Genomic DNA, 56,048 nt, shown 5'->3' on the forward strand with positions numbered 1-56,048 from the left:
GCCGCTCGTTCAGCGGTCCGCGCCCGGGTGCAGGCCGTCCGTCGGAAGGTGGACCGCGCGGCGAGCGTCCGGCGCGTGACGCCTCGGATCGACCCCGTTTCGGCAGCGACCGTGGCGCCCCGCAGGAGCGCCGTACCGGCGAGCGCGGGCCGCGCAGCGACAGCGCAGCACCGCGCCGTTTTGAAGGCGAGCGTGGTGCCTCCGAGCGTGGCGAGCGCACATTCGCGAAGCCCGTTAAAAGCGGCTACGGTGACCGCACGGACCGTCCGGCGCGCGCACCGCGCGACGACCGCGGCGAACGAGCACCCGCCAAACGTGAATTCGGCGATCGTCCGGCGCGTGCCGGCGAACGTAATGACCGTAGCGACCGTAGCGACCGGGGCGAACGCCCTGCTCGCAGCTTCGACAAGGCGCTGCCGGCTGCCGGCCGCCGCTTTGGCGACGACAACCGCCCGGCTCGCGCCGACAAGCCGCGTGGCCCGGCGCCCGCAGCCAGAGCCGAACGCCACGATGACGCCGCTGCCGCCCCGCGCACGCCGCGTCGCGATTACGAAGACGCACCAGGCACACTGCGCCTGTCCAAGCTGATGTCCGAACTCGGCCTGTGCTCACGCCGCGAAGCCGACGAATGGATCGAAAAAGGCTGGGTGATGGTCGACGGCGAGCGGATCGACACGCTCGGCACCAAGGTCCGTCCGGATCAGCGCATCGAGATCGACCCCGCCGCCGAAGCCGCGCAAGCGAGCCAGGTGACGGTCCTGATCCACAAGCCCGTGGGCCTCGTATCGGGTCAGGCGGAAGACGGCTATCAACCGGCGATCACACTGGTCACGCCGGAAAATCGCTGGGAAGGCGACAGTTCGGAGATCCGCTTCTCGGTCGCGCATCTGCGCCAACTCGCGCCGGCCGGGCGCCTGGACATCGATTCGACAGGCTTGCTGGTGCTGACGCAGGACGGCCGCATTGCCAAGCAGCTGATCGGCGGCCATTCGGAGATCGACAAGGAGTATCTGGTGCGCGTGTCGTACGGCGAGTACACCACCGACGTCGAAAACCACTTCCCGCCGGAAAGTCTCGCGCTCTTGTGCCACGGCCTCTCGCTCGACGATGTGCCGTTGAAGCCCGCACAGGTCAACTGGCAAAACGGCGAACAACTGCGTTTCGTGCTGCGCGAAGGCAAGAAGCGTCAGATCCGCCGGATGTGCGAGCTGGTCGGCCTCGAAGTGATTGGCCTGAAGCGCGTGCGGATGGGCCAGGTGATGCTGGGCGCACTGCCGCCAGGTCAATGGCGCTATCTGTCGGCGGACGAGTCGTTCTGATGCCGCGAGCCTAAGAGGCTCAAACAGCGAAAAACTCACGGCGTGCGCGCCGTGACGTCTGCCCAACAAAAAAACCCACGCCGCGAGGCGTGGGTTTTTTGTTTCCAGCTGCACTCGCGACGGTACGATCCTCGCGGGCCAGAACGCAGAGCGTCAGTCGTCGTTATTCGGATCCATATCCGGAAACAGCACTTCAGTAAAACCGAACTTCGCGAAATCGTTGATCCGCATTGGGTACAGCTTGCCGATCAGGTGGTCGCACTCATGTTGTACGACGCGCGCGTGAAAGCCCTCGGCGACGCGGTCGATCGGTTTGCCATATTGATCGAAGCCGTGATACTTGATCATCGAAAACCGGCTCACCGCGCCTCGCAGACCGGGTACGGACAGGCAACCTTCCCAGCCCTCTTCCATATCCAGCGACACCGGCGTAATAGTCGGGTTGATCAGCACCGTCTCAGGCACCGGCGGTGCATCCGGATAGCGTTCGTTGTGCCCGAAGCCGAAAATCACCACTTGCAGATTCACGCCGATCTGCGGCGCGGCGAGTCCGGCGCCGTTCGCGTCATGCATGGTCTCGAACATGTCCTTGACGAGTTCATGCAGTTCGGGGGTGTCGAAGTGATCAACCGGATCGGCAATAAGCAAAAGGCGCGGATCGCCCATCTTGAGAATTTCGCGGATCATAACTGCCCCTCCAGGAGCTTGCGCATACCATCTTCGTCGAGTACCGGGACGCCGAGTTCCTCGGCTTTCGCCAACTTGCTGCCGGCTTCGGCCCCCGCCACCACGTAGTCCGTTTTCTTCGACACCGAGCCCGCCACTTTCGCGCCGGCCGCTTCGAGCATTTCTTTCGCCTCTTCGCGGGCGAGCGTTGGCAAGGTGCCGGTCAATACGACCGTCTTGCCGGCCAGCACGCCTTGCGGCGCCTTCGGTGCGGGCGGTCCTTCCGGCCATGTGACCTTGCCCGGCGCGCGTAGTTGCTCGATCACCGTGCGGTTGTGCTCTTCGGCGAAAAATCGCTGAATCGACTCAGCCACCACAGGCCCCACGTCGTTCACCTCCAGCAATGCTTCGACCGAGGCGTCCATGATCGGATTCAGCGAGCCGAAATGTTTGGCGAGATCTTTCGCCGTGGATTCGCCCACATGCCGGATACCGAGCGCGTAAATAAAGCGTGCCAGCGTGGTATGCCTGGCTTTGTCGAGCGAGTCGAGCAGATTCTGCGCGGACTTTTCGGCGAAGCGGTCGAGTTCAGCAAGTGTCGCGAAGCCAACGTTGAACAGGTCGGCCGGCGTGCGCACCAGATTCTGCTCAACGAGCTGATCGATGATCTTTTCTCCGAGCCCGTCGATATCCAGCGCCCGCCGCTGCGCGAAGTGCCACAGTGCCTGCTTGCGCTGCGCCGGACAGAACAGGCCACCCGTGCAGCGCGCAATCGTCTCGTCCGGCAGCCGCTCGATGCTCGAGCCGCACACCGGGCAGTGCGTGGGCATGACGAACTCGCGGGCGTCGTCCGGACGGCGGTCGAGCAGCGCGCTCACCACTTCGGGAATCACGTCACCGGCGCGTCGCACGATGACCGTGTCGCCGATGCGGATATCCTTGCGGCGCACTTCGTCTTCGTTATGCAAGGTAGCGTTGGTCACCGTCGCGCCGCCGACGAACACCGGTTCAAGTCGCGCCACCGGCGTGATCGCACCTGTGCGGCCAACCTGCACGTCGATCGCAAGGAGTTTGGTCAGCGCTTCCTGCGCGGGGAATTTGTGCGCCAGAGCGAAACGCGGCGCGCGTGACACAAAACCGAGCGCATCCTGCTCGTCGCGGCGGTTGACCTTATAGACCACGCCGTCGATATCGTAGGGCAGCGTGTCGCGCTTCTCGCCGACCGCGTGGAAAAATCCCAGCAAACCCGCGGCGCCCTGCACCACCGCCCGCTCGCCATTCACCGGCAAGCCGAGCTCCTTGTACCAGTCGAGCAGTTCGCTGTGGGTGGCCGGCATCTCGCCGCCTTCCAGCACGCCGATTCCATAAGCGAAAAACGACAGCGGCCGCTGCGCGGTGATCTTCGAATCGAGCTGCCGCAAGCTGCCCGCGGCAGCGTTACGCGGATTGGCAAATTCCTTTTGCTCCGCGGCCCGCTGGCGCTCGTTCAGGCGTTCAAAATCGCGCTTGAACATGAGCACTTCACCGCGCACGTCGAGCACGTGCGGAATGCGTTTGCCCTTGAGCCTGAGCGGAATGGAACGGATCGTGCGGATGTTCTGGGTGACATTCTCACCGGTGGTGCCGTCGCCGCGCGTGGACGCCTGGACGAACTCGCCGTCGACGTAACGCAACGAGATGGCGAGGCCGTCGAACTTCAGCTCGGCCGCGTATTCCACCGGCACCGGCGGTTCGCTTGCGTTCTTGCCGAGCGCGTCGCCGACGCGCTTGTCGAACGCGGCGATATCTTCGTCTGCGAAGCCGTTGTTCAGCGAGAGCATGGGTTGATCGTGCACGACCTGCTCGAAACCGCTCGACGCCTCGCCGCCCACGCGCTGGGTGGGCGAATCCGGCACGATCAGCTCCGGATGCTCCGCTTCGATTCGCTCCAGTTCCTTGAACAGCTTGTCGTACTCCGCGTCCGGCAGGTCCGGCTGGTCGAGCACGTAGTACGCGTAATTGGCGCGTTCGAGTTCCGCGCGCAGCCACGCGGCCCGCTCGGCCGGAGCGCTGGTTGCAGGGTTGGAGGCGGGGGTTCGGGCCATGCTGTCGGAAGTTTCTTCAAAGGAATTCAGACATTGGATTATCGCAGGAAGCGTGCCCCTTTACATCGGCCGAATGGCCAGTTTTGGACTAGCCCAAAACGCCAACGGCCGCACATCGTGCGGCCGTCGTGTTCTGCCTGGAAAAACAGGGGCTCTACTGACCTTACTGGCTGAACAAACGCCGGGTGGCCGGCGAACCCGCCGGGATACCCGCCTGCTCAAGCTTCGCGTAAAGCGTCATCAACTGCTTTTCGATCGCCAGCAGCGCGGTTTCCGGCAGCGGCCGGCGCCCATCGTCGACCACCCGCCCGCCGATCCGCTCAGCCAACGATTTCGCGTAGTCGCACATCAGGCGGAACGGCAGGATGTCTTCGTCCGCGACCGGCACGTCGAGCACCAGCGTGATCATCTGACCGCCCTTGTAGGTCAGGTCGTCGCGCAGGAAATTGGTGTCGCCGAATTGCAGCATGAACACCGGGCTCTGCTTTGCGTCGAGCTTGACGAAGCGCGTGCCGTCGCGCGAGAGCAGCAAACCGTCCTGCGACGCCACGGCCTGGACGTAATTCGCTGACCACGGCGCGCCGTCGGAGAGTACGTTGATCGACAGTTGCGCATCGCACTGCGCGGCAAAGCCGTCGAGTTCGCGCGCCATCGCAACCGTTTCGAGCATGTCGGGAAACTCGGGCGACGCGTCTAGCGCATCGGCAAACTGCTGCACGCCGGTCACGAACTCCGAGAACTCCAGCTCGTTGAGCGCTCCACTCCGGTTGGCCAGTTGCGCGGCCGCGCGCAACTCCTCATAGCGCGCACCGTTTTGCAGCAATTCCCACGCGCCGCCTTCGAGCTTGCCCTCGATATGCACCGGCTTGCTGCCGGCGCGGCGCAAACGCTGCGCGAGCGGAATCACCTTGTCGCCAGCCACCGGGCCGTTCAGACGAATCGGCACGATGCAGTCGATACGGCGATCGACGATCGCCGGCGGCGCCGACGAAATCGTCGTGGCAGCGGGCAGGATCGGTTCGACCGGCTCGTCGGCATTCGCAGCGTGGCCGCCTTCGGCTCGAGCAATGCCTTCCGCTTCCGGATAGCCGTTCGGTGTCGTCATCTCGGCCTGGATATCGGCCGGCGTATCGAGCGGCGCGGCGGTGGCGCCAAACGTCGGCTCGACGCGCGCCGCCGCTGTGTCCGCTGCCGCCTCAGAACCCACGACCGGCTCGCGCCGCGTGGTCGGCCGGGCCGGTTCGATAAACGGGCTCTGTTCCTCCTGATCGTCCCGCGCGAAACTTTCCGCGGCATCGGCCGGCATCGGGCGCGGCATCTTGCGGCGCACCTTCGCGCCTTGCCATGCGTTGTACACGACCACGCCCCCGACCACCACGGCACCCGCGCCGATCAAACCGAGTGTCAACTCGTCCATGCATGCTCCATCAGCAATTCTTCTGTCTGCGCGGCTATGCGCCCGCTCCACGTGTCGCGCGGCCAATGGCCGCTGCGCTGATCGCGGGCGCCCGCGATGATCAACCTAACCGAAAACTTAAACGATATTCTGGGCGAAACCACTCGCCGTTTCCATGTCGACCGCAACGATCCGCGACACGCCTTGCTCCTGCATGGTCACGCCGATCAGTTGCTGCGCCATTTCCATCGCGATCTTGTTGTGCGAAATGAACAGGAACTGCGTTTTGTCCGACATTGCGCGCACAAGGTTCGCGAAGCGCTCCGTGTTGGCGTCGTCGAGCGGCGCGTCCACTTCGTCGAGTAGACAGAACGGCGCGGGATTCAGCTGGAACATCGCGAACACCAGCGCCGTGGCAGTCAAGGCCTTCTCCCCGCCCGACAACAGGTGAATCGTCGAATTTTTCTTGCCCGGCGGCTGCGCCATCACCTGCACGCCGGCGTCGAGAATTTCGTCGCCGGTCATGATCAGCCTGGCCTGGCCACCGCCAAAGAGACGTGGGAACAGTTCGCCGAAATGGCGGTTCACTTCGTCGAACGTGCCTTGCAGCAACGTACGCGTTTCGCCGTCGATCTTGCGGATCGCGTCTTCCAGCGTCTCGATCGCGTTGTTCAGGTCGGCCGATTGCGCGTCGAGGAAAGTCTTGCGTTCAGTCGCCGCCTTCAGTTCGTCGAGCGCGGCCATGTTGACCGGGCCGAGCGCCGTAATCGCGTTGTTGATCCGCGTGACCTCGCCTTGCAGATACGACGGCTTCATGTCCGGCGTGAGCTTGGCCTGCAACTGCGCTTCATCGACACCGGCCTCAGCCAGTTGCTCGATGAACTGCTCGCCGCTCAGGCGCGCGGCCTGTTCTTTCAACTGCAATTCGTTGATACGGTCGCGCAGCGGTTGCAGCGCACGCTCGGCGCTCAGACGGGTTTCGTCGGCGGCACGCAGCTTGGCCGTCAGATCGTCCAGTTCGAGGCGTGCGGCATGCAACGCCTCTTCCTTGACCGCGCGGATATCGAGCGCGTCCTGCAAGCCGGTATGCGCGGTTTGCTCGTTGATCGTTTCCAGTTCGGCGCGCGCGTCTTCCAGCGACGCGGCGACGCGCTCGCTCTGCTCGTGCGACACCTGGATGCTGCGCTTCAATTCGTCGATACGGTTCGCCATGTTGCGCGCGGCGAACCGCGCGTCGGTGGCGGCCCGGTCGAGATCGCGCGCCTGAGCGCGCGCGGCCGTAAGCGTTTCGTCGAGTCCTTCGAAAGCCAACTGATGGTCTTCGAAACGCGCCTGCAATTCGGCGAGCTCCGAGTCGTGACGCTCGAAATTCGCTTCCGATTCGCCACGCAATGCGCGCTGCTCTTCGATCTGCGCGGTGATTTCTGCGAGCTCTTCGCGAATTTGCGTGCTGCGCTGCGTGTAACGCTCGTGCGCTTGCGCGAGCTTGAGCACGCCCATCTGCAAGGCGTGCACGCGTTGGGTCGCGCGCTCCGACTGTTGACGCACATCGGTCAACGCTTGTGCGGCTTGCGTGTGCGCAGCCTCGGCGCGGATCGCGGCGGCCTTTGCCTCATCGGCGAGCAAGGCCTGCGCACGCACCTGACGCGCCAGGTTTTCGATTTCCTGCTGACGGGCCAGCATGCCGGCCTGTTCGGAATCAGCGGCGTACAACTGGACGCCGACCCGCGTCACCACATGACCCGCCTTCACGACGAACGAGCCGCCTTCCGGCAATTGCGCGCGCATGGCGAGCGCCTGTTGCAGATCCTCAGCGATGAAGGCGAGACCGAGCCAGTCGTTCAGCACGGCGCGGATGCCTGCATCGTCGATACGGACCAGCGACAGCAGCGGACGCAAAGCCGGCGGCGTAGCGACCGGCTGACCGGCTGCCGGCGGTGCGTAGAACGCGAGCTTGGCGGGCGGCGCGTCGGTGGCGAACGCCTTGACCCAGTCGAGGTTCGACACTTCCAGAGCGGCGAGCCGCTCGCGCAGCACCGCTTCCAGCGCGGCTTCCCAACCGGCCTCGACGTGCAGCTTCTTCCACAGACGCGGCAGGCCGCCCAACTCGTGCTTTTCGAGCCACGGCTGGATCTTGCCTTCGGTCTGGACGTTTTCCTGCAATTGCTTGAGCGCGGCAAGGCGTGCGTCGAGCTGATGAATCTGCGCGCTCTCCGATTGCACCCGTTCCTGGGCCGCGCGCCGTTCGCCGTCGAGACGCGGCAGCGTTTCCTGCGCGTCGGCGAGACGGGTCTGCGCGTCATGCAGGATTTCTTCGTGCTCGGCGAGCTGCATGCGCAGGTCTTCGAGCTGCGCTTCGTCTGGGGCGTCGAGACCGCCCGCTTCCGACTTGAGCCGCTCGTGACGCTGCTGCAACTGCTGCAATTGCTGATCGGCATTGCGCTGATGCGCGGCTTCGAGCTTGAGTGCCTGTTCGGTCTGCGCGATTCCGCCGCGCTCGGCGTTCAGCTCGGTCTGCGCATCGCGCCAGCGGGTTTCGAGCGCCGGCATTGCGTCATGCTTGGCCGCAGCTTCGTCTTCGGCCAGCGCGGCTTTTTCGTCGGCAACCGCCAGTTGCTCTTCAGCGTCTTCGAGATCGTCTTGCGCCTTCTGCGCTTGCGACTGCCATTGCTCGCGCTGCGCGGCTAACGCGGCGATCTGCGCCTGCACGCGGTTGCGCGATTCGACGATGAACTTGATCTCCGCCTCGAGGCGGCTGACTTCAGCATTCGCCTCGTACAACGCACCTTGCGCACCCTGCATCGCGTCGCTGGCGGAATAGTGCGCGACGCGCAGCGTTTCGAGTTGCGCTTCGACTTCGCGCAGCTTCGCGGTTTGCGCTTCGAGGTCGATCTGAGCCTGTTCGATCGCGCGTTGCTGACGTTCCTGCTCGCCGCCGGCTTCGTTCTTGCGCAACAGCCACAACAGACGCTGCTTCTCTTCGCCGTCGGCCTGCAAATCCTTATACCTGGTCGCGACGATCGCCTGCGCCTCGAGCTTCTCGAGGTTGGCACTGAGTTCGCGAACAATGTCTTCGACGCGGACCAGATTTTCGCGGGTGTCGTGCAGGCGGTTCTCGGTTTCGCGGCGGCGTTCCTTGTACTTCGACACGCCCGCGGCTTCTTCGAGGAACACGCGCAACTCTTCCGGCTTCGCCTCGATCAGGCGGGCAATCATGCCCTGCCCGATGATCGCGTACGCACGCGGCCCGAGGCCCGTGCCGAGGAAGATGTCCTGAATGTCGCGGCGGCGCGCCGGCAGGTTGTTGATGTAGTAACTCGAAGTGCCGTCGCGCGTCAGCACGCGCTTGACGGCGATTTCGGCATACTGCCCCCACTGCCCGGCGGCGCGGCCGTCGGCGTTGTCGAACACGAGTTCGACGCTGGCGCGGCTACCCGGCTTGCGCGCGGTCGAGCCATTGAAGATCACGTCCTGCATCGACTCGCCGCGCAGCTCGGAAGCGCGCGATTCGCCGAGCACCCAGCGCACGGCGTCGATAATGTTGGACTTGCCGCACCCATTCGGCCCGACCACGCCAACCAGCTGGCCCGGGACCTGGAAATGCGTGGGATCGACGAATGACTTGAAGCCAGCGAGTTTGATCGAGGTCAGACGCACGGCGATTTCGCTGTTTGAAAAGGGAAAATAAAAGGTGGCTCGTGAAGGCTGCACCGGCCATCCGCCAATGCAGCGCAACGGCCCGCGAAACTTCCCGATACGGGCGCTAAGCGCACGCAGTGAAGCGCGCGCCAGCTATTGAGGGGCAATCATACCATCGCGCGTGAGCGGTTCTTACCGTCCTTACGGTCTGTATCATCGTCGGCGTCGAGACCCGCATCCTGATTGGCGGGATCAGGCGGCAATGCCCTGGTCCGGTGCACCCAACTGGATAGGGCAGACGCCAGCACGATGCACAAGCCGCCGGCCCATTCGCGCGGGCCCGGCGTCTCGCCGGCGAAGAGCCACGCGGACAAGGCCGTCACCACGATCTCGAACAGCATGATGATCGAGGCCCGGTTGGCCGGCACCCGCGCGAGTCCGTACTGGACGAGCATATTGTTCGACGCCAGCAAAAAACCGAGGCCGAGCACTAGCAGCGCGGCCGTGCCGAGATGCGCGCCGGTGGGCGGCGCGGGCATCGCCTCGAACAGCGATGCGCAAGCGCTGAAAATCGCCGCGCCGCCGAAGATCGTCGCAGTGCGCATTTCGGGTTTCATTTCCGGCAGCACACGGCTCGTCTTGAGGATCAGCACGTTGCTCATCGCGAAGCCCATGCCGCCCGCGAGCCCCGCCCATTCGGCGAGGTTGCCGGGCACCGGCATGCCCAGTTGCGGCGACCACAGCATGGTCATCGCACCGGCCAGCGACAGCGCGGCAAGGCCCGCGCCCGCCCAGGTCAGCCGTTCATGCAGGATGAAGTGCGCGAAGAGCGCGGTCCAGGCCGGGGTGAGATAGAACAGCAGCAGGACGCGCATGACCTCGCCGTGGATCGAGCCCCACACGAAGCCGAGATTCGTGATGCCCGCAGCCAGCGCGAGAGCCGGCAGCAGCCAGTGCCAGCGCACGGTCCTGAGCGCGCGATAGCGCACCAGCAGGACGAACAGGCAACCCGCGCCGCTCGTGAGCGCGCTCGCTGCCGTACCGGTCACGCCGAGTGCATTCAGCATGCGCAGGGGGTACCAGATCATCCCCCAGACCGAGGCGCCCAGCATGATCGCGAGCGTTGGCCAGCCATTGCGAAGCCAGTGGGTCATGATGCGAGACTCCCGCGGCGATTGCTGCTCCTGCGGGCCGTGTCGCTGACATTGCCGACGGCGGCGTTCTTGCGCCCTGTTCGTCCGGATCGCCCAAATCGTCCGGATGTCTCCGTTGCTGCTACGACCATTGCTGCTCCTGCTGACTTTTTGCGCGAACCGTCCGCGGTTCGCGTCGTTCCCGCTGCGGCGCATTGCCTGCGCTGCCTGGCAGGTTGCGCCGCGGCCGACACGCCGGGCGCCACGCTATAATCATTCGCTTGCCGCCGCTGCCGCCCTTTTCGCGTGTTTCATGCGTTTTACGGTCGGCATGCGCGTCCAGCATTGTTCTGCGCCCATCCTCGATCAGGCTCGATCCGCCCAGTGAACCCGCTACTCGACTCCCTTCAGCCCTACCCGTTCGAAAAGCTGCGCGCGCTTTTCAAGGACGTCACGCCGACGGCCGGTCTCGCGCACATCAGCTTCGGCATCGGCGAACCGAAACACCCCACGCCCGCGCTGATTCGCGACGCGGTGATTGCCTCGCTCGGCGGTTTGTCGGCGTATCCGGCCACGCTCGGTTCGCCGGCCTTGCGCGAGTCGATCGCGGCATGGGTGACGCAGCGCTACAACCTGCCGCCGGTCGATCCGGCCACCCAGGTGCTGCCGGTCGCCGGTTCGCGCGAGGCGCTGTTTGCGCTCGCACAAACGGTCATCGACCCCAAGCGTAATGCTGACGGCGAGCCTGCGATCGTACTCTGTCCGAACCCGTTCTACCAAATCTATGAAGGCGCGGCGATTCTGGCCGGCGCGCAGCCGTACTTCGTGAATAGCGACCCGGCGCGCAACTTCGCCTGCGACTATTCGGCGGTGCCGGCCGACATCTGGGCGCGCACGCAGCTGCTGTACGTATGCTCGCCGGGCAATCCCACCGGCGCGGTGCTCACGCTCGACGACTGGCGCGAGCTATTCGCGCTGTCGGACCGCTACGGCTTCGTGATCGCCTCAGACGAGTGCTACTCGGAAATCTATTTCGACGAAGCCAATCCGCCGCTCGGCGGCCTGGAAGCGGCCCACCGGCTCGGCCGCGGCTTCGAGCGCCTCGTGATGCTCTCCAGCCTGTCCAAGCGCTCGAACGTGCCGGGCATGCGCTCGGGCTTCGTGGCGGGCGACGCGGCGATCCTCAAAGACTTCCTGCTATACCGGACATACCACGGCACGGCCTTGTCGACGGTGTTCCAGAGTGCCAGCATCGCGGCCTGGAATGACGAAACGCACGTGCGCGAGAACCGCGCGAAATACGTGCAGAAGTTTTCCACCGTGACGCCGATGCTCGCCGAGGTGCTCGACGTACGCCTGCCCGACGCCGCGTTCTACCTGTGGGCGGACGTCTCGCGCACGGGCCTGTCGGACACCGAGTTCGCCCAGCGCCTCTACGCCGACTATAATGTGACGGTTCTGCCGGGCTCATTCCTCGCGCGCACCGCGCATGGCGTAAACCCCGGCCGCAATTTCGTGCGCATGGCGCTCGTCGCCGATGTCGACGAATGCACACAGGGCGCACAACGGATCGTCGATTTTTGCCGCGCGCTCGCGGGCTGAGTTTTTCGCGAATTTTTCGCCATTCAGCAACCCCGCGCACCGCATTCCCGTCTTCAGACTTCAACTCCTCAGAAAAGCACGCATATGTCGCAACAACTTCAGCAGATCATTGATACCGCCTGGGAAAACCGCGCCGACCTGTCGCCGAAGGCCGCGCCGGCCGCCGTGCGCGAAGCCGTCGCCCACGCCATCGAGCAACTGGACAAGGGCGCGCTGCGCGTGGCCGAAAAGAAGGACGGCGACTGGGTCGTCAATCAATGGCTGAAGAAAGCCGTGCTGCTGTCGTTCCGTCTGGAAGACAACGTGGTGCAACCGGCTGGCGGCTACTCGCAGTTCTACGACAAGGTGCCGTCGAAGTTCGCCAACTACACCGCTGAAGACTTCGCCGCCGGCGGCTTCCGCGTGGTGCCGCCCGCCATCGCGCGCCGCGGCTCGTTCATCGCGAAGAACGTCGTGCTGATGCCGTCGTACACCAACATCGGCGCCTATGTGGACGAAGGCACGATGGTCGACACGTGGGCCACCGTCGGCTCGTGCGCGCAGATCGGCAAGAACGTCCACCTGTCCGGTGGAGTGGGCATCGGCGGCGTGCTGGAGCCGCTGCAGGCCAACCCGGTCATCATCGAAGACAACTGCTTCATCGGCGCGCGTTCGGAAGTGGTGGAAGGCGTAATCGTCGAAGAAAACTCGGTGATCTCGATGGGCGTGTACCTCGGCCAAAGCACCAAGATTTACGACCGCGAAACCGGCGAAGTCACGTATGGCCGCATTCCGGCGGGTTCGGTGGTGGTAGCGGGTAACCTGCCGTCGAAGGACGGCTCGCACAGCCTGTACTGCGCCGTGATCGTCAAGAAGGTCGATGCCAAGACGCGCGCGAAGGTCGGCCTGAACGAGCTCCTGCGAGGCGACTGATGGCACGCGGCACCAAGACCGTCGTCTACGGCATCCCGAACTGCGACACCGTGAAGAAGGCCCGCGTGTGGCTGGAAGAGCACGGCGTCGAGTTCGAGTTCCACGACTTCAAGAAACACGGCGTGACCGAGCCGCTGGTTCAGGACTGGCTGAAGGACGTGAAGCTCGACGCATTGCTGAACCGTCGCGGCACGACCTGGCGCGGCCTGTCCGACGACATGAAGGCGGCGGCGGAAACACAGCCGGGTGCGATCGCGTTGATGATCCACAAGCCGTCCGTGATCAAACGGCCGGTGCTGGTGGTCAACGGAAAGGTCAAGTCGCTCGGTTTTGCGGCAGACGAATACGCAGCGCTGTTTGCCTGATCGCCTGATCTGAAGCGCGGGGTTGAAGGCGAAAGCCGGACGCAGTGTGAAGCGTAGTATCAGACGCCAGACCCGGCCGCGAAGATCATGCGCAAAGGCGCAAAAAGATGTAAAACGCGGCCTCGCCGCGTTGCTCAAAAGCTGTTGCCGGCTGCGGTGTCCAACCGCCAGCCGGCATTTTTTCATTTCAAAGTGGCTTGTACTGAATCCATGTCCGGCACCCTCGCCCTTACCGAACAACTGATCGCGCGCGCTTCCGTCACGCCCGACGACCAGCATTGCCAGCGTCTCCTGATCGAACGCCTGTCCGCGCTCGGCTTCGAGCACGAGACGATCGAATCGAACGGCGTGACCAACCTGTGGGCCGTCAAACGCGGCGTCGACGGCACGCGCGGCAAGCTGCTCGCCTTCGCCGGCCACACGGACGTCGTGCCGACCGGCCCGCTCGAACAATGGCACTCGGCGCCCTTCGAGCCCACCCATCGCGACGGCAAGCTCTACGGCCGCGGCGCGGCGGACATGAAGACGTCGATTGCCGGCTTCGTGGTGGCAAGCGAGGAGTTCGTCGCGGCGCACCCCGCGCATCGCGGCTCGATTGCATTCCTGATTACCAGCGACGAAGAAGGTCCCGCGACCGACGGCACCGTCAAGGTCGTCGAAGCGTTGCAGGCGCGCGGCGAGCGCATGGACTACTGCATCGTCGGCGAACCGACCTCGAGCGCGCAGTTCGGCGACATGGTGAAAAATGGCCGGCGCGGTTCGATGTCGGGCAAGCTGATCGTCAAGGGCGTGCAAGGCCATATCGCCTACCCGCATCTGGCGAAAAATCCGGTGCACCTGCTCGCGCCCGCGTTGGCCGAGCTGGTCGCCGAACGCTGGGACGACGGTAACGAGTACTTCCCGCCCACCACGTGGCAAGTGTCGAACATCCATAGCGGTACTGGCGCGACGAACGTGATTCCCGGCCATGCGGACGTGATGTTCAACTTCCGCTTCTCGACGGCCAGCACGGTGGAAGGTCTGCAGGCCCGCGTCCATGCGATCCTCGACAAGCACAATCTCGAATACGACCTGCAATGGACCGTGAGCGGCCTGCCGTTCCTCACGCCGCGCGGTGATCTGTCGAACGCGCTGGCTAAAGCGATCAAGGACGAAACCGGCGTCACAACTGAACTGTCGACCACCGGCGGCACCTCGGATGGCCGTTTCATCGCCCGCATCTGCGAGCAGGTGATCGAATTCGGCCCGCTGAACGCCAGCATCCACAAGATCGACGAACATATCGACGTCGCACACATCGAGCCGCTGAAAAACGTGTATCGCCGCGTGCTCGAACAACTGATCGCCTGACCAAGGAATTTCCGCGATGACGCTCCCGTTTTCCACCGTCCGCGACCTGCTGCGTTTCGCGGTGTCGCGTTTCAACCAGGCCGAGTTGTCGTTCGGCCACGGCTCGGCCAACGCGTACGACGAAGCCGCTTATCTGATCCTGCACACGCTGCATCTGCCGCTCGACCTGCTGGAGCCGTTTCTCGACGCGCGTCTCTCCGCGGCCGAGATCGATGCCGTGTTGAACGTGATCGAGCGCCGCGCCAGCCAGCGCGTGCCGGCAGCGTACATCACGCAGGAAGCGTGGATGCACGGCTTCCACTTCTACGTGGATGAACGCGTAATCGTGCCGCGCTCGTTCATCGGCGAGTTGCTGCAGGACGGCCTGCAGCCGTACGTGGAAGATCCCGAACAGGTCGGCGCCGTGCTCGAACTGTGCACCGGCTCCGGCTGTCTCGCGATCCTCGCGGCGCACGCCTTCCCGAACGCCGATATCGACGCGGTCGATCTCTCCGCGCCCGCTCTGGAAGTCGCCACGCGCAACGTCACGGACTACAAGCTCGACGACCGCATCGCCCTGTTCGAAGGCGACCTGTACGCGCCGCTCGCTGAGCGCCGCTACGACGTGATCATCAGCAACCCGCCGTATGTGAACGCCACCTCGATGCAGGGATTGCCCGCCGAATACAAGCATGAACCGGACATGGCTTTGGCAGGCGGCACGGACGGCATGGATATCGTGCGCCGCATCATCGCCGAAGCACGTAACTGGCTGACCGAAGACGGCGTGCTGGTGGTCGAGATCGGCAACGAGCGCGCGAACGTCGAGGCGGCATTCGGCGGCCTCGACCTGGTCTGGCTGTCGACCAGTGCCGGCGACGACAACGTGTTCCTGATTCAGGCCGCCGATCTGCCGGTATAACGCCGGATCGCCGGTCCGCCGGATCGCTTTATCTCGCCACACGCGCGGCAGACGTTCTTTGCCTGCCGTGCGTGTCGCAGCGTATAGCCGTACACGCCAGCACCGCCCATCTCGCCCCGGGCCGCACGCCCCGCATTCGCGCAATCCCCGAAGAAGCTGGACCGTACCGCCCCCCAACGCACCCACCTTCGGTAAGATGGGCGCGGTCAGCTGTCCGTGGCGCCATCGAGCAGCCGCGGCGGCGCTTTGCCAACCCTTCGCCCGCCTATGCAATTCGACCTGCTTCATGTCGGCCCGCTGGTCGCCCTCGCCCATATTCTCGGGATGATTGCGGCGTGCCACGCGATTCTGTACACGCGGACGTCGCAAGGCGCGATTGCATGGGCCGTGTCGCTGGTCGCCATGCCGTATCTGACACTGGTGCCCTACCTGTTTCTCGGACGCAGCAAGTTCGAGGGCTACGCGGACGCTCGCCGCATTGAAAACGAATTGCTGCGCACGCGCGCCCATCCTCAGGAATGGGACACGCGGGCCTCCTCCGCGGGCGTGCCTACCCAGGAGCTTGGCGCCAGACTCGTGCATTCGCTGACGCGCCTGAGCGGTATGCCGTTCCTGCCGGGCAATTCCGTGCGCACGCTCGTGAACGGCGCAGCGACTTTCGAGGCGATCTTCGAAGCGATCGAAGGCGCTCGCAATTACGTGATCGTGCAGTTTTTCATCGTACGCGACGACGCGCTCGGCGAGATGCTCAAGGACGCGCTGATCGCGAAAGCGCAGCAAGGTGTGCGCGTCTATTTCCTGTACGACAGCATCGGCAGTTTCGATCTGCCGCACCGCTACGTGGCGGCGCTACGCGCGGCCGGCGTGGAGACGCACCCGTTCGCCACCAATCGCCGCTTCGTCAACCGCCTGCAGTTGAATTTCCGCAATCACCGCAAGATCGTCTCGGTGGACGGCGAGCGCGCGTTTGTCGGCGGACATAACGTGGGTGTCGAATACCTCGGCAGCAAGCCGCCCCTGTCGCCATGGCGCGATACGCATATCGAAGTGCGCGGCCCGGCTGTCGCCAGCATCCAGTTCGTGTTCACCGAGGACTGGCACTGGGCAACCCAGCAGTTGCCCGAGTTCGCCATGCCGCCTTTCCCGCCAGCCAGCGAGGGGATGCACTGCCTCGTCGTGCCAAGCGGTCCGGCCGACAAGCAGGAGACCTGCTCGCTGTTTTTCGTCGAGGCGATCAACGCGGCGCGCGAGCGGATCTGGATCACCACCCCTTATCTCGTGCCCGACGAAGCCGTGTTCGCCGCGCTGCGCCTCGCCGTGCTGCGGGGTGTGGATGTGCGCATTCTGATTCCGTGCCGGCGCGATCACCGCGTGGTGTTCGCCGCATCGAAACTGTATGCGTACGACTCGCTGCGCGCGGGCATCCGGATCTTCCGCTACCAGCCGGGTTTCCTGCATCAGAAGGTCGTATTGATCGACAGCGTGGCAGCGGCGATCGGCAGCGCCAATCTCGACAACCGCTCATTCCGGCTGAACTTCGAGATCATGGTGCTGACCGTGGACCGCGACTTCGCCAAAGAAGTCGAAGCGATGCTGCTCAGGGACTTCGCGGAATCGCTCGAAATCGACCGCAACGAGTACCGCCAGGCGAGCGCGCTGCGACGCGTGCTGATGCACGTGGCGCGGCTGTTCTCACCGATCCTGTAGCGCCGCTGCCGCTGCGCCAGTGCCACTGGCACTGGCTCCGGTTTGAGCGCTGGCTCGTGCCCGGCCTCCGGCTTCGCCGCGCGTCACAACTGCTTTTCGATGTCCTCGACAATTGCCTCGGGTTTGGTCAGCGGCGCATAACGCTTCACCACACTGCCGTCGCGGCCGATCATGAACTTGGTGAAATTCCACTTGATCGCTTCGAGCCCCAGCAAGCCCGGCGCCTCGCCCGTCAGATAGCGGAACAGCGGATGCGCATTGGCGCCGTTCACATCGATCTTGTCGAACATCGGGAACGTCACGCCGTAGTTCTTTTCGCAGAAACTGCCGATCTGCGTCGCATCGCCCGGTTCCTGCTTGCCGAACTGGTTGCACGGAAAACCGAGCACCGCAAGGCCGCGCGCCGCATAGGTGTCGTAGAGTTTTTGCAGACCCGCGTACTGCGGTGTGAAACCGCATTCGCTCGCCGTATTGACGATCAGCAGAACCTTGCCTTGATAGCGCTCGAGGCTCACTTCCTCGCCGCCGAGCGTACGTGCAGAAAACGAATAAATCGATGTCATGTGTTCTCCCCGTGAAAGCCTTCAGTCTATGCCAAAAGCCGCGCCGGTACAGTCGGCCGAATGGCCGATCCTGGCTCTCCGCCCGGTGTCGGCCCCGGCAGTCTAAAATAGCGTTTTTCTTCCGCCGGCCTCTTCGTGATCCGCTTTAACCAGTTCAGCCTCGCGCGCGGCACCAAGCCGCTCTTCGAAAACACCACGTTCACCCTCAACCCTGGCGAGAAAGCAGGCCTGGTGGGGGCGAACGGCGCGGGCAAGTCGACGCTGTTTGCCGTGCTGCTGGGCGAACTGCACGCCGACGGCGGCGATTTCTCTATCCCGCCAAACTGGCAGATTGCCCACGTCGCGCAGGAAACGCCCGCGGCGGACAAAACCGCCCTCGCCTACACGCTCGACGGTGACGCCGCGTTGCGCGCGATCGAAAAGTGCATCGCCGAAGCATCGGCCGCGCATGACGGCGCAGCAGAAGGCGAAGCGCACGCCGCATTCGCCGACGCCGACGGCTACACCGCCCCCGCCCGCGCCGAAGCTTTGCTGCTCGGCCTCGGCTTCACGCTCGATCAGACACGCGAGCCGGTCACCAGCTTCTCGGGCGGCTGGCGCATGCGGCTGAATCTGGCGCAGGCGCTGATGTGTCGCTCCGACCTGCTGCTGCTCGACGAACCGACCAACCATCTGGATCTCGACGCGATCGTCTGGCTCGAAGACTGGTTGAACCGATATCCGGGCACGCTGATCGTGATTTCGCACGACCGCGAATTTCTCGATTCGGTCTGCAATGTGACGCTGCATCTGGAGCATCAGCAGATCAAGCGTTACGGCGGCAACTACTCGCAGTTCGAAATACTGCGTGCGCAGCAGATCGCTTTGCAGCAAAGCGCGTATGAGAAACAACAGCGCACAGTCGAGCATCTGCAGAGCTACATCAACCGGTTCAAGGCGCAGGCCACCAAGGCGCGTCAGGCGCAAAGCCGTGTGAAAGCGCTCGAAAAAATGGAGATGATCGCGCCGGCGCATGCGTCCTCGCCCTTCACGTTCGAATTTCGCACGCCCGATTCCGCACCCAATCCGATGATGGTGATGGAAAACGTGCGCTGCGGCTATCACGGCGAAGACGGCGAAATCCCGATCGTCGACCATGTGATGCTGTCGATCCAGAACGGTCAGCGCATCGGCCTGCTCGGCGCGAACGGCCAGGGCAAGTCGACGTTGATCAAAACGCTCGCCGGCACGCTCGAAGCACTCGGCGGCCACGTGCGCGAAGGCAAGGGTCTGCGTATCGGCTACTTCGCGCAGCATCAGCTCGAAACATTGCGCGCGGACGACACGCCGCTGCAGCATCTGGCACGTCTCGCACCGGATACGCGCGAACAGGAATTGCGCGACTTCCTCGGCAGTTTCAACTTTTCCGGCGAGATGGCGACCGCGAAAATCGCGCCCTTCTCGGGCGGCGAAAAAGCCCGTTTGGCACTCGCGCTGATCATCTGGCAAAAGCCGAATCTGCTGCTGCTCGACGAGCCGACCAATCACCTGGATCTGGAAACACGTCACGCGTTGACCATGGCGCTCGCACAATTCGAGGGCACGCTGATTCTGGTATCGCACGACCGGCATCTGCTGCGCGCCACGACCGACGTGTTCATGCTGGTGGCCAGGCACCGTCTGCAGGAATTCGACGGCGACCTCGACGACTACCGCGACTGGCTGCTCCAACACGCCGCGGAACAACGCGCGGCGCTGAAGGCGGGCACGGCATCGAACGCCGCGGATAGCGCGGACAACGGCGTCAATCGCAAGGAGCAACGCCGCCTCGAAGCGGAAACGCGCCAGAAGCTCGCCCACCTGAAAAAGCCGCTGCAAAGCCGCATCACGAAGATCGAAAAGGAAATGGACGCGCTCAACGCGGAAAAGGCGACGCTCGACGCGTTCGTCGTCGATCCGGCCAGTTACGAGCCCGAGCAGAAAAGCAAACTGACGGAGTCCATCCGCCGTCAGGCAGATGTGAACGCGCGCCTCGAAGCGCTCGAAGCCGAATGGCTCGAGACTCACGAGGAACTCGAACAAATCGGCTAGCGGCAGGCTGTTGCTGAACCGCGCCGGCATCGATCGGAGGTAGCCCTTGTCACCTGTGAGTCCGTCTGCGCCTTCACCTGAGCCTTTGTCGGGGTCTTCAGCCGAACCCTCTGCTACGTCGACACCGGCAGCGGCACCTGCGCCGCTGCAAGGCCTGCGCGTGCTGGACCTGACGCGCCTGCTGCCCGGTCCGGTGGCCGCCTTGCGGCTTGCGGAACTCGGTGCCGACGTGCTGAAGATCGAAGCGCCGGGCGCGGGCGACCCCACCCGCACGATGATGCAGTCGTCGGGCGACCGCGTGGCAGGCCGCCCGGGCGCGTTTTACCGGCTGGTGAATCGCGGCAAGCGCGAAACGCGCCTCGACCTCAAATCGGCAGCGGGATGCAATGTGTTGCGCGCGCTCGCGGCTGAAGCCGACGTCCTGATCGAGAGTTTCCGGCCCGGCGTGATGGAGCGCCTCGGTCTTGGCTATGAAACCCTGCACGCACTCAATCCGAGGCTGGTCTACTGCGCGATCAGCGGTTACGGTGCGAGCGGTCCGTTTGTCGACCATGCCGGTCATGATCTGAACTACATCGGCTACGCCGGCGTGCTCGATCAGCTGGCGAGCCGGGACGGCGTGCCGATTCTGCCGAATTTCCAGATTGCCGATCTGCTCGGCGGGGCGTTGAGTGCGGTGACGCAGATTCTCGCCGCGTTATGGCATGTGTCGCGCGGCGGCCCCGGCCGCTTCGTCGACGTGTCGATGACACACGTCACGCACGCGCACAACATCGTCGCGCAAGTGGCGCTCGTCAACGAGGGTGCCGCACCGGCTGCCGGCGCCAGTCTGCTGAACGGCGGGGTGCCCTGCTACAACCTGTACCGGACGCTCGACAATCGCTGGCTCGCGGTCGGCGCGCTCGAGCTGAAGTTCTGGGAAACACTGTGCATGGCGCTGGACCGGCCCGAATGGGCGACGCGCCACTGGAGTCTCGGTCAGGCGATCGGCGGCCCGGATGCCACCGCGTTGACGCAGGAGTTGGCCGACCTGATCGGCAAGCGCCCGCTGGAGGAATGGGTACTGCTGCTGGAATCGCTGGACTGCTGCGTCTCGCCGGTACTGACGGCCGCGGAAGCCGCGCAGCACCCGCTGTTTAACCGCGAGGCGTACGCGGCGATGAACCACGACAAAGACGCAAACGACACCGGGGCAGCAAGCGTCTGATCGGCTGGATCATCGGGTTCCTGGTGCGGACGGTTGCCGGCGGCCGGATCTCTGCCCCTACCGCTCCCCAACTTCAGCGTCGCACAGCGGTTTGCCGCGGCAAAACCTGGCGCGGCGATTTTTCGTCGTCGTACAGGAAATGCTTGCGGCCTTCCACGTGACGGTTGATCGTCGCGCGTACTTCGGCGGCGGTGACATCTTCGGCCACGACCCGGCGCGAAATCTGCCCGGTCGTATCGATCCACTCGACAATCCGGCAAGCGCCGCCCCAAGGCTGGCGAATGGGCTCGGAGACGCGGCAGCCGCGCACCTGCATCGGCCGCTCGACCACGGATTCATATGACTGTTTCAAGGCGTGATCCTTTTTTCGGCATCAGAACGGATGCAACACCTTCGCAGCTTAGAAAAAAGGAATGTCGGGCAGGTTACAGACAATATGGAGATATTTACCGCCCATTACGGTTGCGCCAGCGCCCGCAGGCGCCGGAGCCCCGTCTAGTCAAGCGTGCGGACCCGGTCAATAGCCTGCTCGATCCTTTCGACCGCAACAACCTGTAAGCCTTCAATCGGCTGCTTGGGTGCATTGGCCTTCGGAATGACCGCAACTGAAAAGCCCAGCTTGGCGGCTTCTTTCAGACGATCCTGGCCGCGCGGCGACGGCCGGATTTCGCCGGCAAGCCCCACTTCGCCAAATACGACGAGCCCCTTGGGCAACGGCTTGTTGCGCATGGAAGAGTGGATCGCGAGCAGCACGGCCAGATCGGCCGCGGGCTCGGTGATCTTCACGCCGCCCACCGCGTTCAGGAACACGTCCTGGTCGAAACAGGCGATCCCGGCGTGCCGATGCAGCACCGCCAGCAGCATCGCCAGCCGGTTCTGTTCCAGCCCCACGGCCAGACGCCGCGGATTCGGCGCATTGGCCGCATCGACCAGCGCCTGCACCTCGACCAGCAACGGCCGCGTGCCTTCCTGCGTCACCAGCACGCACGAACCCGGAACAGATTGCTCGTGCTGCGACAAAAACAACGCCGATGGATTGGCGACGCCGCGCAAACCGCGCTCGGTCATCGCGAACACGCCGAGTTCATTGACCGCGCCGAAGCGGTTCTTGATCGCACGCACCAAGCGGTACGACGAATGGGTGTCACCCTCGAAGTACAGCACCGTATCGACGATGTGCTCGAGCACGCGCGGCCCGGCGAGCGCCCCTTCCTTGGTGACGTGGCCGACCATGATGATCGTGGTGCCCGACTGCTTGGCGATGCGCGTCAATTGCGCCGCGCATTCGCGCACCTGCGCGACCGAACCGGGTGCGGAGGTCAACGCATCGGAATAAACGGTTTGAATCGAGTCGATCACCGCGACGTCCGGCCGCTGCTCGGCGATGGTCGCCTGAATTTTCTCAAGCTGGATTTCCGCCAGCAGCTGCAGTTCGCTCGCCTTCGAGCCAGGCTCCAGCAACGAAAGCCGTTGCGCACGCAACGCAATCTGCGCGGCCGACTCTTCGCCACTGATATAAAGCGCGCGCTTATCCGCGGCGATTTCCGCGAGCGATTGCAGCAGCAGTGTCGATTTGCCGATACCCGGATCGCCGCCGATCAGCACCACGCCGCCCGGCACCAGACCGCCGCCGAGCACCCGGTCGAACTCGCTGACGCCGGTCGAAAAGCGCGGCACGTCGGATGCTTCGATATCGGCGAGGCGCCGCACCGGCGCGCTCTTCGCGAGCGACTGGAAACGATGCGTGGACGGCGCTTCCGCGACCGATTCCACCAGCGTGTTCCACGCATTGCATGATGGGCACTGCCCGGCCCACTTCGGCGATTGACCGCCGCATTCACTGCATACATACAACGTCTTCTGTTTAGCCACGCGTCCTTGCCTGTGTTGCGGTTCTTTGGATTGTTACGCTTACCGTGCCTTACTCCGCACGCACCGGCACGCGCGGCGCGACCGCGCACATCAACTCGTAGCCGATCGTGCCGCACGCCTGCGCGACGTCGTCGATCGGCAGCGCCGTGCCCCACAGCTCGACACGCGACCCGGTGTTGGCCGTCGGGATCGGCGTGAGGTCGACGGTCAGCATGTCCATCGACACCCGCCCGACGATCCGGGTACGCACGCCGTCGACGATCACCGGCGTGCCTTCCGGCGCGACCCGCGGATAACCGTCCGCGTAACCGCAGGCCACCACGCCGATCCGCATCGCCCCGCGCGCCTTGAACGCCGACCCGTAACCGACCGTATTGCCTTCGGCAATCGTCTGCACGGCGATCAGTTCGGAGGCGAGCGTCATGGCCGGCTGCAGGCCGGTGCCTGCAATCGCGGCGGTCACGCCCGAGGGAGACGCGCCGTACAGCATGATGCCCGGTCGCACCCAGTCGAAGTGCGCGGCCGGATGCCACAGCGTCGCCGCCGAATTCGAGAGGCTGCGCGCGCCGGCAATACCTTGCGCGCCGCGCTCGAACGCTTCCATCTGATGAGCGATGCCGCGCTCACCGTCGGCATCCGAGAAATGCGTCATCAACGTGATCTGGCCGACGCCCTGGCAGGCTCGCGCGCGCTCCCACGCCGAGCGGAATTTCTCCACCGTGTAACCGAGGCGGTTCATGCCGGTGTTCATCTTCAGCTGGATATTAACGGGCTTGGACAAGCGCGCCATTTCGAGCATGCGCAACTGTTCGTCCGAGTGCAGCGCCGTAGTAAGGCTGTAGCGATCGATGACGTCGATGTCGGTCGGACGAAAGAAGCCTTCGAGCAGCAGAATCGGTCCGGCCCAGCCCAATTCACGCAGCTTCACGGCTTCCTCGAGGTCCAGCAGACCAAAACCGTCGGTTGCGCGCAAGCCGGGAAAAGCACGTGCGAGGCCATGCCCGTAGGCGTTCGCCTTGACGACAGCCCAGATTTTCGATTTCAGCGCATGGCGCCGGGCGACAGCGAGATTATTGGCGAGTGCGGCGGTGTGAATCGTGGCTGAGAGCGGGCGCGGCATAGGTAATTTTCGTAAAGACGCTTGCGAATCAGGAGCTTACAGGGCGTTTTCAGCGCTCGGCAGCCCGCTGGGCGGTGCGATCAAGGATTTTGCTAGTCCGAATCCAGCTATTTTCGTGATATAAAGCCGTGCGCACAACCCATTTCGAACGGTATAAGCCCGGACGCCTCGCACGCGGCCGGGGCGGACAGACCGCAGCGAGGACAGCATCGCATCAGATGAAAAAAGGTTTTTACACCATCATGGCCGCGCAGTTTTTTTCGTCGCTGGCCGACAATGCGCTTCTGATCGCTGCTATCGCACTGCTGAAAGATCTTCACGCCCCGAACTGGATGACGCCGCTGCTCAAGTTGTTCTTTGTGCTGTCGTACGTCGTGCTGGCCGCTTTCGTGGGCGCTTTCGCCGACTCCCGTCCGAAGGGACAGGTGATGTTCGTCACCAATACCATCAAAGTAGTCGGTTGCATCACGATGCTGGTGGGCGCGCATCCGTTGCTCGCCTATGGCATCGTCGGCTTTGGCGCAGCGGCTTACTCGCCCGCCAAATACGGCATTCTTACCGAGCTGCTGCCGCCTGACCGGCTGGTCGCGGCGAACGGCTGGATCGAAGGCACCACGGTCGGCTCGATCATTCTCGGCACGGTGCTCGGCGGCGCGCTCATCAGTCCGCATATTGCCGCGCCGATCCTGCGTCACCATATCCCCACGGTCAACACGCCCGCCGAAGCGGCGATGCTGGTGATCATGGCCATCTACGTGATCGCGGCGCTCTTCAATCTGCGCATTCCCGACACCGGCGCGCGCTATCCGAAACAGGAACGCGGGCCGATCAAGCTGGTCACCGATTTCGCCGACTGCTTCCTCGTACTGTGGCGCGACAAACTCGGCCAGATCTCGCTCGCCGTCACCACGCTGTTTTGGGGCGCCGGTGCGACGCTGCAATTCATCGTGCTGAAGTGGGCCGAGGTGCAGTTGAACATGTCGCTTTCGGAAGCGGCGATTCTGCAGGCAGTGGTGGCGGTGGGCGTGGCAGCCGGCGCGATTTTCGCGGCCTCGCGCGTGCCGTTGAAGAAATCGCTGTCTGTCCTTCCGGTCGGCATCATGATGGGGATTGCCGTGATGCTGATGGCCTTCTACACGCGCAATCTGTTCCCCGCGCATTGGGGCCTGTATTTCGGCCGTGTGCATGTGCCGGGTTATCTGATCGTCGCGTACATCTTCCTGATGATCGTCGGCGGCCTGTCGGGCTTTTTCGTCGTGCCGATGAATGCGCTGCTCCAGCATCGCGGCCACGTGCTGCTGTCGGCGGGTCACTCGATCGCCGTGCAGAACTTCAACGAAAATCTCTCCGTGCTCGTGATGCTGTGCCTGTACGCCGTGCTGGTCTGGCTCGACGTGCCGGTCACGGCGGTGATCGTGCTATTCGGCACCTTCGTCTGCCTGATGATGTGGCTCGTCATGCGGCGCCACCAGGCGAATCAGCGCGCGTTCGACTCGGTCGCGCTGATCGGCGAAGCCAAGCATTGACCCGCGCCGGGCAGTGCACTGACTGCCCACGCTCCCCTCCTTTCCTCGCTTTGCCATGACTCAACCCATTCCCAATGTGCTGACGATCGCCGGTTCCGACTCCGGCGGCGGCGCCGGTATTCAGGCCGATCTGAAAGCCTTCTCGGCGCTCGGCGCCTACGGCGCGAGCGTGATCACCGCGCTCACGGCACAGAACACGCGCGGCGTCACGGCAATTCATGCGCCGGAGGCCGCGTTCATTACCGCGCAGCTCGACGCGGTGTTCGACGACATCCGTATCGACGCCGTGAAAATCGGCATGCTGGCGAATGCGCAGATCGCGCACGCGGTCGCCGACGCGCTGCGGCGGTACAAGCCGAAGCACGTCGTGCTCGACACGGTGATGATTTCAAAGAGCAATCACGCGCTGCTGCTGCCGGATGCGGTTGCCGCCGTGCGCGACGAGTTGCTGCCGCTAGCCGATCTGCTGACGCCGAATCTGCCGGAAGCCGCGGCCTTGCTAGGCGTGCAGGCGGCCACCGATGAAGCCGGCATGGTCGAACAAGGTGAAGCGCTGCGCGCGCTTGGCGCGCGGGCGGTGCTGATGAAGGGCGGCCACTTGAGCGCAACGGACAGCCCCGACTGGCTAGTTCAGGACAGTGGCGCGCTACGTATGGGTGGTCCGCGCGTGCCGGTGAAGAATACGCATGGGACGGGCTGCACGTTGTCGTCGGCGATTGCGGCGCTGATTCCGCAGCGCGCCGATCTGGCGGGCGCGGTGGCCGATGCCAAGCTGTACCTGACCGGCGCGTTGCAGGCGAGCGACCAGCTCGACGTAGGCAGCGGCGTGGGGCCGGTGCACCATTTTTATCGCTGGTGGTGAGAGGCAACAGCGCTTCGGCATCGCGGCGGGACTAGCCGCTGCGATGCACAGCCGGTTCCGCGCCGCTATTGCTGGCGTCCGCCCTTTTGTTCTTGCGATTCTCGCGATTCCTGCGGCTGTCGTGCATAGGCCTGAGCCAACTCCGGCCAGGCGTCCGGCACGATGAAGCCACGCGAAAGTTCGACCAGGTTGCCGACGCTATCGGCAGCGAACGCCGCGACCATCGTCGGCCCCTGCTGAGACGAAGTTTGTTCGGCAAGCGTCTGCTGATCGGCGAAGGCAAACGCCAAGGTCGTCGTGTCACCCTTTTCATGACGCCTCGGCGCAAGCCATTCCAACCGTGGCAATACGCGCCACGTCTGCGCATGCGCCGCGGCAAAGTCCGGCCAGTCGCTACGCGTCACCCACCAGCCCCGTCCGTGCGACGGATCGAGTTCGGCAGGATCGGCCGGCGTTTGTCCCGCCCGATAGAACAACCAGCCCTTGATAAACATTTGCGGCGTCCACGGCCCTGCATAGCCGACCGAGGCGAACTCTTCACGCGCGCTCAACGGCAGTTGATGATTCAGCACGTGCGCTAGCTTCAGATCGAAACGGTCCTTGAGATTCGGGCCAACGTAATCGGCTAATCGCGGCGCTGGCTGCGCAGGGCTTTCGCCCGTATGCAGATAGCACTTCACCGCCAACTCCCAATGCAGGCGCGCGCCCTGCTGCGTCTGCACCAGAAAATCGCATTCGCCGAGCGTCACGCCCGAGCGCCGCAACGGCACGCCGGCCGCGACCAGGCGGGCCGCCGGCCCATGTTGCAGGAACCATCCAAGCAGCCGTTCGGCGTAGCGGCCAAGCCGCGTGATATGCGTCGCGGCGAGATCGCGCTGCAAGTCCGCCGGATCGGCATCCAGCGCGCGTAGCCAGTGGCAGGTCGCTTCAGCTTCCTGCGGCGAGCCGAAAGGCGTGGCGAGCGCGCCAACCGGTGGTTGCGCACGCAACAAATCGGCGCTCAGCAGCAGCCACGCGAGATCGCGCACGGCCGGTTCGCGCAATGTGTCGAGCAACGTTCCAGGAATCACAGCGGATGGGCCCGGCGCGACGGCGGCGCGCGCCGCCGGTCCGCTCGCGCCCGTCACTTTGCCGCGCTGGACGGCACGCCGCCCGCCGCGAGCCACGTGTCACGCGCGAGGCACAGATCGGCCCAGGCCTTCGCCTTGTCGGGCAGGCTGCGCAGCAGATAGGCCGGGTGATAGGTGACGATCACCGGCACCCCTTCATATTCGTGCACACGGCCACGCAGCGACGAAATGCTCGCCTCGGTCTTGAGCAGACTTTGCGCGGCGAAGCGGCCGAGCGCGACGATCAGCTTCGGCTTGACCAGCGCGACCTGGCGTTGCAGATAAGGCTCGCAACGCGCGACTTCGTCCTGCTCCGGATTGCGGTTGCCCGGCGGGCGGCACTTGATCACATTCGCGATGTAGACGTTGTTGTCGCGCGCGAGCATCAACGAGCGCAGCATGTTGTCGAGCAGCTTGCCGGCCTGGCCGACGAACGGCTCGCCCAGCCGATCTTCATTCTCACCGGGCGCTTCGCCGATCAGCATCCAGTCGGCATCGCGATCGCCGACGCCGAATACCGTATTGGTGCGCTTCTCGCACAGACGGCAACGCTCGCAGGCGGCGACCCGCTCGCCCAATGCGTCCCAGTCGAGCGTCTGGATCGGAGCGGGCTCGGGCGCCGCTATGCGCGCTTCAACGGGGGCGTGGCCCGGCAGATCGTCGAACCATGCGAAATCGTCGTCGGGCGGAGCGTCGATTGCAGGTGGCTCGGGCGTGCGCGACTGTTGCGATGCTTGCGACTTTTGCTTCACCGGCGGCGGTGCATCGACCGGTGCTTGCATCCGCGCCTGCGCCGGTTCCTGCTCGGGTGGCGATGCGCGACGCTCGCCTTGCGCTCGCGCGGTTTCGTCTTGCCACACGTCGCCCGCACGCGTCGCGGCTCGCGGAGAACCGGCCGCGGGCGTTGCCGGCCGACTATCCTGCTCAAGTGCAGTTGGCGACGCTTCCTGCGCCGCCTCACGCGGATCGCCAGGTCGTGCCGCCTGATTCGCCGCTAACGCCCCAGCGCTCTGCCCGGCCTCGGCTTCCACCACCGGCTCCTGCGCCGCCGACATGCCGCGACGCACCCACAGCGGCGCGAGTCCGAACTCTTCCAGTACCGATTCATGCAGCGCCATCTGTGCCCTCCGTGGCAAACGAGAAACGCATCACGATGGCGTCCTCCCGGCTGCGATGCCGCGCCGGATAATAATTTTTGCGCCGGCCAATCGACGCAAAGCCGAAACGCTCGTAAAGGCGGATCGCCCGATAATTCGACGGCCGCACTTCGAGCAGCAGGCCGTCGAGTTTTTCCGCGCGCGTGATGCGCACCGCTTCGCGCAGCAGCGCGAGCCCGGCACCGGCGCCTTGCGCGGCGGGCGTCACGCACAAATTGAGTAGATGCATTTCATCGACCACCGGCATCAACACGCAATAACCGATCAGCGTGCCCGTTACGTGGCGCAGGCAGATGCCAAAATAGCCGTTGCGCAGCGAATCGCCGAAATTGCCGCGGCTCCAGGGGAATTCGTAGGCGATCTTTTCGATCGCCGCGACCTCGTCCAGATCGGCTTCGGTCATCGGCGACATATAGCGGTCCGCCAGCAACACCCCGCTCATTGCCGGCCCTCGCCTTGCTGCGCGTCATGCGCCAGTCTGGCCGCCTGCTCGGCCCTGGCGGCTTTTTCGGCCTTCTCGGCCTTTTCGGCAACCCGCTCCGCCGTGGTCTGGGCGACCTTGTCACGAATGTATTCCGGCGCGGCCTGATCAGCGGGCACGGTGCGGCCGGCGCGAAATGCGCGCAGCGCCGCGTGCGCGAGCGGCACCGCATGCGGCAGCGCTTCGCCGTCGACAGTTCGCGCCGCCGCGACGGCGGGCAGCCGTTCGCCGAACGCAGCAGCGGCGTTGCCTGCCAACGTGAAAGGGACGTCAGGCAAAACAAGCCGTTCCGGCGCGTCCAGCGACGCTGGCTGCAGCGTGCGCCATTCGCCAGGCGTGGCGTCCCATTCGTAGTCGGCCCAGTAGATTTCGTCCATCCGGGCATCCAGCGCGGCGAGCACGCGGGTGGCTGACGGATCGCGTAGCCGTGCGCTTTCCGCGCAGGCCAGCAGCGTGCTGACCGGCACGACCGGCAGGTTCAGCCCAAACGCAAGACCTTGAGCGACACCCGTCGCGGTGCGAAGACCGGTGAACGAGCCGGGGCCGGAGCCGAAAGCAATGGCGTTGCAATCCGCCAGTTTCAGGCCGGCTTCGTCGAAAAGTTCGCGAATGGCGGGTAGCAGGCGTGTGCTGGAAACCGCACCGGTTTGCTCATGGCGCACCCAGATTCGCGGTTCGGCGCGGCTTGGGTCCGCTGCCGGGTTCGCCGCGCCGCCAACTGCGGACAGGAGCGCCACCGAGCAGAATTCGGTCGAGGTATCGAGGGCAAGAAGCACAGTTTGAGTCATGGACCGTATTGTAATCGGCACGGCGCGTGCAGATGCGGTTTTGGATTTGCCCGCGAGGCGGCGATGGACGTTTGGAATAAGCCCTCGGCCCTGCAGCAGCATGCAGTTGTTATGATCGTCGGCCCAGCCAAATTCAATCCCGCCAGCCGGGCAAAATCACCATGACAGATATCAACGCGCAATTCGTCCAGGCCCAGGAAGATGCAAAGCAACTGCCCGAGCGTCCAGGCAATCTCACCCTTTTGCGCCTCTACGCCCTCTTCAAGCAGGCTACTGAAGGCGACGTCCACGGCGACAAACCCGGTTTCACCGATATCGTCGGCAAATACAAATACGATGCGTGGGCCGCGCTCAAAGGCACCGCGCAAGACGCGGCAAAGCAGCAATACGTCGAACTGATCGAAGCCCTCAAGAGCGGCGCCGCTGCCTGATTCTGACCCCGTAGCGAAATCCGTTATCGAAACGGCAGGCCGGGAACATCGGCCTGACCATGGCACGGCAAGGCCATTTGCGGCCCTTGGGAGCTACTCGGGCCACTCTGTAGCCACATAGGCTGCCCCATGGGGCACAGCACCTTGAGCCCATTCGGGCCGCAAAACGAAAGTTTTCCGCCAGGAAACGTCTTAACGGTGGCGCAGTGCAACAAAACTCTATACAATACTGCCTGCGCTTCACTGCTTTGCCCGGCTTTCCTCTAGCGGCCTTTGCGGCGCAGCGCCTCGTAGCGTTTAGCTCCAATCCAGTTTAGAACCTGTCCCCTCCTGCCTAGCCCCCTACGGGCGATCATGTCCCAGGCTGGCGGCACGCCGTGTTGGCATGTCGCATCCGATACAGCTTCTAACGAAAAGCTCGCCTTTATTGTCGCGAGCTGCCCCCGTTTTTCGATTTGCTCGCTGCTTCTTTGCTCGCTGAATCCGACGACTTGGGTATGCCGATTGGCGCCGACGTTTTAATTCCCTGTGTACCAAGGATTCTCATGACTTCGAGCAATACCCCCAGCAGCCCGTTGAACGCCATCGCCGATCAAGCCCTCGGTCTCGTTGACAGCAATGTTGCACCCGTGGAAGCCGCAGCCGTTGCTGCCGCTCCGGAAGCTGTCGCCGCAGAAGCCGCAGCGCCGACCGGCCCGACGTTCGCGTCGCTCGGTCTCTCCGCGGATGTCGTCTCCGCGCTGACCGCCGCTGGCTATCAGAACCCGACTCCGGTTCAGCAACGCGCGATCCCCGCTGCGATCGCTGGCCGCGACCTGATGGTGTCGAGCCCGACCGGTTCGGGCAAGACCGCAGCGTTCATGCTGCCGGCCATCGAACGTTTCTCGCAACTGCAAAAAGCACAAGCCAGCCAGCCGCGTGAACCGCGTCCGGCTGACGGTGCCCGCACGCGCCGTCCGCAACCGGTTGCCCGTCCGACCATGCTGGTTCTGACGCCGACCCGCGAACTCGCGATGCAGGTCACCACCGCCGCGTCCACGTACGGCAAGCACCTCAAGCGTCTGCGCACCGTCAGCATTCTGGGCGGCGTCGCTTATGGTCAACAACTAATGCTGCTGGCAAAGAACCCGGAAATCCTGGTTGCTACGCCGGGCCGTCTGATCGACCACCTGGAACGCGGCCGCATCGATCTGTCGCAACTGCAGATCCTCGTGCTCGATGAAGCTGACCGCATGCTCGACATGGGCTTCATCGAAGACATCGAAACGATCGTTGCCGCTACGCCGGCTTCGCGTCAAACCATGCTGTTCTCGGCTACGCTCGACGGCAAGATCGGTTCGCTGACCGGCCGTCTGCTGAAGGATCCGGAACGGATCGAGATCGTCCAACGCCTCGAACAACGTACCAACATCGCGCAAACCGTCCACTATGTCGACGACCGCGATCACAAGGATCGTCTGCTCGACCATCTGCTGCGCGACGAAGGCCTCGATCAGGCTATCGTCTTCACGGCAACCAAGATGGACGCGGACCAACTGGCTGGCCGTCTGGCCGACGCCGGTTTCGAATCGGCTGCTCTGCACGGCGATCTGCCGCAAGGCGCACGTAACCGCACGATCAAGGCCCTGCGTGAGCGCCGTGTGCGCGTGCTGGTGGCAACGGACGTCGCCGCTCGCGGTATCGACATCCCGGGCATCACGCACGTGTTCAACTACGACCTGCCGAAGTTCGCTGAAGACTACGTGCACCGTATCGGCCGTACCGGCCGTGCTGGCCGCTCGGGTGTCGCAGTGAGCCTCGTGCACCACGCGGAACAAGGCGCGCTGAAGCGCATCGAGCGCTTCGTGCGCACCCCGCTGGCGGTCAACGTCGTCGCAGGCTTCGAGCCGCGCAAGTCGGCTCCGTCGGGCAACGGCGGTCGTCCTGGCTTTGGTGGCCGTGGCCGTCCGGGCGGTGGCAATGGCGGCGGTGGCCGTCGCTTCGGTAGCGGCAGCGGTGCTGGCAAGCCGGCCGGTAACGGCGGCGGCGCTCGCAGCGGCAATGGCGGCGGCTGGGCCGGCAAGTCGGCTGGCGGCGGTTCGCGTGAAGGTGGCTTCGGCGGCGGTTCGCGCGAAGGCGGCTTCGGCGGCGGTTCGCGTGACGGTGGTTACGGCGCACGCCGCAGCGACGGTCCGCGTACGGCGCGTCGCGGCAGCTAAGCAGCAACCCAGTCATCATCAGGCAAGCGCATTTACGCAGCTCGTTGAGTTCGTAAGGCGGCCTGAAAAGACCCGGACGGCCCCGCGCCGTCCGTCAGTCGAAAGAAACCGGTGCTCAGGCACCGGTTTTTTTTCGTCCACAGTTTGGGTACCGTCGATATTTCACGATGTGGAAAATTTTTTTGCGTCGTAAAAAATCGTGCTGCACGGCACAAGACGCCCTATTGCAAGATGGAAAAAGACGTTTCTTAATGTGGAACACAACTCATAAGATACTGATTTTAAAAACAAATAAATATTCAAAAAACGCTCCCTCGCGGCTATTGCGCGACAATCGATTTGCCTAGACTCTTATATAAGACTTCACGAAACGAAATGCCTCAAACGGCCAGCCGCTTCGACGAAGACAGAGACACCCCATCCATTACAGGCAACCAAGGAGCACACCATGTCGCGCGAACAACAAGCCAAGCAACTCCAACAGCAATGGGAAACCGATCCGCGCTGGAAAGGCGTGAAGCGTACGTACACCGCTGAAGACGTGATCCGTCTGCGCGGCTCGCTGCAAGTGGAACACACGCTCGCCAAGCGCGGCGCGGAAAAGCTGTGGGAAAGCGTCAACAACGAGCCGTTCGTGAACTCGCTCGGCGCGCTGACCGGCAACCAGGCGATGCAGCAGGTCAAGGCCGGCCTGAAGGCTATCTACCTGTCGGGCTGGCAAGTGGCGGGCGACGCGAACGTGGCCGGTGAAATGTACCCGGACCAGTCGCTGTATCCGGCGAACTCGGTGCCGCTCGTCGTGAAGCGCATCAACAATACGCTGACGCGCGCTGACCAGATCCAATGGTCGGAAGGCAAGAACCCGGGCGACGAAGGCTATATCGACTACTTCGCGCCGATCGTGGCCGATGCGGAAGCCGGCTTCGGCGGCGTGCTGAACGCGTTCGAACTGATGAAGGCCATGATCGAAGCGGGCGCTGCGGGCGTGCACTTCGAAGATCAGCTTGCTTCGGTGAAGAAGTGCGGCCACATGGGCGGCAAGGTGCTCGTGCCGACCCGCGAAAACATCGCCAAGCTGACCGCCGCGCGTCTGGCCGCCGACGTCTCCGGCACGCCGACCGTGCTGCTGGCTCGCACCGACGCTGAAGCCGCCGACCTGATCACGTCGGACGTGGATGACAACGACAAGCCATTCCTGACGGGCGAACGCACAGTGGAAGGTTTCTACCGCACCAAGCCGGGTCTGGACCAGGCGATCTCGCGTGGCCTCGCCTACGCGCCGTACGCCGACATGATCTGGTGCGAAACCGGCAAGCCGGACCTCGAGTTCGCGAAGAAATTCGCCGACGCGATCCACAAGGAATTCCCGGATCAGCTGCTGTCGTACAACTGCTCGCCGTCGTTCAACTGGAAGAAGAACCTGGACGACGCAACCATCGCCAAGTTCCAGCGCGAACTCGGCGCAATGGGCTACAAGTTCCAGTTCATCACGCTGGCCGGCTTCCACGCGCTGAACTACTCGATGTTCAACCTGGCGCACGGCTATGCCCGCAACCAGATGACCGCGTTCGTCGAAATGCAGCAGGCAGAATTTGCCGCGGCCGAAAAGGGCTTCACCGCAGTCAAGCATCAGCGCGAAGTCGGTACCGGCTACTTCGACGCCGTGACGCAAACGGTCGAGCGCGATGCATCGACGACCGCGCTGCACGGCTCGACGGAAGACGAACAGTTCTTCGACAAGAAGGTTGCCTAAGTCACTTAGGCAACTTACGTCACTTGAGAGTCACTTGAGTCACGTCGAGGTCTGATCGCAGGAACCGCAAGGCAGACAAAAAAGCGGCCCCGTGAGAGGGTCGCCGTCAGGGAGGAGTGAAGCCATCGGGGCTGGAGAGTACGCCGTCTGCCCCGATGGCTGGAATCTGGGAGTGATGGCGGCAATGTAGACAAAGCCAGCACAAGGCATTGTGCGGCGAGCATAGGACGCGCCGGCCTGATCGCCGGCGCGTTTTTTTACGCCGTGCCCCCGCCCGCGATGTGAGTCGAAGACCGGCCGCTTAGCGGTACACGATCACGGGAATTTTCGTATGCGTCAGGACCCGCTGCGTCTCGCTGCCGATCAGCAGGCTGCCAAGACCGCGCCGCCCGTGCGAAGCCATGAAAATCACGTCGCAGCCACCCTGCTCCGCGGCTTCGATGATGCCGAGATACGGCGCCGGATGCACGCTGGTGCGGCTGTCGAACGCAACGCCGACACGGCGTGCGGCCAACTCCACTTCCCGCAGATGCACCCGCGCTTCACGCTCGCTGCGCTGCAAAAACTCGACCGGCGGTTCGATCACGACATCCGAGAACGGGGAGTACGGATATTGCGGCAGACAGGCGTAGGCAGTAACGCGAGCGCCGACGGCCTGCGCGAGATCGATGGCGCCGTCTATCGCTTTGCGTGACAGGTCTGAACCATCGGTCGGAACCAGGATGTGCCTGAACATGATGCCCTCCGTCGCCGGCTTCGTGCAGCGCGGCGTCAGCGTCCCTCGCGGCTCGGTATAGAAGCCGCTCCAATCGATTGTAGGTCGCGGAAATGAGGCCAAGGCCGTCGTGCGGGTCTGTCCGCATATCGGAAACCCGCTGCACGGCGGTTGTGCGGGGCGGCATTGCGCCAGACCCACCGGACTTCAGTGGCACCTGAGCAGCATCTGAGTCGCATCCAGGCAGCACCTCGGCCGGCGTCAGTTCCAGTAATCGGGATGGCCGTACGTATGCTTGAGAAAGTCCAGAAACAGGCGAACTCGCAGCGGCAAATGCCGGCGCTGCGGAAAAACCGCATGGATGCCGATCGGCGGCGCGGCGAACTCGTCGAGCACGCTAACCAGCCGGCCAGCGGCGATATCCGTACCGACCTCCCACCACGAGCGCCAGGCGAGCCCATAACCCTCGAGGCACCACTCGTGCAGCACGGCGCCATCCGAGCACTCCATCGTGCCGGACACCTTGATCGACACGACCTTGTCGCCCTGCTGGAACATCCAGCCGCGCTGCTGATTGGCGCTCGCGCCGAGCGCGAGGCAGTTGTGGTGCGCGAGATCGGCCAGCGTGTGCGGCGAGCCGCGCCGGCTCAGATACGACGGCGACGCCACACACACGCGGCGGTTCTCACCGAGCTTGAGCGACACCAGCGACGAATCCGGCAGCTCGCCCAGACGCACGGCGCAGTCGAATCCCTCGTTGACGAGATCGACCAGCCGGTCGGACAAGTCGAGCGTGATCGACACATCTGGATGCGCAACGGTGAACGCAGGCACCAACGGCGCAACATGCCGGCGTCCAAACCCGGCCGGCGCCGACAGCCGCAAATGGCCGCTCGCCTTTACGCCGCCCGCCGACACGCTGGCCTCGGCGTTCTGCATGTCGTGAATGACGCGCTGGCAATCCTCGAGAAATGCCGAACCCTCAAAGGTCAGCGTGATCTTGCGCGTGGTGCGTACCAGCAGTTTGACGCCGAGGCGCTCTTCGAGCGCATCGATGCGGCGGCCGATGATGGCAGGCGCAACGCCTTCAGCGAGCGCCGCGGCGGACAAACTGCCCTTGGCCGCAACGGTAACAAAAGTCTCGATCTGCTTGAAACGGTCCATGGGTCGCGGAGCCGCGGCGCCCGAAAGGAATTCCCTTGGGAGTCACGCGGGAAAGTGGTCGGTGCGCGTCAGATTAGGTGTATGAAAGTAAAAGATCAAGTGATCTTTAGCCTCTTTTTTATCGTGGAGCATCACTAATACAATCCGTCCTGACCTCTGATAGGAGTGCACGGCAATGTCGGCCACAACGACACCTTTCCCCAAAGCAGTGATTTTCGACGCATACGGCACGCTTTTCGACGTGCATTCGGTGATCGCTGCCGCGGAGCAGATGTTCCCGGGCCAAGGCGACGCGCTCTCGCAGTTGTGGCGCCAAAAACAGATCGAATACACGCAACTGCGCACGCTCGCCGATCCGGCCGGCTCACCCGGCGCGCATTACCGGCCGTTCTGGGACATCACGCTCGACGCCTTGCGCTTCGCTGCCAGGAAACTGCATCTCACGCTGGGCCGTGCGGCGGAAAAGCGTTTGATGGACGAATATGCATGCCTGTCCGCGTTTCCCGATGCAGTGCCCGCGCTACGCCAGTTGCGCGACGCGCCGGTGGCGTCGTGCGGGGTCACACCTGCATCTGCAAGCGACAAAACCGGGGCAGCGGCAAGAGCCCGGCCCGGTCTCGCGATTCTTTCGAACGGCAATCCGCAAATGCTCGACATCGCCGTGAAAAGCGCGGGCATGACGCGTCTGTTCGACCACGTCCTATCCGTCGATACCGCACGCGCCTACAAGCCCTCGCCCGCGGCCTATTCGCTCGGCACGCAAGCGTTCGGCGTCGAGCCGCGCGAGATTGTCTTCGTGTCGTCGAACGGCTGGGATGTGGCGGGCGCGAGCTGGTTTGGCTTCACCACTTTCTGGCTTAACCGGCAAAACGCACCAGCCGAAGAACTGGGCGTCACGCCGCATGGCGCGGGCGGAAGCATGAACGATCTGCTCGCTTTTCTGAAGTCCCTCGCGTCGCCCGGCCGCACTAGCGGCACGGGCAGCACCGGAAACCCCGGTGGCAGCCGCACGCGCCACAGCCCTGGCACTTGACGGCTACCCCTGGACCCCACGACGCAACTCAACCTCATCTCAACATTTGCACTTTTGCAATCTGACCGACCAAGGAAAAACCATGGCGAATCCGCTGTCATCGCAGTCATCGCTGCAGTTGCCGCAGGGCATGGAAATCACGGCTGAAATCAAGCCGGGCTATGAAGCAATCCTCACCCGCGAAGCGCTTGAGCTCGTCGCCGCGCTGCATCGCACGTTCGAACCGCGCCGTCAGAAGCTCTTGCAGGCGCGTGTCGAGCGCACCAAACGGCTCGACGCCGGCGAGCGCCCCGACTTCCTCGCCGAAACAAAAAGCGTGCGTGAAGGCGACTGGAAGATCGCGCCGCTGCCGCAAGATCTGCAATGCCGCCGCGTGGAAATTACCGGTCCGGTCGAGCGCAAGATGATCATCAACGCGCTGAATTCGGGCGCGGATTCGTATATGACCGACTTCGAAGATTCGAATGCGCCGAGCTGGGATAACCAGATCACCGGCCACATCAATCTGAAGGACGCGGTGCGCCGCACGATCTCGCTCGAACAGAACGGCAAGTCGTACACACTGAACGACAGGATCGCCACGCTGATCGTGCGTCCGCGCGGCTGGCATCTGGACGAAAAACATGTGACGGTGGACGGCAAGCGCGTCTCTGGCGGCATCTTCGATTTCGCGCTCTTCATGGTTCACAACGCGAAGGAACAGGTTGCGCGCGGCACGGCGCCCTACTTCTATCTGCCGAAGGTGGAGAGCCACCTGGAAGCGCGCCTGTGGAACGACATCTTCGTCGCCGCCCAGGAGGCCGTCGGCGTGCCGCGCGGCACGATTCGCGCGACCGTGCTGATCGAAACGATCGTCGCCGCGTTTGAAATGGACGAGATCCTGTACGAGTTGCGCGAGCACAGCTCGGGTCTGAATGCCGGCCGTTGGGACTACATCTTTTCGGCGATCAAGAAGTTCAAGAGCGACCGCGATTTCTGTCTCGCCGACCGCTCGCAGATCACCATGACCTCACCGTTCATGCGTGCCTACGCGCTGCTGCTGCTGAAGACCTGCCATCGCCGCAACGCCCCGGCAATCGGCGGCATGAGCGCGCTGATCCCGATCAAGAACGATCCGGCGGCGAACGACAAGGCCATGGGCGGTGTGCGCTCCGACAAGGCACGCGATGCCGGCGACGGTTACGACGGTGGCTGGGTCGCGCATCCGGGTCTCGTGCCGATCGCGATGGAAGAATTCGTCAAGGTGCTCGGCGACAAGGCGAATCAGATCGGCAAGCAACGCGACGACGTGCTGGTCGCGGCCTCCGACCTGATGGACTTCCGCCCGGAAGCGCCGATCACCGAGGGCGGTCTGCGCAACAACATCAACGTCGGCATTCACTACCTGGGTTCGTGGCTCGCGGGCAATGGCTGCGTGCCGATTCACAACCTGATGGAAGACGCCGCCACCGCGGAAATTTCGCGCTCGCAAGTGTGGCAATGGATTCGCTCGCCGAAGGGCAAGCTCGAAGACGGCCGCAAGGTGACGGCCGACCTGGTGCGCGCGTTGTCGGCAGAAGAACTCGGCAAGGTGAAGCAGGCAGTCGGCGGCGATACCCGGCCGTACGATCGCGCTGCACAAATCTTCGACGAAATGTCGACATCGGAGCAGTTCACCGACTTCCTGACGCTGCCGCTGTACGAGGAAATCTGAGGGGCTGAGCCTCAGGCAGCAGCAATAACGACGTCGTACCGGGCCCGCTTTCACCAGCCACGCAAGATGAAAGAGCGGCCCGGCTCGCAAGGCTGACCGACCGGACGGCCCGACAGGCGCATGCCTGCCGGGCCGTTTTTTTGCACCCGTGGTGCGCCTGTCGTGCGCTTGCTGCGTGCTTGTCGTGCACTCGCGATGGACGCGTTATGCGTCGGCCACGTGCTTGCGATGCGCCCGCCGCGGGTCAGCTATGCCATCCCTCAGCGGGTGCTGCGATGCTCGACCCAATCGCCCGATCTGATTTCCGGAAGGCCCTTCACCGCATTGGGCGCGACCGGATAGAAGCGGCAGTTCACGACGTTGCCCTCTACTTTCACCATCACTTCCCGGGCAAGGAAACGATCTTCGACGCCGGGATACACCGCTTCAATCTCATCGAGCACCGCGACCAGCTCATCGTCGATTTCATAGACATCGCCCGTGACGTCCACACCCGCCTCGTCGACCACCAGGCCAGGATACAGACCGAAGTCGAACAGATGGCCGCGCACCGTGGCCGTGCCAAGCAGATTCGGCGCAGCGATCTCGTGGCGCGCTGCAGCTTCCCGGAGGTCATTCACTTCACCGGCACGCAAGGTGCCGTATACGAAAACGGTCTGCATCGTCGTTTGTTCTCCTTGATGATGGGTCCGGCTCACCCCGGCTGTTGCCGGAGATTCAGTTCAGTGGCGCGCTCGCCACCAGCACGTCGTCGATATCCGCATAGATCCACTCGCCCGGACGCACCAGCGCGCCCGGCAATTGCACCGGCACGTCGCGCTCACCCGTGCCGAGCTTCTGGCCGCGCCGTGGGCAGGTTGCCAACGCCGCCACGCCGACATTGATCTCATTGAGCTCCAGCGTATCGCGCACGCAGCCGTTCAGCACGATGCCCGCCCAGCCATTCTGCTCGGCGATTTGCGCGAGGTTGCCGCCGACCAGCGCGCAACGCAGGCTGCCGCCACCGTCGACCACCAGCACCCGGCCGGCGCCCTTCTCCTCGAGCGTGGCATGCACAAGCGCATTGTCTTCGAACACCTTGAGCGTCACCGCCTGGCCGCTGAAAGATTCGGCCCGGCTGAAGAGATGAAAAACCGGCTCGAGCACACGCAGTGTGCCCAGCGCCAGTTGATCCTCGTGTGCATCGCACAAGTCAGCGGTTGCAACGCTCATGGGGTCCTCCTCGGAATCCGTGCAATCGGGACACAATCGGGACATTATGCAACGTCAATTCCGACGCAACACTACAATGAGAAGCCCGCGGTCGTTTTGAGCCTCTGCCGCCGGTTCAGCGCTGCCGCGGTCAACGCATGAAGGCGCGGTGCTTGAGCGCCCCATGCTCACGGGCTCCATCATGTTCACAGGCGCTGCGTTATTTGAGTTCCATCCATTGGATCGATCTTCAACATGAATTCGTCTGCTGAGCCAGATCAGTCGAGCAAAGGCCGTCTCGCCGACATCCCGCCCGAATTCCAGCCGACGCAATCTCACCCGATTCGCGTACGCTCAAGGCTGATGCCGTCGGGCTGGCGCATCGCGCGACACACGCACGCGTGGGCGCAGGTCGCCTATGCGTCGCGCGGCGTGCTACGGGTCGCAACAACCGGCACAACGTGGATGGTGCCGCCATCGCGAGCGATCTGGGTCCCGCCGCATGTAACGCACGAAGTGGTCGCGGTCGAAGACGCCTTTCTGCGCACACTCTACATTACCGAAAGCACGGTCCCGGCCGGACTGGATACGCCGCGCGTGGTCGAAGTATCGGATCTGCTGCGCGAAGTCATCGCCGCGCTCGACACCCCCGGCATTTCAGCGACACGCGAACAATTGCTAGGCGCGCTCGCGCTCGACGAACTGACGCGCTCGGAGCCCTTGCCGCTATCCGTACCGATGCCCAGCGAAAAGCGCTTGCGTGCGCTGTGCGAGGCCGTGATCGCGGACCCCACACACGCCGACTCGCTCGAACAATGGGCATCGAGCGTCGGCGCGAGTACGCGCACGATTGCACGACTGTTTCGCCAGGAGTTAGGCGTGAGCTTTTCGCAATGGCGTCAGCAGGCCATTCTCGCGCGCGCGATTCCGCTCCTGAGTCAGGGGCGGCCGCTTTCCCACGTCGCGCAAGAACTGGGGTATCAGAGCCAGAGTGCGTTCTCAGCGATGTTCCGGCGGGCATTCGGCGAAAGTCCGCGCGCGTTCATCGAGCGTGGCGCAGAGCATCGCGTGGAAAGCGCGGATCGTAGTGATTCAGAGGCGGACGAAGAGACCGCACAAAAGTGACGGCATAAAGGTCATGGCGCGAAGGTCACGGCCGGCGACAGTACCTCAGACGCGGCGCGCCAGATGACGGATCGCCCCGAGTTGCGCCAGACGCGGCCCGGTCAGCTTGTACCCCTTGCGTTGATAGAGCCGCGCCGCGGGATTGTCGACGAACACGCGCAACTGCAACTCGTGGAGCCCGCGCTCGCGCGCCCACTGATGCGACATGTCGAGCAGATACGTGCCAGCGCCGAGCCGCCGATGCCCATCGGCAATCTGTACGTCGCGGATATGCAGCGAATCGCCTTCTTGCGTTATGCGCAGCACGCCGATCGGCTTGCCGTCCATTTCGAGAATGAAATTTTCCGATTCGCGCCAGCTACCGAGAAAGAGATCGCCACGCCAGACCAGATGGTGCCGGCGATAGTAGCCACCCATATTGTTGCGGGTCAGCGCCTCAGCGAACTCGAAATCGTCCATGCTGGCCTGGCGCAGATAAAACGGTGACGGAGCTTCGGTTGGGTCGAACATGGCGGGACAACGAAGATGGGTCGGGTCAACGGTAAAACAGGCCGCGCGCGCTGGCAATGGCTGTTTGTCCCGAGCATACCCGGACGATACCCAGGCAAAGCGGCTGCTGAAATAAAAAAAGCCCACTTCTTACGAAGTGGGCTTCTTAAAATCTGGCGGAGCGGACGTCCGCCGCTCAACCATACACGACAATGGTTTAAGGACAATCCATCCAACCTACCCACCAAACAACCCACCAAAATTGGAAACGCGATATTCACATAAACGCCGCCCCAATCCTGAAATCTCATGCCCACACCAGATGAAGGTCGCTGATCCCACCATGAACTTGCCAACGGGAGCCGATGGAGCAAAACGCACCATGCCCGAAGCCAAGCTGACATTAGCTCTGCGCGATCATCGATGCTTGAGAGCCCGTCGGCCTCCAATTGATCTGCACCGCGGCAAACACCGACTGGGCCTTTTTGCGGGTCATTTTTGCGAGCGAAATGGTACGTGCGTAATGTGTGTGCTGATGAAAGGGGCTTTTCAGCCTTGATGTCCCCCACATAGGGCCAACGGTCCTCCCTGGTCCTACGCCGCATTTTGGTTTAGCATCCGCGGCATGTTTTCTGACCCTTCCTTCTTCGCGCGGCTGATCTCGCCGATGCTCGATCAACTGCGGCGCCTCGCTCACGGCACTCGCGGCGAGCATTCCGTCGACGATCTGAAGAGTGAGGTATGGCTTGCCGCTCAGGACATCCACAAAGAAACGGGCGTTAAGTTCGACCCGGAGGACGAGAGCTTCCAGGAAGCGATCCTGACGAAACTCCGCAAGGCGTTCGGCCGCTTCGCGAATCGCAAGATGCGGTACGCGGTGCAGTTGGACCACGGGCAAGCCGGCGACGACGGCGAACTCCTTCCAAACTCTTTCGCCTCGAGCCTGGCCGCTCCAGACGTCTACGAGCCGGAGATCGCCATCGAGCGCGCCGAGGAAAGTGCTGCCGGCGAGGAACGTCTCGCGAAGCGATTTACCGAAGCGGTCGCCTATCTGCGCGCCCTCGATCATTTCGACAACGAGTCCAGCAGAGTCGCCGCGCATCTCGCAATCACAATGGGAGCGTTCAAGTCCCGACTTGCGCGTGCCGCAACGACGGCAGAGTGCCAACGGTCGTTGTTTGACGGAATCGAAACCATACCGCGTGACTTCGTGCCGCTCCGAGGCCACACAGTGCGCCTAATGGCCAGAGCCTCAATTGAATGGGGTCGTATTTGCGCCTTGGTGAAACCGCGCCAACAGCGCTTGTTCTCTGGCTCCCCGGCGCTATTTCGTCGGCCTTGAAACGAAAAAGGCGGCGAAGCGCCTTAGCTGCGCAACCGCTCCATTTCCCTCAGTGCGGCAGCTCGGCGCGCGCTGAACTACGCGGAGTAGAATCCATTGCGCCGCTTCTGCATCCTCGCACGGGTCAAAAATGCCAAGTTTAAATATCTCGTCGGGTACCGCCGACACCCTGTTTAATCTGTCGAACATTATCCTGGTCTTGGGCGCCGTCTTTGTCGCTGTCGGAACGATAGGCGCGATCTGGACTGGCACGATCCGGGAGCACTACTCCGACATCCGCATCAGAAATAACGAAACACAAACCGCGCTGGCGGGCGCTGCAGCTGCTCGCGCCAATGAGGGCGCTGCTCGAGCAAATGAAGCAGCTGCGGCCGCCAATCTCCATGCAGCTGAAGTAGAGCAGCAAAACATCGAACTGCGCAGAAAGTTCGCCAGTCGGAGAATTGACGCCGATCAGCACAAGGTTCTCGTAGCGGAGCTATCGAAACAGCCTGGAGTCTTCAATATCGAGGTAATGGGCGATCCGGACTCTGGTATGTACGCAGCGGACATACTAAAAACCTTCACCGACGCGGGCTGGACTGTGGATAAAAAGGAGTTTCCACTGGGGGTCATTTGGACTGGCATCATCCTCTTCCAGACTGACGACCCGGCGGCTGCGGTGATTGCGCACGCACTCAAGGAAGCCAAGATCCCCTTTTCGATCGGCAATGAATATCATGAGAAGGCAACGATCATGATTGGCGGAAAGCCGCCTGTCTTTTGAGGCTTATGTGTCGGCGGCTCCGTACGAATGTGAGCTCAACCCTTTCCTATTCAATGCGAGGCTAACTTGTTTCCCGAAGATAACGCAAGATCCATTTCCCACGCATTGGCGTCGGTTACTTTGCCTCCCAACGTATCCCCCGCCGAACGCGCGTTTGATGTGCTAGTCGACGAGGTCAAACAGTTCGAGACCGCGCTCACAGAAGGCGAAGCTGTAGGCGCTATGCTGGCGTCGTTCGGGCAGGCTATCAAGCTGCAAATTTCAAGCATTTCCAGGGCAGGGCAGTTCTTTTGTTTCGATGGTCTGACAGAGCAAGGTGACGAAGCACGCTTGGTCCAACATTTCACGCAGACGTCGATCCTATTGGTGAAGCTGAAAAATGAATTGCCTCGCCGACCGATTGGTTTCGTTGCTGACTGAACCCCTCCACGTAGCAAGGATCTCGCCGATCAAACGAAAAAGGCGCCGAAGCGCCTTCCCGCATTATTACGATTTAGCAGTCAGCCTTGCGCCAATGCGCGGGGTTGGGCCGATCTTGACGGTGTCGTTCACGTGCGACATGGACTGTATAGCCTTGCGAGCATGCCCATTTTTCGGCCGCGAGCTGTGTGCTGAAAGTCTGGACCTCCTTTTCGTTGACTATCACCACGTGGTGGGTAACTCCGTGGGTTTGTTGGTCCGATTTGGGTCTGTATTCGACGTATGCATTGGTCATGTGCCCTCTCCTTCATTATTAGTTAAGCGATAAGTTGGCAGAAACCCCGCAACTCACGCAACGGGCGAAGTTGCCCGCCCAGTAGATTGCGAGCAATCCCCGATAACCTGGATCGTCGTAAACCCTCTACTCGACAGCGTCTAGAGACTTTCCTCTATCGACCGCGATCGAAATGGCGCGCGCGTAATGAAACGAAAAAGGCGCCGAAGCGCCTTCCTCGTGCTGCCCCCTGCCGCCGTTACACCCGAGACCGGGAAGGAAGCAACGACCTTCTCAGCATGGACAGCCGCCGGTGTTTTTCCAAATTGCGCCACCGCCGGCCGGGCGCGTCGAAACTTGCGATCAGTAGGTCGGGTTGATGAAGTCAGCGTCTGGAACGCCAAGCTTTTCGACCTGCTTGTGCACATGGGCGGTCAGCAAATTGGTCACCCGGTCCGCCTCATCGATGCCCAGCTCGGCGGCAAGCAGCGCGCCGATGCGCGCCGGCCAGCTAAGCCACGAATCACGCTGTGCTCGAGCAGCCTCAAACAGGACTTTCTCCGCCAGGGCCATTTCCACAAGCGCCCCTGACTTCTTTTCATAGTCCAGCCGGTTGAGCAGTGCGAGATAGACCTCCTTGATGCGCCTCGCCTCGTCGAAGCTCGTTGTATTCACATCGATGTCACCCGCCAGGCGCGCCGCTGCGTCGTCAAGCGACTCACCAGGCTTCAGATCGATCTCAACGATATCTTCTGCCGCGAGTGTCTCTTTGACCGGCGAGCCGCCTTTTCGGACGCGCCCGAGTTTGGCGAGCGAAGCGTCGACGTCCACGAGGGCGCCGGCCATTACCAGTTTCTCTTCCTGTTTCCACTTGTGCACGGCCTGTCGCTTCACGCCGCACAGGTCTGCGAACTCAGATTGCTTGATGAGGGCCATGATCTCTCCGGTAGTTGGAAGGGTGCATCGTTACGATGCCTCCTCTTCGTCGCTCCATGCAACTGTTGCCGGCGCTCCAAAAGGGGTACCAAGGAGGGGAATCGCTGGGCGGAATGCATCAGGGACCGTCCGGTCACCACGAAGCCACCAGCGCAGATTCTCGAGGGCGAGGAACGCGTTTTCCTCGAACGTGAAGCCATCGCAGAGAAAGTGGGATTCGCCGTTCCGATGAAGGTCGATGTCGTCGCCGTCCACGATCAGATCAAAGCCGAGGATCTCAGCGACGGCGGTTAGTCGCCGCGTCAACCCGCCATGCGAAAAGTCGAATGTCCGCGTTCCGTCGACGGCCGCTAGCAGCTCGTCGGTTGACAAATCGCGGCTCGATGCACTCGCGGTTGACGGTTGGTTGACACGGTTGTCAACCGGCGGTTGACGCAGCGGCGAGCCGCCGACGCGGTACCGCATCATGCGATCGTGCGAAGCGATGACGTCGACCTCTTTCCCTTGCAGGACAATGCATCCAGAGGTTTCCCACTTCTGAACCGCTTGCCTTGTGACGCCGCACATGCGAGCGAATTCTGACTTCGAGACGAACATATAGTTTTTTCCTATCGAGGTTTTTCGGGGGTTCTGTCAACCAAATTTCAGAATTTCATAGTGAGTGGAAAGTCGGGGGTTATTGACTCCGCCGTGCATGACCCTCCAGATAGGACCCGTTGCAACCCGGGTCGCCGGAAAGCCTGGTTCCGATGGTCGGATTGAGGGCAGCGGCCACGGTTTTGCGCGGGCTCGGGCGCATTTCATCACGATGACTCGTGGTAAAGAGATGGGCCTTGCTGCATGCCGTGGGGTGCAGTGGTGCTCGCCACCGGATTGCCACTGAGTCCGCTTTGCGTTGCGAAGCCCATTTTGTCGGCGATGCGTTGCTGCGCCTGAGCAACGAAGTCCATATTGACTTCGAGATAAGCCATGGTCGTCAGTGGACTCTTGTGTCGCATTGCGCGCTGTATCGACTGGATTGGTGCACCCATCTCACTCATGAGAGTGGCGAACGTTCCACGAAGTCTGTGAGCTGTGACGTGCCCGGCGCCGACGGATTTGTTTGCGGCAAGCATCGCATTGCGGGTGAAGCCGGATGGGCAAGGCTTTCCATTCGGGCGCGTGACGATGAGGCCGGACGCCTGACGCAGCGGTTGCAGATATTCGATCAGCCACTCCGGTACGGGGATCGGATCTGCCTCACGACCCTTTGTTTCGCCAGGCACGTAGACGCGTCGCTCCCAATCCAGCCATTTCCAGTCCGCCGTAATGGTCTCGATCTCCCGCAGCCCCAAGCCGAGCATCAGTCGCACAGCGATCCTGACGGCTGCCCGGTCACCCTCATGGTCATCGACGGCAGCTAGCCACTTCTGAGCCAGTGAGGTCGAGAGAATCGCTCTCGGCTTCTTCTGGACGGTCAGAGCACGCACGTGAAAGTGCACTGCCGGAATGACTTCGCGGCGCACGGCCCAACTGCAGAGAAGACGCAGCACCTTGAGCCACTGATTGGCGCTCGCCGGCGCATGATCCTTCAAATACTCGTTGCGAGCCTCTTCGACCATGTCCGTCGTCAACTCGTCGATCATCACGTCGCCAAGTCGATAGAGGTGCAGTCTGCCGAATACCTCGACAATCTTGGCGTGTGACCGGCTGGCAGTCGGTGTATGGACCGTGAGCCACTGGGCGACCAACTCGCGCAGAGTAGGAATCGACTGTTCGCCGCGGCTCCACAGCCTGGCGTCGCGATGAGCGCGCGCTGCGACGGGCTCAGCTCGATGCCTGAGCGTCTCGCCGGTCGATCGCTGGACCCGCTTGCCGTCAATCTGGAAACGGTAGTGCCAGATCTTGCCGACACGAAAGAGGTGGTAGCTCATGCGCTATTCCGTCTGGCTCGGGGCACTTGTAGTGGTACCTGGGCCGCCCAATTGCACATTCGGCACTGGGTGCGTGTGGGTATCGTAAATCTCACGCATCTGCGCCATCGAGTGCGAGTTCGATCCGAAGTTGTCGATGATGTCGCCCAACACCTTGAGGATCGGCGTATTCATCAGCACTTCAGTCGCGGCGTTGATCGTCACCGTCGTCGCACCATTGACCGTCACATCCTGATTGTTCGCGTTGACCACGATGCCGCCGGACGCTGTCATGTAGACCTGTTTGCCATCCTCGCTGTACAGCATCGACTCGCCGGCCTGCAGGCCTGTTGGCCGCGATTGCTGATGGTTTGTCGCGAATACCGCGCCGGCGCTGATGTCTCCCGCGACATGCAACGTGAGGACGTCAGATCCGATCGGAGGGGAGGATGTGAAGCCGAATTCGGCTACCCGATAGCGGTCGTCGGCGCAGTTCAAGTCGCTCATCGTGACTTGCATCTGCTGGACAGCCCCACTGTCGTCGACAAGCGTCACACGACCGCGGCCGAACAGCCCGCGCAGCCTCATGAACAGACGATCCATGTTGGTTTCGTTCATTGGTTTGCATTGCTCACGGTGGCGATGTCAGGCGAGATAGGATTGAGAATGATCGGTTCCTGATAGAACGCTTCCGGCGGCATGATCGTCAGATCTGCAGTGGTGCCGCTCTCACTGCGCTTGTACGTAACATCAGAGATCAGCCATGTCCGCGTCGACAGCTTCAGACCGGGCAGGTCAATCGGAACGAGAACGTTGGGTTCGAACAGTTTGCCGGCCGAGTCACGCCATGTATCAGTCGTCAAACGTACTTGAAATGACCGACCATACCGACTGGCCATTTCCCAGTTCACGCGTTGCTCGGCGACTATCGGGCCGCCAGCCACGTTCTCCGAAACGATGACACGATAGCGAAAGCGAGGAACGGTGCCATCTGCCACATGGCTGATCAGATTGCCGCCCTGCCCGATGTCCTTCAGTGTGTCGAGACCCTGATAAAGCGCGTCGTAGTTGCTGAACCGCTGATCCATGCCGAACATCGCCGACGCCGACTGGACATTGACGCCCTGCTTAAAGCCGCTTGCCGCCGTCCTTGTTCCGATGGGAGCTGCCACGCTCGAGCCTGGCTGCGTGCCTCCGCTCGCGATCAGAAGGCTCCCGTCCGGCTGATCGTAAAGGAGCAAGCCCCGATAGCGGCATAGGCGCTCAAGGATGTCATAGCTCGTCTCACCAGCCATGACATTCTGTTGTGCGATCGCCGCCCCAAGATTGGTACCGACGGCCATATTGACGGTGATGCCGTAGGCGCCGCACAGATTTTTTGCGATCTGAAGCACGGTCAGATTGAGCATCTGGCCGTTTGGCCAGAACGCCGCGCAATCGACCAGGTCCTGGCACTTGTTGCGGCCGGTGATACGGATGATGTGCTCGTTGGCATTGAAGCTCGGCAGGTACCGATCGACGAAGCCGGAAAGGATCAGGTCGGTCCCGAAGTACACCTCGCATTCGTCGCCCGGCTGCACCAGCACACTGTCGACGTCTTCGTATGGTTCGGTGAACGACACTTCGAAGTCGGACGGACAGCGATCGATACCGCGCGACACGCGAACATTGGTCCATCCGGAGATGGTTCGGCTGTTGGATGTCGTGTAGCTCTGAAGTCCAACGCTGCCGCGGTGACAGGTCGACACCACCAAAGTGACGTCGTTAGGTTCGAACTTGGCGTCGAGCATCGTGCGCCCTATCGGATTTCTTCGAACGGGAAGGCAATGCGCGCCGGTTTCACCGGGGGCACCTCCGGCGCATTTTCGACCGTCGTCGACGGCTTGAATCCGTCGGGCACCTTCAGAACGATCACCTGCATGTCATTGGGGGGGGGCGCCCCTTTGACGGCTTCGCCGGAGGAACCGAGATTCGGTTTCGTCATTTGCTTCTCCCTGGGAACATCATGCGCCGCTGTGGCGGCGGACTCATTGTTAAGGTGAGGGTACCGTCCACGTTTAGAATCGGTGGTTCCGACACCAACCGTTTCACAACAAAAAGGAACCCTCATGGGACTGCTCGAAGACATCATGAAGACGCTGGAACGCGTCCCCGGCTGGAAACGCATCGTTGCGGCGCCCGCCGAGATCGATGAGCTAAAGGCACGTTTGGCCAAACTGGAGGCCCAGTTGTCACAGGCCGGCGGCGAGATTTGCCCGGTATGTAGAAAGGCTGCATTCAAGGTCATCAAGTCGATTCCCCATCCCGAGTTTGGTTTTGCGGGCACGAAGCTGGACACGATGAAGTGCTCGGCGTGTGGCCATGAAGAGTCGCGAAACCGGGACCCACGCTAGCACCAATCTCGCCCAACGCGGCTGACACTGCTCGTACCACTTCGATTGGCGTGTCCTCGTGGGCCTGCATAACCAGGCTCACGCGGGACAGGTCGCGCTCGTGCACGAACACCAAAGATCCGGTCACGGTCGCCATGTCAGGCACCCTCGCTATTGCTGGATTGACCCAGATCAACAGCGTAGGCGGCGAGGTCGAGTGCGTGAAAATTCCCGCGATAACGATCGACGGACTGACCCTCCCGATTGAACGAGACGTTGTGATCGGTCTTGATTGCATCGATCCGCTCAGGCAGTTGAGGTTCTTCCCGTCGTGTCGGTAAGTCGTCTTCGCCGTGGATCGCAATATGTCCGGTTTTCTGGAGGTGTCTGGCCGACCGCTCTTCGATCTCAACGTCTTGGCCTGGGCCGAAATTCATGTCAGGCCCCACGATCGCAACGCCGGCTGCCGTGCGTTTCTGACTGCGCTTCTGGATCACGCCGCGCAGCACCCGGACCATGACCATCTTTTCCGAAGCCGGCGGAACGGCCGGTGTGAACGCCGCGCACTTGAAGCCGGTTTTCTGTATCGCGGTGACGAACTCAGCCGTCTCTTTGTCACCGACGCCAAAGGTCTGCGGGTCAATCCATTCGGGCATGAACCAGTGCGTCTGGTATCCGTCGACGTAACCAGCGGCCACCGCGGGATCGCGCAGCCGCGACGCGCTCCAGGGCACGCGCACGCCCGTATCGCGGAGATCGGCCAGCAACTGGGCGCCGTAACCCGGGAATTTGGCGGTGGTGTTCCGGAGGGCGAAGTGCCACGCTCGCTCGGTGGCTGCCATCCCGATAACCGCAGACTGCATTGCTTGAACCGCTTCGACATAGCGTTGCTGATGCGCGTCGTGCGCCGTCATAAGTTCATCGGTGACAGCATCCTTTGCCTGTGCTTCGAGCTCCCCCAGGGCGGCGCTGGCCAGACCGAGGCCCGCGTCGATCGTTTCGATCGCTTCCGCAGACACGCGAGCAGCTTCGATCGCCGCGGTGCGTTGTTCCTCCGCCTTGGCGAGCTGCGCCTCGAGGGTTGAGGTATCGACTGTCTTGCCGTCGGCAAGCGCCTGGGCTTTCAACCGCTGGATCTGGACGCGCAGGCCATCGCTGACGGTAGTGCGCGTCAACAGCGCGTCGATCTGCTTTTGCTCCAGGTTGCGATTAGCCTGCAACTGATCGATCGTGGCTTTCTGCGCCGCGATTGCCTTGCTGAGCTGAGAGACTTTCTTCATGTTGGATTGGCCTGTTGGTGATGGCTGGTAGATCAGGCTTTGCCGCCGGCGCGCTCGCCGGCAGCGATGATGCGAGCTGCCGCTGAATTGGCTGAAATGGATCCGCGAGACTTGTCTCCAGTAGCAGCGCGTTCGCCAGCGGCGAGGATCTTCTTTGCCGTTGCTCCCGCATCAATCTTCGGCGTGGCCGAGCTGGGGACGCGCACCTCGATTCGGCGACCAGTCGCAACACCCCCGACCATTTCGGGGAAGCGCATCGTCTTGTCGGGTACCGCCCGAGTGGCGGTCGATGGTGCGCGGAACCCATTCATGAGCTTCGAGAACGGCATCGCGGTCGCACCCTGTTGTTTGCTGGCAGTCGGTCGTGCAGGCTTGCTGGTCGAGGTAGTGCGGTCGCCGCTGATGGGGCGCGGTAGCACGGGGGCGGCGCTCGCCGCTGCGCGCGTCGGCACGCGGGTCGCGGCGGCAGGTGTCGGCAAGTCGAGGCCAAGCAGATGCGCGTGTGGCATAGCGGCGATTGGCGTTCGTTTCGAGGTTCTCATGGTTCCTTCTGCAGGTTGGTTAGGCGCCGAGGTCGCGCCGCAGATCGCCGACGCGCCACATCAGCACGCCGCCGCGTTTTTCGGGTTTGGGGATAACGCCAGCCTCAACACGGCGATGCACCGTGCGCGGCGTGCAGGCATACAGGGCTGCCACCACCGGGAGTCGTACGCGGGCAATGTCAGGAAGCTCGCCAAAGCTGGCGAGGGTCGTCAGGGGTAGGCTGGTACGGCTTGTCATCACATGTGCTCGATTGGCAACGGATGACAAGATCATGGGCGACGCGGTACGCGAAATCACTGCGGAAAATTCGTGCTATTTTCCCGAAGCGAAAATCAAACTTCGAATTCGAACCTCTTCGGGCGCCATATGTTGAAAGAAACCTTCAGCCGTCGATTCACTGAGCTTGCCGCCAGCTTTGGGTCTATCCGTTTCGATGCTCCCGAATACGGCGAGGAGCGGTATAACGAGTTCGGCCAGTGGCGACAATGGGCAACGAGTGCACAAAACCTAATTTGCGCCGTTTTTGGTATGGAGTCGCCGCATTATCAGAACTTCATGACGTCGTACGGTCTTTGCAACGGCTATGAGGGCTCCGTCAAGGGAATGAACGCCGTGTTTCTATCGGCCAAGGACGATTTCGAAGGCGGGTATGTTTTCGACGTGGACCTGCGCGTCTCAGGCGAGGTGTTCGGCGACTTCGTGTTACTCGCACGCCACGCGCTGTCAGAGGGACACAAGGACGTCGCGGCCGTTCTGGCGAGTGCCGCCCTTGAGGACGCGCTGAAGCGATACGCACTCACGCAAGGGCTAGACGTCGGCGACAAGACCATGCAGGACGTCGTCAATCTGCTGAAAGGCGCCGGCTTGGTCGGAGGGGCGCAAAAGACGCTCTTGGACGCTATGCCAAAACTTCGTAACGCAGCTTTGCACGCTCAGTGGGACAAACTCACGGAACCCGATGTCAGCAGCATCATCGGGTTCGTGGAGAGCTTCCTCCTGACCAAATTCAGCAGCTAGCCGCTACGCGATAGCGACGCCGAACAGCCGGATGATCCGATCGCGATGTTGGGGAAACGCCTCATTTACCTCCGGAGGGCCGTCCGTGCACATACGCATCTCTTGCAGCGCTTTTGTCTTGTGATCTCGGAATGCAGCCCAGGCACTTGTGGGGTTGCTACCGCACACCGCGACAGCCTCCAGCGCCGCCGCCTCGACGGTCGAATCGTGGACCACACAGTGTCTCAACATAACCTTCGCGAGTTGGATGCCCACACGCACATCGGCCGTTGGGCGACCGCGCCGTCCCTTTTTCAATCGGAACGCTACGTCCAGCGACTTACCGTCGAGAGATTCGGCTAGCGCATCACGCACGAACGTGATCAGCTCTCGCGACGGTCCCTCGTTCGTGTAGGCGCTGGAGACAAACTGAGCCATCAACGCGCGCGCCTGATCGGGCGTTCCGCGATCGCTGCGCAACTCCCCTGCGATCTGGAAGATCTCCAGATCCGTGAGAGCCCGCTCGACGGGCGGGAAGTGATATTCGGTTTCCGGTTTGGTCATTTCGATGCCTTCTGCCGATCCTTGCTGCTCGCCGACGCTTCGCGCTCCTCGGTCAGTATCTCGAACAGCACCGTTCGGAACGCCGGTTCGACAATTCGCCAGGCTTTACCCAAGCGCATCACGGCGCCGCACTTCGTTAGCCGACCCTCGTGCCGGCGCAGCCATTTGCTCATATCCGCCGGTTCGCGCAACCGCGGACTGCCGTGGCGCCAGATCGAACGCATGCGCCTATTTTCGTGCAGCCATGTCTCAAGCGGCACCAATCGCTCGATCTCGACCTCGGGCAAGTGTGTCGGCTCGATGCTAGTGCTCATCGAACGCTCTCCCGCTTGGCTCGCTCTTGGGCTCGATACGAAGCGACTATACCGATGAATCCTGCGACGAACAGATTGCGCATCCGCCGCGGCAACGCGCCGACTTCAAGGCAAAGGTAATCCCAGCCCTGCCGCATTGCTCGCTCGTCGGTGTTGGCGCCGGGGTCGAGTACGTGACCCATCGCTTCGATGACGCCGCGCTCGACGACTATCCGCTCTGCGCGATTGTTGACGGCAGTGCAACGAACAACGTGTTCGGCAAGCAGGTCGAGGTAGTCGGGTGAGTTCATAGGCCGGTCTCCTCCGCATCGGCGTCAACTCCGCCAGCCTCCGATTCAAGTCCGCCATGATTTTTACTTGGCGGACTTGATGGCGGAGTTGATTGCCTTGCTGGGCTTGCGTTTCCGGTCAAGTCCGCCAAAAAATCAACTCCGCCAGAGGGCACGTGTGCGCGCGCGTGCGTGTGCGCATGCGCGCGCGGGGGTTCCTGAATCGATGGCGGAGTGGCGGACTTGACCGGAAAGCCTTGCTGGGTAAGGGATTCAACTCCGCCATCGTCTTGGCGGAGTTGATTTCTTGGCGGACTTGAAACGAGGGTAAGTGGCGGAGTTGATTTCGCCGGTGCGTCCCTGTGGTTGGCCCCGTAATTGTCCCAATTCCAGCCCCAATCCTTTCCTTGCTTCACTGCGCGGATCTTTGCCCCGGTCTCGATTTCGGCGTCCTTGGCGCGCTCCACGGTCCGCCAGCTGATCCCCTCGGCCGCGGCGGCCGCTTTCATCTCCTTGGTGCTCATGAAGGGCCGCAGCCACTCATAGAGCATGCAACGCACGCGTTCGAACTTCGAGGCGCGCGTCTGCGCGTCTTCCTCGCCCTCAAGGTCGTCCGCTTCGATCTCGCGCAGAATATCGCGGGCAGACCCTTCCACCGGATCTCCCCACGCGACGCGGCTTGATGGAATTCCGCCCTCGTCGACCACATCGATAATGTATTCGAAGGCGCCGCTCTCGATAGCGATGTTGCATTTCGACTTGGCGAGGATCCGGCGGTCAGACGACTCATCCTTGCCGGCGATCAGAATCATCCGCGCTGCCGCGCCGAAAGCCTGGGATCCGAGGATACGGTCGATCGGCGCCGAGGCCTTGGAACCCTTCGAGAAGTGCGTAATTCCGAAGATTGCACAGTCGTGAACGGTGCCAAGGTCGAGGAGCGGCTGAAGGGATCTACGCACGTCGATCGACTTGTGGCCGTCTCCGTTGACCACGCTGATTATCGGATCGACGATGAGCAGACCGGCGCCCCCCATCTGTTGAATTCGCTCGGAGAGGATTGGGACGTCACGACTGGGATCGAACGGCAACAATTTGCCGTCCTCACCCTCTACCGACTCCACGAACCAGATTCGTGTGCAGTCAGCCCCTGCAGCATGCAGACGCGGCACGAGCGTGTCAGCCAGGCCGTCCTCGCCTGTCCAGATGAGCACGTTGCGAGGCTCCGTGCACTTCGTGCCGTCGGGCCAATCGCCGCCGCGTGAGACGGTCGCTGCGATCGAGAGGGCGATCGTTGTTTTACCGCACCCTGGCTGGCCAGCGAGAATAGACAACTTCCCGGCGGGCACCCAGTTCTGCCAGAGCCAATCAATCCCCTCGGGTGCAATGTCCGATGCCCGGGAGAGGATCACTGACGCTCGAGCGCGCTTACGCACGTCGGCGCCACCCACCGAGATTCGGTCCAACGTTGCGCGAGCCTGCTCGATGATCGACGCCGCCGTCTCTCCATTCGGATTAAGGGCGGTCGTCCGGATTCTCTCTGCGGCAGAGAGGACATCGCGTCGCCGCGCGCGCTCGACCACGATTTCGGCATAGCGGAGAATGTTTGCCACGCCGGGGGTGTTCTGCGCCAGCGCATTCAGGTATGCGAGGCCTCCGGCTTTCTCAGCATTTCCAGACGCCTGCAGCGACTCGAAAACCGTGACCACGTCCGCCGGCTGAGTGGACGTGATCATCTTGGTAATGTGCTGGAAAATCAGTCGGTGATCAGCACGGTAAAAGTGCTCCTCCCCAATCAAGCCCGATACCCGATCCCACGAGCCGTTTTCTAGTAGCAGACCGCCGAGAACCGACTGCTCGGCCTCCGCTGAGAACACGGCTTCGTCGTCGTGTTGAGTTGCTTGATGACGGGCGTTCAAGCGCTACCTCCCTCTGCTGTGCCCTGTGAGGAGTCCTCAGCGGGACGCTCACGCGAAGAAAAAAGTAAGTCTTCGAAATAGCCGCCCTCGTCATCGGCTCGGCCCGCATAGGTGTCGCAAAGCGCGCTGCCGACTTGGACCAGCGAGAGAACATCCGGAGACGAGCATCCGTCGCCTTGTATCAACGCAGTAAAGACCGCTCGGAACACCGCGCCAGCTCGTTCGAAGCCACCTGCCGCGGCACAAAGTTCTGCGTGGGCGCGTTGGACCAGTTCAGGTTTATTGATCATTGCTCACCTCCTCAGTTTCAGCCGGCGTGTGCGCGCCGCTGAGAGTCTTTTCGATTTCGGCGGCGAGGTCGCTGGCCAACCACAAATAGTTGTCCTGCAGCTCGTCATTGAGACTTCGGAAGGCCTCGCCGCCCTCTCCGGTGCAAGCGGCTAGAAGCGCACGCAGTTGCATTGAGATTGTGTGAGCGCGTTCGAACGCGTCACCATTTACCTTGAGGTCATTCATTGCGAGCGGCCCTCCGTCTGCTTGATC

Annotated in this window: 56 protein-coding genes (2 of these 56 only partly in view); 22 read left to right on the forward strand and 34 right to left on the reverse strand. The window is 62.7% G+C overall.

Features of this window, described 5'->3' with window-relative positions:
• Positions 1 to 1,319, forward strand: partial view of a pseudouridine synthase gene (locus PQR67_RS03170; protein WP_408454336.1) — the 3' portion only. The gene continues 895 nt to the left of window position 1, outside the view; the window shows 1,319 of its 2,214 coding nt (coding positions 896-2,214); the start codon falls outside the window, past its left edge; its stop codon occupies positions 1,317 to 1,319.
• 153 nt (positions 1,320 to 1,472) lie between these two features.
• On the opposite strand, the gene def is transcribed toward PQR67_RS03170, so the two are convergent.
• The 5 genes from def to PQR67_RS03195 form a co-directional block, all read right to left on the reverse strand.
• Entirely contained in the window at positions 1,473 to 2,006 is a 534-nt protein-coding gene (def, locus tag PQR67_RS03175; RefSeq protein ID WP_408454339.1) for a peptide deformylase, read from the reverse strand.
• Positions 2,003 to 4,069: an NAD-dependent DNA ligase LigA gene (gene ligA, locus PQR67_RS03180; RefSeq protein WP_408454342.1), complete on the reverse strand. Its 2,067-nt coding sequence runs from the start codon at positions 4,067 to 4,069 to the stop codon at positions 2,003 to 2,005. The genes def and ligA overlap by 4 nt, the downstream gene beginning before the upstream one ends.
• A gap of 163 nt (positions 4,070 to 4,232) precedes the next feature.
• The gene (locus PQR67_RS03185) at positions 4,233 to 5,486 is read right to left on the reverse strand and encodes a cell division protein ZipA C-terminal FtsZ-binding domain-containing protein (RefSeq protein WP_408454345.1); all 1,254 of its coding nucleotides are present in this window, start codon (positions 5,484 to 5,486) and stop codon (positions 4,233 to 4,235) included.
• 117 nt (positions 5,487 to 5,603) lie between these two features.
• Positions 5,604 to 9,122 (reverse strand): chromosome segregation protein SMC, encoded by a 3,519-nt coding sequence (smc, locus tag PQR67_RS03190; protein WP_408454348.1) that lies wholly within the window; start codon positions 9,120 to 9,122, stop codon positions 5,604 to 5,606.
• A gap of 149 nt (positions 9,123 to 9,271) precedes the next feature.
• Positions 9,272 to 10,258 (reverse strand): DMT family transporter, encoded by a 987-nt coding sequence (locus PQR67_RS03195; protein ID WP_408454350.1) that lies wholly within the window; start codon positions 10,256 to 10,258, stop codon positions 9,272 to 9,274.
• A gap of 363 nt (positions 10,259 to 10,621) precedes the next feature.
• Here PQR67_RS03195 and dapC point away from each other — a divergent pair, with 363 nt between their 5' ends.
• From dapC to cls, 6 genes are all read left to right on the forward strand, one after another.
• The gene (gene dapC / locus PQR67_RS03200) at positions 10,622 to 11,839 is read left to right on the forward strand and encodes a succinyldiaminopimelate transaminase (RefSeq protein ID WP_408454353.1); all 1,218 of its coding nucleotides are present in this window, start codon (positions 10,622 to 10,624) and stop codon (positions 11,837 to 11,839) included.
• An 84-nt stretch (positions 11,840 to 11,923) separates the two neighbouring features.
• Entirely contained in the window at positions 11,924 to 12,751 is an 828-nt protein-coding gene (gene dapD / locus PQR67_RS03205) for a 2,3,4,5-tetrahydropyridine-2,6-dicarboxylate N-succinyltransferase (RefSeq protein WP_408454355.1), read from the forward strand.
• The gene (locus PQR67_RS03210) at positions 12,751 to 13,116 is read left to right on the forward strand and encodes an ArsC family reductase (protein ID WP_408454357.1); all 366 of its coding nucleotides are present in this window, start codon (positions 12,751 to 12,753) and stop codon (positions 13,114 to 13,116) included. Before dapD ends, PQR67_RS03210 begins: the two co-directional genes overlap by 1 nt.
• Positions 13,117 to 13,326: 210 nt before the next feature.
• Positions 13,327 to 14,466: a succinyl-diaminopimelate desuccinylase gene (gene dapE / locus PQR67_RS03215; RefSeq protein WP_408454359.1), complete on the forward strand. Its 1,140-nt coding sequence runs from the start codon at positions 13,327 to 13,329 to the stop codon at positions 14,464 to 14,466.
• Between the two features lie 16 nt (positions 14,467 to 14,482).
• Positions 14,483 to 15,367, forward strand: coding sequence for a 50S ribosomal protein L3 N(5)-glutamine methyltransferase (gene prmB / locus PQR67_RS03220; protein ID WP_408454361.1), 885 nt, complete (start codon positions 14,483 to 14,485; stop codon positions 15,365 to 15,367).
• A gap of 267 nt (positions 15,368 to 15,634) precedes the next feature.
• The gene (gene cls, locus PQR67_RS03225; RefSeq protein ID WP_408454364.1) at positions 15,635 to 17,074 is read left to right on the forward strand and encodes a cardiolipin synthase; all 1,440 of its coding nucleotides are present in this window, start codon (positions 15,635 to 15,637) and stop codon (positions 17,072 to 17,074) included.
• Between the two features lie 83 nt (positions 17,075 to 17,157).
• Here the strand turns inward: cls and PQR67_RS03230 are convergent, their stop codons facing one another.
• Positions 17,158 to 17,637, reverse strand: a complete 480-nt coding sequence (locus PQR67_RS03230; protein ID WP_408454367.1) for a glutathione peroxidase — start codon at positions 17,635 to 17,637, stop codon at positions 17,158 to 17,160.
• Between the two features lie 135 nt (positions 17,638 to 17,772).
• Here PQR67_RS03230 and PQR67_RS03235 point away from each other — a divergent pair, with 135 nt between their 5' ends.
• Together PQR67_RS03235 and PQR67_RS03240 are read left to right on the forward strand one after the other, a co-directional pair.
• Positions 17,773 to 19,707 (forward strand): ATP-binding cassette domain-containing protein, encoded by a 1,935-nt coding sequence (locus PQR67_RS03235; RefSeq protein WP_408454369.1) that lies wholly within the window; start codon positions 17,773 to 17,775, stop codon positions 19,705 to 19,707.
• Between the two features lie 145 nt (positions 19,708 to 19,852).
• On the forward strand, positions 19,853 to 20,914 hold the full coding sequence (locus PQR67_RS03240; protein ID WP_408454815.1) for a CaiB/BaiF CoA transferase family protein: 1,062 nt from the start codon (positions 19,853 to 19,855) through the stop codon (positions 20,912 to 20,914).
• 73 nt (positions 20,915 to 20,987) lie between these two features.
• Here PQR67_RS03240 and PQR67_RS03245 read toward each other — a convergent pair whose 3' ends face one another.
• The 3 genes from PQR67_RS03245 to alr all read right to left on the reverse strand — a co-directional run bounded on the left by PQR67_RS03245 (position 20,988) and on the right by alr (position 23,906).
• Positions 20,988 to 21,266: a DUF2866 domain-containing protein gene (locus PQR67_RS03245; protein WP_120348145.1), complete on the reverse strand. Its 279-nt coding sequence runs from the start codon at positions 21,264 to 21,266 to the stop codon at positions 20,988 to 20,990.
• 143 nt (positions 21,267 to 21,409) lie between these two features.
• A complete protein-coding gene (gene radA / locus PQR67_RS03250; protein ID WP_120348144.1) occupies positions 21,410 to 22,786 on the reverse strand; it encodes a DNA repair protein RadA in 1,377 nt (458 codons plus the stop codon).
• Between the two features lie 49 nt (positions 22,787 to 22,835).
• The gene (gene alr, locus PQR67_RS03255; protein WP_408454374.1) at positions 22,836 to 23,906 is read right to left on the reverse strand and encodes an alanine racemase; all 1,071 of its coding nucleotides are present in this window, start codon (positions 23,904 to 23,906) and stop codon (positions 22,836 to 22,838) included.
• A gap of 218 nt (positions 23,907 to 24,124) precedes the next feature.
• On the opposite strand from alr, the gene lplT reads away from it, so the two are divergent.
• Both lplT and thiD read left to right on the forward strand, forming a co-directional pair.
• The gene (gene lplT, locus PQR67_RS03260) at positions 24,125 to 25,432 is read left to right on the forward strand and encodes a lysophospholipid transporter LplT (protein ID WP_408454377.1); all 1,308 of its coding nucleotides are present in this window, start codon (positions 24,125 to 24,127) and stop codon (positions 25,430 to 25,432) included.
• A gap of 55 nt (positions 25,433 to 25,487) precedes the next feature.
• Positions 25,488 to 26,294 (forward strand): bifunctional hydroxymethylpyrimidine kinase/phosphomethylpyrimidine kinase, encoded by an 807-nt coding sequence (gene thiD / locus PQR67_RS03265; RefSeq protein WP_408454379.1) that lies wholly within the window; start codon positions 25,488 to 25,490, stop codon positions 26,292 to 26,294.
• A 65-nt stretch (positions 26,295 to 26,359) separates the two neighbouring features.
• Here thiD and PQR67_RS03270 read toward each other — a convergent pair whose 3' ends face one another.
• The 4 genes from PQR67_RS03270 to tsaB are packed head-to-tail and all read right to left on the reverse strand — an operon-like array spanning position 26,360 to position 29,829.
• Complete coding sequence (locus PQR67_RS03270) at positions 26,360 to 27,421, reverse strand: DUF1853 family protein (RefSeq protein WP_408454818.1); 1,062 nt, start codon at positions 27,419 to 27,421, stop codon at positions 26,360 to 26,362.
• Positions 27,418 to 28,521 (reverse strand): uracil-DNA glycosylase family protein, encoded by a 1,104-nt coding sequence (locus tag PQR67_RS03275; protein ID WP_408454382.1) that lies wholly within the window; start codon positions 28,519 to 28,521, stop codon positions 27,418 to 27,420. Before PQR67_RS03275 ends, PQR67_RS03270 begins: the two co-directional genes overlap by 4 nt.
• Complete coding sequence (rimI, locus tag PQR67_RS03280) at positions 28,508 to 29,002, reverse strand: ribosomal protein S18-alanine N-acetyltransferase (protein WP_408454385.1); 495 nt, start codon at positions 29,000 to 29,002, stop codon at positions 28,508 to 28,510. The genes PQR67_RS03275 and rimI overlap by 14 nt, the downstream gene beginning before the upstream one ends.
• Positions 28,999 to 29,829 (reverse strand): tRNA (adenosine(37)-N6)-threonylcarbamoyltransferase complex dimerization subunit type 1 TsaB, encoded by an 831-nt coding sequence (tsaB, locus tag PQR67_RS03285; RefSeq protein ID WP_408454388.1) that lies wholly within the window; start codon positions 29,827 to 29,829, stop codon positions 28,999 to 29,001. The genes rimI and tsaB overlap by 4 nt, the downstream gene beginning before the upstream one ends.
• 161 nt (positions 29,830 to 29,990) lie before the next feature.
• Here tsaB and PQR67_RS03290 point away from each other — a divergent pair, with 161 nt between their 5' ends.
• The 3 genes from PQR67_RS03290 (at position 29,991) to aceA (ending at position 34,211) form a co-directional block, all read left to right on the forward strand.
• The gene (locus tag PQR67_RS03290) at positions 29,991 to 30,260 is read left to right on the forward strand and encodes an acyl-CoA-binding protein (RefSeq protein WP_408454391.1); all 270 of its coding nucleotides are present in this window, start codon (positions 29,991 to 29,993) and stop codon (positions 30,258 to 30,260) included.
• 545 nt (positions 30,261 to 30,805) lie between these two features.
• Positions 30,806 to 32,458, forward strand: a complete 1,653-nt coding sequence (locus PQR67_RS03295; protein ID WP_408454394.1) for a DEAD/DEAH box helicase — start codon at positions 30,806 to 30,808, stop codon at positions 32,456 to 32,458.
• Positions 32,459 to 32,906: 448 nt separating this feature from the next.
• Entirely contained in the window at positions 32,907 to 34,211 is a 1,305-nt protein-coding gene (gene aceA / locus PQR67_RS03300; RefSeq protein ID WP_408454397.1) for an isocitrate lyase, read from the forward strand.
• 301 nt (positions 34,212 to 34,512) lie between these two features.
• Here aceA and PQR67_RS03305 read toward each other — a convergent pair whose 3' ends face one another.
• Positions 34,513 to 34,947: a universal stress protein gene (locus tag PQR67_RS03305; RefSeq protein ID WP_028199402.1), complete on the reverse strand. Its 435-nt coding sequence runs from the start codon at positions 34,945 to 34,947 to the stop codon at positions 34,513 to 34,515.
• Between the two features lie 240 nt (positions 34,948 to 35,187).
• Positions 35,188 to 36,090 (reverse strand): LysR family transcriptional regulator, encoded by a 903-nt coding sequence (locus PQR67_RS03310; protein WP_153135388.1) that lies wholly within the window; start codon positions 36,088 to 36,090, stop codon positions 35,188 to 35,190.
• A gap of 175 nt (positions 36,091 to 36,265) precedes the next feature.
• Between PQR67_RS03310 and PQR67_RS03315 the strand changes: the two genes are divergently transcribed.
• Both PQR67_RS03315 and aceB read left to right on the forward strand, forming a co-directional pair.
• Positions 36,266 to 37,123, forward strand: coding sequence for a (S)-2-haloacid dehalogenase (locus PQR67_RS03315; RefSeq protein ID WP_408454402.1), 858 nt, complete (start codon positions 36,266 to 36,268; stop codon positions 37,121 to 37,123).
• Positions 37,124 to 37,205: 82 nt separating this feature from the next.
• Positions 37,206 to 38,816: a malate synthase A gene (gene aceB, locus PQR67_RS03320; protein WP_408454405.1), complete on the forward strand. Its 1,611-nt coding sequence runs from the start codon at positions 37,206 to 37,208 to the stop codon at positions 38,814 to 38,816.
• A 260-nt stretch (positions 38,817 to 39,076) separates the two neighbouring features.
• Here the strand turns inward: aceB and PQR67_RS03325 are convergent, their stop codons facing one another.
• Together PQR67_RS03325 and rraA are read right to left on the reverse strand one after the other, a co-directional pair.
• Positions 39,077 to 39,478, reverse strand: a complete 402-nt coding sequence (locus PQR67_RS03325; protein ID WP_408454407.1) for a gamma-glutamylcyclotransferase family protein — start codon at positions 39,476 to 39,478, stop codon at positions 39,077 to 39,079.
• 55 nt (positions 39,479 to 39,533) lie between these two features.
• Positions 39,534 to 40,028 (reverse strand): ribonuclease E activity regulator RraA, encoded by a 495-nt coding sequence (gene rraA, locus PQR67_RS03330; protein WP_408454410.1) that lies wholly within the window; start codon positions 40,026 to 40,028, stop codon positions 39,534 to 39,536.
• Positions 40,029 to 40,262: 234 nt separating this feature from the next.
• Between rraA and PQR67_RS03335 the strand changes: the two genes are divergently transcribed.
• Positions 40,263 to 41,132: an AraC family transcriptional regulator gene (locus tag PQR67_RS03335; protein WP_408454413.1), complete on the forward strand. Its 870-nt coding sequence runs from the start codon at positions 40,263 to 40,265 to the stop codon at positions 41,130 to 41,132.
• Between the two features lie 45 nt (positions 41,133 to 41,177).
• On the opposite strand, the gene PQR67_RS03340 is transcribed toward PQR67_RS03335, so the two are convergent.
• A complete protein-coding gene (locus PQR67_RS03340) occupies positions 41,178 to 41,642 on the reverse strand; it encodes a GNAT family N-acetyltransferase (RefSeq protein ID WP_408454416.1) in 465 nt (154 codons plus the stop codon).
• Between the two features lie 604 nt (positions 41,643 to 42,246).
• Here PQR67_RS03340 and PQR67_RS03345 point away from each other — a divergent pair.
• The 3 genes from PQR67_RS03345 (at position 42,247) to PQR67_RS03355 (ending at position 44,149) form a co-directional block, all read left to right on the forward strand.
• A complete protein-coding gene (locus PQR67_RS03345) occupies positions 42,247 to 42,963 on the forward strand; it encodes a hypothetical protein (protein WP_408454418.1) in 717 nt (238 codons plus the stop codon).
• 130 nt (positions 42,964 to 43,093) lie between these two features.
• Positions 43,094 to 43,729, forward strand: a complete 636-nt coding sequence (locus tag PQR67_RS03350) for a hypothetical protein (RefSeq protein WP_408454420.1) — start codon at positions 43,094 to 43,096, stop codon at positions 43,727 to 43,729.
• Positions 43,730 to 43,795: 66 nt separating this feature from the next.
• Positions 43,796 to 44,149, forward strand: coding sequence for a DUF6173 family protein (locus tag PQR67_RS03355; RefSeq protein ID WP_408454423.1), 354 nt, complete (start codon positions 43,796 to 43,798; stop codon positions 44,147 to 44,149).
• A gap of 637 nt (positions 44,150 to 44,786) precedes the next feature.
• Here the strand turns inward: PQR67_RS03355 and PQR67_RS03360 are convergent.
• From PQR67_RS03360 to PQR67_RS03385, 6 genes are all read right to left on the reverse strand, one after another.
• Positions 44,787 to 45,359, reverse strand: coding sequence for a hypothetical protein (locus tag PQR67_RS03360; protein ID WP_408454425.1), 573 nt, complete (start codon positions 45,357 to 45,359; stop codon positions 44,787 to 44,789).
• Positions 45,360 to 45,389: 30 nt separating this feature from the next.
• Positions 45,390 to 45,956 (reverse strand): hypothetical protein, encoded by a 567-nt coding sequence (locus PQR67_RS03365; protein WP_408454428.1) that lies wholly within the window; start codon positions 45,954 to 45,956, stop codon positions 45,390 to 45,392.
• Between the two features lie 206 nt (positions 45,957 to 46,162).
• A complete protein-coding gene (locus PQR67_RS03370) occupies positions 46,163 to 47,272 on the reverse strand; it encodes a tyrosine-type recombinase/integrase (protein ID WP_408454430.1) in 1,110 nt (369 codons plus the stop codon).
• 3 nt (positions 47,273 to 47,275) lie between these two features.
• On the reverse strand, positions 47,276 to 47,869 hold the full coding sequence (locus tag PQR67_RS03375) for a phage baseplate assembly protein V (RefSeq protein WP_408454433.1): 594 nt from the start codon (positions 47,867 to 47,869) through the stop codon (positions 47,276 to 47,278).
• Entirely contained in the window at positions 47,866 to 49,041 is a 1,176-nt protein-coding gene (locus PQR67_RS03380) for a phage baseplate assembly protein (protein ID WP_408454436.1), read from the reverse strand. The genes PQR67_RS03375 and PQR67_RS03380 overlap by 4 nt, the downstream gene beginning before the upstream one ends.
• Before the next feature lie 8 nt (positions 49,042 to 49,049).
• Positions 49,050 to 49,235, reverse strand: a complete 186-nt coding sequence (locus PQR67_RS03385) for a hypothetical protein (RefSeq protein ID WP_408454439.1) — start codon at positions 49,233 to 49,235, stop codon at positions 49,050 to 49,052.
• 124 nt (positions 49,236 to 49,359) lie between these two features.
• Here PQR67_RS03385 and PQR67_RS03390 point away from each other — a divergent pair, with 124 nt between their 5' ends.
• On the forward strand, positions 49,360 to 49,644 hold the full coding sequence (locus tag PQR67_RS03390; RefSeq protein ID WP_408454441.1) for a hypothetical protein: 285 nt from the start codon (positions 49,360 to 49,362) through the stop codon (positions 49,642 to 49,644).
• Between the two features lie 137 nt (positions 49,645 to 49,781).
• Here the strand turns inward: PQR67_RS03390 and PQR67_RS03395 are convergent, their stop codons facing one another.
• The 3 genes from PQR67_RS03395 to PQR67_RS03405 all read right to left on the reverse strand — a co-directional run bounded on the left by PQR67_RS03395 (position 49,782) and on the right by PQR67_RS03405 (position 51,683).
• The gene (locus tag PQR67_RS03395) at positions 49,782 to 50,903 is read right to left on the reverse strand and encodes a hypothetical protein (RefSeq protein WP_408454444.1); all 1,122 of its coding nucleotides are present in this window, start codon (positions 50,901 to 50,903) and stop codon (positions 49,782 to 49,784) included.
• Between the two features lie 32 nt (positions 50,904 to 50,935).
• Complete coding sequence (locus PQR67_RS03400) at positions 50,936 to 51,232, reverse strand: hypothetical protein (protein WP_408454447.1); 297 nt, start codon at positions 51,230 to 51,232, stop codon at positions 50,936 to 50,938.
• A gap of 232 nt (positions 51,233 to 51,464) precedes the next feature.
• Positions 51,465 to 51,683 carry a transcriptional regulator gene (locus PQR67_RS03405; protein WP_408454450.1) on the reverse strand — a complete coding sequence of 73 codons (219 nt, stop codon included), beginning with the start codon at positions 51,681 to 51,683 and terminating at the stop codon, positions 51,465 to 51,467.
• Positions 51,684 to 51,812: 129 nt separating this feature from the next.
• Between PQR67_RS03405 and PQR67_RS03410 the strand changes: the two genes are divergently transcribed.
• Complete coding sequence (locus PQR67_RS03410) at positions 51,813 to 52,463, forward strand: DUF4145 domain-containing protein (protein WP_408454452.1); 651 nt, start codon at positions 51,813 to 51,815, stop codon at positions 52,461 to 52,463.
• A 3-nt stretch (positions 52,464 to 52,466) separates the two neighbouring features.
• Here PQR67_RS03410 and PQR67_RS03415 read toward each other — a convergent pair whose 3' ends face one another.
• The 7 genes in view from PQR67_RS03415 to PQR67_RS03445 are tightly spaced (each overlapping or abutting the next) and all read right to left on the reverse strand, a layout consistent with a single transcriptional unit that may run on beyond the window.
• Positions 52,467 to 53,006 (reverse strand): hypothetical protein, encoded by a 540-nt coding sequence (locus PQR67_RS03415; RefSeq protein WP_408454455.1) that lies wholly within the window; start codon positions 53,004 to 53,006, stop codon positions 52,467 to 52,469.
• A complete protein-coding gene (locus PQR67_RS03420; protein ID WP_408454458.1) occupies positions 53,003 to 53,320 on the reverse strand; it encodes a hypothetical protein in 318 nt (105 codons plus the stop codon). The genes PQR67_RS03415 and PQR67_RS03420 overlap by 4 nt, the downstream gene beginning before the upstream one ends.
• Positions 53,317 to 53,610, reverse strand: coding sequence for a hypothetical protein (locus PQR67_RS03425; RefSeq protein ID WP_408454461.1), 294 nt, complete (start codon positions 53,608 to 53,610; stop codon positions 53,317 to 53,319). Before PQR67_RS03425 ends, PQR67_RS03420 begins: the two co-directional genes overlap by 4 nt.
• Positions 53,607 to 55,505, reverse strand: a complete 1,899-nt coding sequence (locus tag PQR67_RS03430; RefSeq protein WP_408454462.1) for an AAA family ATPase — start codon at positions 55,503 to 55,505, stop codon at positions 53,607 to 53,609. Before PQR67_RS03430 ends, PQR67_RS03425 begins: the two co-directional genes overlap by 4 nt.
• Entirely contained in the window at positions 55,502 to 55,795 is a 294-nt protein-coding gene (locus PQR67_RS03435) for a hypothetical protein (protein ID WP_408454464.1), read from the reverse strand. Before PQR67_RS03435 ends, PQR67_RS03430 begins: the two co-directional genes overlap by 4 nt.
• Positions 55,785 to 56,021, reverse strand: coding sequence for a hypothetical protein (locus PQR67_RS03440; RefSeq protein WP_408454467.1), 237 nt, complete (start codon positions 56,019 to 56,021; stop codon positions 55,785 to 55,787). Before PQR67_RS03440 ends, PQR67_RS03435 begins: the two co-directional genes overlap by 11 nt.
• On the reverse strand, positions 56,018 to 56,048 hold the 3' end of the coding sequence (locus PQR67_RS03445) for a hypothetical protein (RefSeq protein WP_408454470.1). Its footprint extends 230 nt past the window's final position; the window shows 31 of its 261 coding nt (coding positions 231-261); its start codon lies beyond the right edge, outside the window — the gene reads right to left on this strand; it ends in the stop codon at positions 56,018 to 56,020. Before PQR67_RS03445 ends, PQR67_RS03440 begins: the two co-directional genes overlap by 4 nt.

The organism is Paraburkholderia fungorum, from assembly GCF_046026025.1.
GTDB classification, from domain to species: domain Bacteria; phylum Pseudomonadota; class Gammaproteobacteria; order Burkholderiales; family Burkholderiaceae; genus Paraburkholderia; species Paraburkholderia fungorum_E.

Bases quoted from the DNA above. Each gene is read 5' to 3' on its own strand.
- PQR67_RS03425 (WP_408454461.1), bottom strand. From the start codon at position 53,610: ATGAACTCACCCGACTACCTCGACCTGCTTGCCGAACACGTTGTTCGT.
- PQR67_RS03420 (WP_408454458.1), bottom strand. From the start codon at position 53,320: ATGAGCACTAGCATCGAGCCGACACACTTGCCCGAGGTCGAGATCGAG.
- PQR67_RS03350 (WP_408454420.1), top strand. From the start codon at position 43,094: ATGCCAAGTTTAAATATCTCGTCGGGTACCGCCGACACCCTGTTTAAT.
- PQR67_RS03325 (WP_408454407.1), bottom strand. From the start codon at position 39,478: ATGCAGACCGTTTTCGTATACGGCACCTTGCGTGCCGGTGAAGTGAAT.
- prmB (WP_408454361.1), top strand. From the start codon at position 14,483: ATGACGCTCCCGTTTTCCACCGTCCGCGACCTGCTGCGTTTCGCGGTG.
- ligA (WP_408454342.1), bottom strand. From the start codon at position 4,069: ATGGCCCGAACCCCCGCCTCCAACCCTGCAACCAGCGCTCCGGCCGAG.
- PQR67_RS03275 (WP_408454382.1), bottom strand. From the start codon at position 28,521: ATGGCGCTGCATGAATCGGTACTGGAAGAGTTCGGACTCGCGCCGCTG.
- PQR67_RS03185 (WP_408454345.1), bottom strand. From the start codon at position 5,486: ATGGACGAGTTGACACTCGGTTTGATCGGCGCGGGTGCCGTGGTGGTC.
- PQR67_RS03370 (WP_408454430.1), bottom strand. From the start codon at position 47,272: ATGAGCTACCACCTCTTTCGTGTCGGCAAGATCTGGCACTACCGTTTC.
- PQR67_RS03340 (WP_408454416.1), bottom strand. From the start codon at position 41,642: ATGTTCGACCCAACCGAAGCTCCGTCACCGTTTTATCTGCGCCAGGCC.
- alr (WP_408454374.1), bottom strand. From the start codon at position 23,906: ATGCCGCGCCCGCTCTCAGCCACGATTCACACCGCCGCACTCGCCAAT.
- rraA (WP_408454410.1), bottom strand. From the start codon at position 40,028: ATGAGCGTTGCAACCGCTGACTTGTGCGATGCACACGAGGATCAACTG.
- PQR67_RS03310 (WP_153135388.1), bottom strand. From the start codon at position 36,090: ATGGACCGTTTCAAGCAGATCGAGACTTTTGTTACCGTTGCGGCCAAG.
- PQR67_RS03395 (WP_408454444.1), bottom strand. From the start codon at position 50,903: ATGAAGAAAGTCTCTCAGCTCAGCAAGGCAATCGCGGCGCAGAAAGCC.
- cls (WP_408454364.1), top strand. From the start codon at position 15,635: ATGCAATTCGACCTGCTTCATGTCGGCCCGCTGGTCGCCCTCGCCCAT.
- PQR67_RS03405 (WP_408454450.1), bottom strand. From the start codon at position 51,683: ATGACAAGCCGTACCAGCCTACCCCTGACGACCCTCGCCAGCTTTGGC.
- PQR67_RS03335 (WP_408454413.1), top strand. From the start codon at position 40,263: ATGAATTCGTCTGCTGAGCCAGATCAGTCGAGCAAAGGCCGTCTCGCC.
- dapD (WP_408454355.1), top strand. From the start codon at position 11,924: ATGTCGCAACAACTTCAGCAGATCATTGATACCGCCTGGGAAAACCGC.
- tsaB (WP_408454388.1), bottom strand. From the start codon at position 29,829: ATGACTCAAACTGTGCTTCTTGCCCTCGATACCTCGACCGAATTCTGC.
- PQR67_RS03415 (WP_408454455.1), bottom strand. From the start codon at position 53,006: ATGACCAAACCGGAAACCGAATATCACTTCCCGCCCGTCGAGCGGGCT.
- PQR67_RS03365 (WP_408454428.1), bottom strand. From the start codon at position 45,956: ATGTTCGTCTCGAAGTCAGAATTCGCTCGCATGTGCGGCGTCACAAGG.
- PQR67_RS03400 (WP_408454447.1), bottom strand. From the start codon at position 51,232: ATGCCGTTCTCGAAGCTCATGAATGGGTTCCGCGCACCATCGACCGCC.
- PQR67_RS03345 (WP_408454418.1), top strand. From the start codon at position 42,247: ATGTTTTCTGACCCTTCCTTCTTCGCGCGGCTGATCTCGCCGATGCTC.
- PQR67_RS03385 (WP_408454439.1), bottom strand. From the start codon at position 49,235: ATGACGAAACCGAATCTCGGTTCCTCCGGCGAAGCCGTCAAAGGGGCG.
- PQR67_RS03440 (WP_408454467.1), bottom strand. From the start codon at position 56,021: ATGAATGACCTCAAGGTAAATGGTGACGCGTTCGAACGCGCTCACACA.
- PQR67_RS03230 (WP_408454367.1), bottom strand. From the start codon at position 17,637: ATGACATCGATTTATTCGTTTTCTGCACGTACGCTCGGCGGCGAGGAA.
- PQR67_RS03375 (WP_408454433.1), bottom strand. From the start codon at position 47,869: ATGAACGAAACCAACATGGATCGTCTGTTCATGAGGCTGCGCGGGCTG.
- PQR67_RS03290 (WP_408454391.1), top strand. From the start codon at position 29,991: ATGACAGATATCAACGCGCAATTCGTCCAGGCCCAGGAAGATGCAAAG.
- PQR67_RS03435 (WP_408454464.1), bottom strand. From the start codon at position 55,795: ATGATCAATAAACCTGAACTGGTCCAACGCGCCCACGCAGAACTTTGT.
- PQR67_RS03360 (WP_408454425.1), bottom strand. From the start codon at position 45,359: ATGGCCCTCATCAAGCAATCTGAGTTCGCAGACCTGTGCGGCGTGAAG.
- lplT (WP_408454377.1), top strand. From the start codon at position 24,125: ATGAAAAAAGGTTTTTACACCATCATGGCCGCGCAGTTTTTTTCGTCG.
- aceA (WP_408454397.1), top strand. From the start codon at position 32,907: ATGTCGCGCGAACAACAAGCCAAGCAACTCCAACAGCAATGGGAAACC.
- PQR67_RS03295 (WP_408454394.1), top strand. From the start codon at position 30,806: ATGACTTCGAGCAATACCCCCAGCAGCCCGTTGAACGCCATCGCCGAT.
- PQR67_RS03305 (WP_028199402.1), bottom strand. From the start codon at position 34,947: ATGTTCAGGCACATCCTGGTTCCGACCGATGGTTCAGACCTGTCACGC.
- def (WP_408454339.1), bottom strand. From the start codon at position 2,006: ATGATCCGCGAAATTCTCAAGATGGGCGATCCGCGCCTTTTGCTTATT.
- PQR67_RS03210 (WP_408454357.1), top strand. From the start codon at position 12,751: ATGGCACGCGGCACCAAGACCGTCGTCTACGGCATCCCGAACTGCGAC.
- PQR67_RS03380 (WP_408454436.1), bottom strand. From the start codon at position 49,041: ATGCTCGACGCCAAGTTCGAACCTAACGACGTCACTTTGGTGGTGTCG.
- aceB (WP_408454405.1), top strand. From the start codon at position 37,206: ATGGCGAATCCGCTGTCATCGCAGTCATCGCTGCAGTTGCCGCAGGGC.
- PQR67_RS03390 (WP_408454441.1), top strand. From the start codon at position 49,360: ATGGGACTGCTCGAAGACATCATGAAGACGCTGGAACGCGTCCCCGGC.
- rimI (WP_408454385.1), bottom strand. From the start codon at position 29,002: ATGAGCGGGGTGTTGCTGGCGGACCGCTATATGTCGCCGATGACCGAA.
- dapE (WP_408454359.1), top strand. From the start codon at position 13,327: ATGTCCGGCACCCTCGCCCTTACCGAACAACTGATCGCGCGCGCTTCC.
- thiD (WP_408454379.1), top strand. From the start codon at position 25,488: ATGACTCAACCCATTCCCAATGTGCTGACGATCGCCGGTTCCGACTCC.
- PQR67_RS03315 (WP_408454402.1), top strand. From the start codon at position 36,266: ATGTCGGCCACAACGACACCTTTCCCCAAAGCAGTGATTTTCGACGCA.
- PQR67_RS03410 (WP_408454452.1), top strand. From the start codon at position 51,813: ATGTTGAAAGAAACCTTCAGCCGTCGATTCACTGAGCTTGCCGCCAGC.
- PQR67_RS03195 (WP_408454350.1), bottom strand. From the start codon at position 10,258: ATGACCCACTGGCTTCGCAATGGCTGGCCAACGCTCGCGATCATGCTG.